This window comes from Bacteroidota bacterium (genome assembly GCA_016195025.1).
Taxonomy (GTDB): Bacteria; Bacteroidota; Bacteroidia; order Palsa-948; family Palsa-948; genus Palsa-948.
Genome location: JACQAL010000016.1, coordinates 1 through 57,671, shown reverse-complemented (window position 1 = coordinate 57,671; position 57,671 = coordinate 1). Strand labels below are relative to the sequence as shown.

Annotated in this window: 39 protein-coding genes (1 of these 39 running past the window's edge); 22 read left to right on the top strand and 17 right to left on the bottom strand. The window is 42.2% G+C overall.

The features are described 5' to 3' along the window. From HY063_02780 to lepA, 5 genes are all read left to right on the top strand, one after another. A protein-coding gene (locus tag HY063_02780) for an MMPL family transporter (protein MBI3500694.1) crosses the window boundary here: on the top strand, positions 1-1,665 show its 3' portion. The gene continues 759 nt to the left of window position 1, outside the view; only the last 1,665 of its 2,424 coding nucleotides appear in the window; its start codon lies beyond the left edge, outside the window; its stop codon occupies positions 1,663-1,665. 75 nt (positions 1,666-1,740) lie between these two features. Continuing rightward, positions 1,741-2,604: a glucose-1-phosphate thymidylyltransferase RfbA gene (gene rfbA, locus HY063_02775; protein ID MBI3500693.1), complete on the top strand. Its 864-nt coding sequence runs from the start codon at positions 1,741-1,743 to the stop codon at positions 2,602-2,604. Between the two features lie 3 nt (positions 2,605-2,607). After that, entirely contained in the window at positions 2,608-3,552 is a 945-nt protein-coding gene (locus tag HY063_02770) for an NAD-dependent epimerase/dehydratase family protein (GenBank protein MBI3500692.1), read from the top strand. A 6-nt stretch (positions 3,553-3,558) separates the two neighbouring features. Beyond that, on the top strand, positions 3,559-4,542 hold the full coding sequence (locus HY063_02765) for a polyprenyl synthetase family protein (GenBank protein ID MBI3500691.1): 984 nt from the start codon (positions 3,559-3,561) through the stop codon (positions 4,540-4,542). Between the two features lie 52 nt (positions 4,543-4,594). Next, the gene (gene lepA, locus HY063_02760; protein ID MBI3500690.1) at positions 4,595-6,391 is read left to right on the top strand and encodes an elongation factor 4; all 1,797 of its coding nucleotides are present in this window, start codon (positions 4,595-4,597) and stop codon (positions 6,389-6,391) included. Positions 6,392-6,393: 2 nt separating this feature from the next. On the opposite strand, the gene purS is transcribed toward lepA, so the two are convergent. Then, entirely contained in the window at positions 6,394-6,648 is a 255-nt protein-coding gene (gene purS / locus HY063_02755) for a phosphoribosylformylglycinamidine synthase subunit PurS (GenBank protein ID MBI3500689.1), read from the bottom strand. Beyond that, complete coding sequence (gene pssA / locus HY063_02750) at positions 6,645-7,376, bottom strand: CDP-diacylglycerol--serine O-phosphatidyltransferase (GenBank protein ID MBI3500688.1); 732 nt, start codon at positions 7,374-7,376, stop codon at positions 6,645-6,647. Before pssA ends, purS begins: the two co-directional genes overlap by 4 nt. Before the next feature lie 81 nt (positions 7,377-7,457). On the opposite strand from pssA, the gene HY063_02745 reads away from it, so the two are divergent. From HY063_02745 to HY063_02730, 4 genes are all read left to right on the top strand, one after another. Continuing rightward, a complete protein-coding gene (locus HY063_02745) occupies positions 7,458-9,080 on the top strand; it encodes a hypothetical protein (protein ID MBI3500687.1) in 1,623 nt (540 codons plus the stop codon). Between the two features lie 73 nt (positions 9,081-9,153). After that, entirely contained in the window at positions 9,154-10,224 is a 1,071-nt protein-coding gene (locus tag HY063_02740) for a PorV/PorQ family protein (GenBank protein ID MBI3500686.1), read from the top strand. Positions 10,225-10,502: 278 nt separating this feature from the next. Further along, a complete protein-coding gene (locus HY063_02735; protein MBI3500685.1) occupies positions 10,503-10,799 on the top strand; it encodes a hypothetical protein in 297 nt (98 codons plus the stop codon). A 130-nt stretch (positions 10,800-10,929) separates the two neighbouring features. Next, positions 10,930-16,014 carry a hypothetical protein gene (locus HY063_02730; GenBank protein MBI3500684.1) on the top strand — a complete coding sequence of 1,695 codons (5,085 nt, stop codon included), beginning with the start codon at positions 10,930-10,932 and terminating at the stop codon, positions 16,012-16,014. A gap of 8 nt (positions 16,015-16,022) precedes the next feature. On the opposite strand, the gene HY063_02725 is transcribed toward HY063_02730, so the two are convergent. Then, the gene (locus tag HY063_02725) at positions 16,023-16,736 is read right to left on the bottom strand and encodes a glycosyltransferase family 2 protein (GenBank protein MBI3500683.1); all 714 of its coding nucleotides are present in this window, start codon (positions 16,734-16,736) and stop codon (positions 16,023-16,025) included. A gap of 51 nt (positions 16,737-16,787) precedes the next feature. Here HY063_02725 and HY063_02720 point away from each other — a divergent pair, with 51 nt between their 5' ends. The 4 genes from HY063_02720 to odhB are packed head-to-tail and all read left to right on the top strand — an operon-like array spanning position 16,788 to position 21,483. Next, entirely contained in the window at positions 16,788-17,111 is a 324-nt protein-coding gene (locus HY063_02720; protein ID MBI3500682.1) for a (2Fe-2S) ferredoxin domain-containing protein, read from the top strand. Then, a complete protein-coding gene (locus HY063_02715) occupies positions 17,111-17,449 on the top strand; it encodes a hypothetical protein (GenBank protein ID MBI3500681.1) in 339 nt (112 codons plus the stop codon). Before HY063_02720 ends, HY063_02715 begins: the two co-directional genes overlap by 1 nt. Before the next feature lie 53 nt (positions 17,450-17,502). Then, positions 17,503-20,235 (top strand): 2-oxoglutarate dehydrogenase E1 component, encoded by a 2,733-nt coding sequence (locus HY063_02710; protein MBI3500680.1) that lies wholly within the window; start codon positions 17,503-17,505, stop codon positions 20,233-20,235. A gap of 9 nt (positions 20,236-20,244) precedes the next feature. Further along, complete coding sequence (odhB, locus tag HY063_02705; GenBank protein MBI3500679.1) at positions 20,245-21,483, top strand: 2-oxoglutarate dehydrogenase complex dihydrolipoyllysine-residue succinyltransferase; 1,239 nt, start codon at positions 20,245-20,247, stop codon at positions 21,481-21,483. A gap of 8 nt (positions 21,484-21,491) precedes the next feature. On the opposite strand, the gene HY063_02700 is transcribed toward odhB, so the two are convergent. After that, on the bottom strand, positions 21,492-22,652 hold the full coding sequence (locus HY063_02700; protein ID MBI3500678.1) for an SDR family oxidoreductase: 1,161 nt from the start codon (positions 22,650-22,652) through the stop codon (positions 21,492-21,494). Positions 22,653-22,670: 18 nt separating this feature from the next. After that, positions 22,671-22,988, bottom strand: a complete 318-nt coding sequence (locus HY063_02695) for a multidrug efflux SMR transporter (GenBank protein ID MBI3500677.1) — start codon at positions 22,986-22,988, stop codon at positions 22,671-22,673. Positions 22,989-23,138: 150 nt separating this feature from the next. Here HY063_02695 and HY063_02690 point away from each other — a divergent pair, with 150 nt between their 5' ends. Continuing rightward, positions 23,139-24,653 carry an acyl-CoA carboxylase subunit beta gene (locus HY063_02690; GenBank protein ID MBI3500676.1) on the top strand — a complete coding sequence of 505 codons (1,515 nt, stop codon included), beginning with the start codon at positions 23,139-23,141 and terminating at the stop codon, positions 24,651-24,653. Between the two features lie 2 nt (positions 24,654-24,655). On the opposite strand, the gene prfA is transcribed toward HY063_02690, so the two are convergent. The 4 genes from prfA to HY063_02670 all read right to left on the bottom strand — a co-directional run bounded on the left by prfA (position 24,656) and on the right by HY063_02670 (position 31,657). Next, positions 24,656-25,729, bottom strand: a complete 1,074-nt coding sequence (prfA, locus tag HY063_02685; protein MBI3500675.1) for a peptide chain release factor 1 — start codon at positions 25,727-25,729, stop codon at positions 24,656-24,658. Between the two features lie 8 nt (positions 25,730-25,737). Continuing rightward, on the bottom strand, positions 25,738-26,922 hold the full coding sequence (locus HY063_02680) for a phosphoribosylformylglycinamidine cyclo-ligase (protein MBI3500674.1): 1,185 nt from the start codon (positions 26,920-26,922) through the stop codon (positions 25,738-25,740). Between the two features lie 68 nt (positions 26,923-26,990). Further along, positions 26,991-29,144: an OmpA family protein gene (locus HY063_02675; GenBank protein ID MBI3500673.1), complete on the bottom strand. Its 2,154-nt coding sequence runs from the start codon at positions 29,142-29,144 to the stop codon at positions 26,991-26,993. A 221-nt stretch (positions 29,145-29,365) separates the two neighbouring features. After that, positions 29,366-31,657 carry a glutamine synthetase III gene (locus HY063_02670; GenBank protein MBI3500672.1) on the bottom strand — a complete coding sequence of 764 codons (2,292 nt, stop codon included), beginning with the start codon at positions 31,655-31,657 and terminating at the stop codon, positions 29,366-29,368. Between the two features lie 409 nt (positions 31,658-32,066). Here HY063_02670 and HY063_02665 point away from each other — a divergent pair, with 409 nt between their 5' ends. After that, positions 32,067-32,261: a hypothetical protein gene (locus HY063_02665; protein MBI3500671.1), complete on the top strand. Its 195-nt coding sequence runs from the start codon at positions 32,067-32,069 to the stop codon at positions 32,259-32,261. A 40-nt stretch (positions 32,262-32,301) separates the two neighbouring features. On the opposite strand, the gene hisA is transcribed toward HY063_02665, so the two are convergent. The 8 genes from hisA to HY063_02625 form a co-directional block, all read right to left on the bottom strand. Then, positions 32,302-33,024, bottom strand: coding sequence for a 1-(5-phosphoribosyl)-5-[(5-phosphoribosylamino)methylideneamino]imidazole-4-carboxamide isomerase (gene hisA / locus HY063_02660; GenBank protein MBI3500670.1), 723 nt, complete (start codon positions 33,022-33,024; stop codon positions 32,302-32,304). Then, on the bottom strand, positions 33,021-33,602 hold the full coding sequence (gene hisH / locus HY063_02655; GenBank protein MBI3500669.1) for an imidazole glycerol phosphate synthase subunit HisH: 582 nt from the start codon (positions 33,600-33,602) through the stop codon (positions 33,021-33,023). Before hisH ends, hisA begins: the two co-directional genes overlap by 4 nt. Next, positions 33,599-34,723: a bifunctional histidinol-phosphatase/imidazoleglycerol-phosphate dehydratase HisB gene (gene hisB, locus HY063_02650; protein ID MBI3500668.1), complete on the bottom strand. Its 1,125-nt coding sequence runs from the start codon at positions 34,721-34,723 to the stop codon at positions 33,599-33,601. The genes hisH and hisB overlap by 4 nt, the downstream gene beginning before the upstream one ends. Then, positions 34,720-35,766: a histidinol-phosphate transaminase gene (gene hisC, locus HY063_02645; protein MBI3500667.1), complete on the bottom strand. Its 1,047-nt coding sequence runs from the start codon at positions 35,764-35,766 to the stop codon at positions 34,720-34,722. Before hisC ends, hisB begins: the two co-directional genes overlap by 4 nt. A gap of 25 nt (positions 35,767-35,791) precedes the next feature. Then, on the bottom strand, positions 35,792-37,054 hold the full coding sequence (hisD, locus tag HY063_02640; protein MBI3500666.1) for a histidinol dehydrogenase: 1,263 nt from the start codon (positions 37,052-37,054) through the stop codon (positions 35,792-35,794). After that, a complete protein-coding gene (locus tag HY063_02635; protein ID MBI3500665.1) occupies positions 37,054-37,914 on the bottom strand; it encodes an ATP phosphoribosyltransferase in 861 nt (286 codons plus the stop codon). Before HY063_02635 ends, hisD begins: the two co-directional genes overlap by 1 nt. Before the next feature lie 159 nt (positions 37,915-38,073). Further along, on the bottom strand, positions 38,074-39,990 hold the full coding sequence (locus HY063_02630) for an ABC-F family ATP-binding cassette domain-containing protein (GenBank protein ID MBI3500664.1): 1,917 nt from the start codon (positions 39,988-39,990) through the stop codon (positions 38,074-38,076). Positions 39,991-40,029: 39 nt separating this feature from the next. Then, a complete protein-coding gene (locus tag HY063_02625; GenBank protein ID MBI3500663.1) occupies positions 40,030-41,505 on the bottom strand; it encodes a proline--tRNA ligase in 1,476 nt (491 codons plus the stop codon). Between the two features lie 94 nt (positions 41,506-41,599). On the opposite strand from HY063_02625, the gene HY063_02620 reads away from it, so the two are divergent. The 7 genes from HY063_02620 to HY063_02590 all read left to right on the top strand — a co-directional run bounded on the left by HY063_02620 (position 41,600) and on the right by HY063_02590 (position 57,552). Beyond that, positions 41,600-43,099 carry a hypothetical protein gene (locus tag HY063_02620; GenBank protein ID MBI3500662.1) on the top strand — a complete coding sequence of 500 codons (1,500 nt, stop codon included), beginning with the start codon at positions 41,600-41,602 and terminating at the stop codon, positions 43,097-43,099. 33 nt (positions 43,100-43,132) lie between these two features. After that, complete coding sequence (locus tag HY063_02615) at positions 43,133-44,581, top strand: outer membrane protein transport protein (GenBank protein ID MBI3500661.1); 1,449 nt, start codon at positions 43,133-43,135, stop codon at positions 44,579-44,581. A 189-nt stretch (positions 44,582-44,770) separates the two neighbouring features. Next, positions 44,771-47,056: a PKD domain-containing protein gene (locus HY063_02610; GenBank protein ID MBI3500660.1), complete on the top strand. Its 2,286-nt coding sequence runs from the start codon at positions 44,771-44,773 to the stop codon at positions 47,054-47,056. A gap of 24 nt (positions 47,057-47,080) precedes the next feature. Next, complete coding sequence (locus HY063_02605) at positions 47,081-48,667, top strand: T9SS type A sorting domain-containing protein (GenBank protein ID MBI3500659.1); 1,587 nt, start codon at positions 47,081-47,083, stop codon at positions 48,665-48,667. 56 nt (positions 48,668-48,723) lie between these two features. Beyond that, positions 48,724-48,930 carry a hypothetical protein gene (locus HY063_02600; GenBank protein ID MBI3500658.1) on the top strand — a complete coding sequence of 69 codons (207 nt, stop codon included), beginning with the start codon at positions 48,724-48,726 and terminating at the stop codon, positions 48,928-48,930. A gap of 24 nt (positions 48,931-48,954) precedes the next feature. Beyond that, the gene (locus HY063_02595) at positions 48,955-53,571 is read left to right on the top strand and encodes a gliding motility-associated C-terminal domain-containing protein (protein ID MBI3500657.1); all 4,617 of its coding nucleotides are present in this window, start codon (positions 48,955-48,957) and stop codon (positions 53,569-53,571) included. A 54-nt stretch (positions 53,572-53,625) separates the two neighbouring features. Continuing rightward, complete coding sequence (locus HY063_02590) at positions 53,626-57,552, top strand: gliding motility-associated C-terminal domain-containing protein (protein MBI3500656.1); 3,927 nt, start codon at positions 53,626-53,628, stop codon at positions 57,550-57,552. The last annotated feature ends 119 nt before the right edge of the window (positions 57,553-57,671 follow it).

Sequence of the window (57,671 nt, the reverse complement as noted above, 5' to 3'; positions counted from 1 at the left end):
GGCGTTGTGATTTCTGTGGGAACGCTGCAACTCTTCGGATATAAAATCACCATTCTCTCGGGATTAATTCCACCGCTGATTCTTGTGATTGGAGTGCCGAACTGCATTTTCATCATCAACAAATACCAGGAAGAATTAGTGAGCCACGGAAATAAAATCAAAGCGCTCGCTCGGGCGGTGCAAAAAGTTTCGGTGTCGAATTTTTTGGCGAACATCACCACTGCCATCGGCTTCGGAGTTTTTTATTTTACGAACAGCACGCTGCTTGTGGAATTCGGAATTGTTGCAGCAATAAATGTAATGTCAACTTATGTCATCGCACATATTCTTCTTCCTATTATATATAGTTTTCTTCCCGCGCCCAAGCACACAAAACATTTGCAGAACAAATATATTTTGCGCACGATGGAAGTGGTGGATCAACTTGTTCACCACAAGCGTGCGGCAATTTATTCCATCATCACCATCATCACGCTGATTTCTCTCTATGGAATGACAAAAATCCGCGTGATTGGTTTTCTTGTGGATGATTTGCCGAAGAAAGACCCGGTGTATGAACACTTGCATTTCTTCGAGCGGAATTTTCACGGAGTAATGCCGTTTGAAATAAATGTAGACACGAAAAAGAAAAACGGTGTGTTTGCCGACCGTGGCGGCTCTGCAATTCCAACGCTGTATAAAATTCAATCGCTGCAGCGCATGATGAAAAAATACGGAGCATTTTCAAAACCGCTTTCCATCGTAGAAGGATTGAAGTTTGCTTATCAGGCGTACAACAATGGCGATGCAAAAAAATACAAAGTGCTTCCGGGTGCAATGGAGTTGGCAAAACTCCGCGATTACATGCAGACGATTAAAGGGAAAGAGAACAAACTCGCATCGTTCATGGACAGTACAAAACAATTTACGCGCGTGAGTTTTCAGATGGCAGATGTGGGAACCGATTCATTGCAGAAACTTCTGAATGACATTCGACCGCGGGTTGATTCTATTTTTAATTTCAATCACGAAACAAATGCGTGGGCTGCCGATAGTTTGAAATACAAAGTTGCGCTCACAGGATTGAGCCATGTGTTTCTGAAAAGCAACGCGTACCTTTTTCATCATCTCTTTGTGAGTTTGCTCATCGCCATAGGATTAATTTTAATTATCGGAATTGTTTTGTTCCGCTCGGTATGGATAATTGTCCTCTCAAAACTTCCGTGTTTGATTCCGCTTGCCATCACTGCAGGCATCATGGGCTTTGCAGGAATTCCGTTCAAGCCGAGCACGATTTTAATTTTCAGCATCGCATTCGGCATTGCATCTGACGGAACAATTTACATTCTCACCGAGTATCGCCACCAACTCCGCAAACTGCACGAAGACCGTTCAAAAGCAATTTCACGCACCGTGCGTGAACTTGGCACGAGCATGATTTATACGAACACAATTTTATTTTTCGGCTTCGCAATTTTTGCTTTTTCCACTTTTGGCGGAACAGTGGCTATGGGAATTTTAATTTCAATTACGCTGGCAGTTTCTCTTACTACTAATTTAATTTTGCTCCCTTCCATTTTGCTTTCACTGGAAAAAAGAAAAGCAGTAAAAGATATTCTTGAAAAACCGCTCATTGGAGTTGATGAAGAAGATGAGGAAGAAGAAAAAAGTAATGTGAGTTTGTAGCGATAGTGACATTAGATTCTTCGCTTCGCTCAGAATGACAATTTGTATATTCGTAGCCATTCGTTATCCGTACCAATGAAAGGAATTATTCTCGCAGGAGGTTCAGGCACGCGGCTTCATCCGCTCACGCTCGCCATCAGCAAACAAATTATGCCCGTGTACGACAAGCCGATGATTTATTATCCGCTTTCCACGCTGATGATGGCAGGCATAAATGAAATTCTTATTATCTCCACTCCGCACGATTTGCCTTGCTTCGAAAAACTTTTAGGCGATGGAAAAAATATCGGATGCAAATTTTCCTATGCCGAACAAAAAATTCCGAACGGGCTTGCGCAGGCATTTGTGATTGGAGAAAAATTTATCGGGAAAGATTCCGTTGTGCTCATTCTTGGAGATAACATTTTTTATGGTTCGGGTCTGGGAAGATTGCTGAAGCAGCATCAGAATCCCAATGGAGGAGTTGTGTTTGCTTATCACGTTTCTGATCCCGAGCGTTATGGCGTAGTGGAGTTCGATAAAAAAGGAAACGCAATTTCCATAGAGGAAAAACCCGAAGAGCCGAAATCAAATTACGCGGTGCCCGGATTATATTTTTATGATAACTCGGTTGTGAAAGTTGCAAAAAATTTAAAACCCAGCGCTCGCGGTGAATATGAAATTACGGAAGTAAACAAAAAATATTTAGAACAAGGAAAATTAAAAGTTGGAATTCTCGACCGCGGAACTGCATGGCTTGATACCGGAACTTTTTCTTCGCTGATGCAGGCAAGCCAATTTGTGCAGGTGATTGAAGAGCGTCAGGATTTAAAAATCGGATGCATTGAGGAAGTCGCCTACAGGATGAAGTTCATCAACAAAGCGCAACTGAAAAAACTTGCCGAACCGCTGATGAAAAGCGGATATGGAAAATATCTTTTGAAAATTGCTGACGAATAATTTATGCCACAAAAAATTTTAATCACAGGCGGAGCGGGATTCATAGCAAGTTATCTTGCCGAAAAATTAGCAGAGCAATCTAAAAATCATATTGTGATTGTGGATGATTTATCCACGGGAGCACTTGAAAAAATTCCGCATTCAAAATCCGATAACATTCGCTTCATCAAAGCCGATGTAAATTTTTTCGATGACATTTCAAATATTTTTTTCTCGTTCCAGCCCGATTATGTTTTTCACTATGCCGCGCTTGTAGGCGTAAAACGTACACTCGAAAATCCGGTGAAAGTGCTGAACGATGTTTCGGGAATAAAAAATATTCTTAACCTTTCAAAAAGCACCGGAGTAAAAAGAATTTATTATTCTTCTTCTTCCGAAGTATATGGCGAGCCGGTTGAACTTCCGCAACATGAGGAAACCACTCCGCTCAATTCCCGTTTGCCCTATGCGATTGTAAAAAATATTGGCGAAGCATATTTGAAAGCATACAAAAAAGAATTTGGTTTGGATTATACGGTGTTTCGTTTTTTCAATACGTACGGACCAAAGCAGAGCAAAGATTTTGTGATTTCAAAATTCATAAATCGCTCTATGAAAAATGAAAACATTGAAGTGTATGGCGATGGAAAACAAACGCGCACTTTTTGTTATGTAGATGATAATATTGAAGCAACCACAAATTCTTTTTACAAAAATCTTTTTGTGAATGATGTAGTCAATATCGGCAGCGATATTGAAATCACCATTCTTGAACTTGCAAAAACAATTGTGAAACTCACCAAATCAAAATCAAAAATTATTCACCTGCCTCCGCTTCCCGAGGGCGATATGACGCGCAGGCAGCCGGATGCGTCCAAGATGAAAAAACTTTTACATCGCTCCTTTATTCCGCTTGAAGAGGGCTTGAAAAAAATCCTTGCAGATACGAAATACATCCAGGGAAAATAATTCTTCGTGGTAAAAGAGGTTCAAAATAAAATTGACGAAGAAATAAAAAAACTTTTCCAAGAGCTTTCAATTTCCCCGGTTGAGTTATACGAACCGATTCGTTATATGCTTTCTCTCGGAGGAAAAAGAATCCGTCCTCTTTTTGTTTTGCTGGCAAACGATTTGTTTGAAGGAAAGACGGAAGATGCAATTCCTGCCGCGCTTGCAATAGAATTATTTCACAATTTCACCTTGGTGCATGATGATATTATGGACAATGCACCGCTGCGGAGAAATCAGCCCACTGTTCATCAGAAATGGAATTCATCCTCGGCAATTCTCAGCGGAGATGTGATGCTGGTGAAAGCATTTCAACTTCTTTCCGAATCAACGCAGTTTGAAATAATTTTTCCGGTCTTCTCCGAAATGGCGGTAAAAGTTTGCGAAGGACAGCAGTTTGATTTGAATTATGAGCAGTTGAATAAAATCTCTGTTCCGCAATATTTCAAAATGATTGAATTGAAAACCGCTGTCCTGTTTGCCGCCTCTATGAAAATTGGCGCGCTAACAGGCAAAACAAAAGCAAATGACGCTGAAAATATTTACGAATTCGGAAAAAATATTGGAATGGCTTTTCAATTGCGGGATGATTTGCTCGATGTATATGGCGAAGAAGAAAAATTTGGAAAACAAAAAGGAGGCGATATTATTTCCAATAAAAAAACATTTCTCTTATTAAAAGCAATTGAACTTTCAGGATTAAATTCCTATAAGAAAGAAGAGTTAGTGCAATGGCTGGAGTTTAATCCGAAGAATGAAAAAGATTCAAAAGAAAAAGTGGAAGCCGTGAAAAGCATTTATGATTTCTGCAATGTGAAAAAAATTACCGGGCAGGAAATAAATTCCTTCCACCAGAAAGCAATTGCTTCTCTTGATAAAGTTTCTGCTTCGGAAGAAAAAATGAAAGTTCTGATAGAGTTTACTTCTTCTCTTTTAAGCCGCGAGGCATAGTTTTTATTTCTTCCACTCTACAAGCATTTTAATTAAATTCGCAGTCCTTTTTATGAGCATTGACCAAAAATATATCCGCAACTTCTGCATCATTGCGCACATTGACCACGGCAAAAGCACGCTGGCTGACCGCCTGCTTGAAATCACAAAGACAATTAACAAGCGCGATATGATGGCGCAGGTGCTCGATGATATGGATTTGGAACGCGAACGCGGAATCACGATCAAGAGCCACGCTATCCAGATGGAATATATTTATAAAGGAGAAAAATATTATTTGAATTTGATTGACACTCCTGGTCACGTTGATTTCTCCTATGAAGTTTCGCGTGCGATTGCCGCATGCGAAGGCGCTTTGCTTTTGGTTGACGCATCGCAGGGAATCCAGGCGCAGACAATTTCCAATATGTATCTCGCGCTGAACAACGATTTGGAAATTATCCCGGTGATGAACAAAGTTGACATGGATGCCGCCAAGCCCGAAGAAGTTGCCGACCAGATGGTGAACATCATCGGTTGTAAGCAGGAAGAAATTATTAAAGCGAGCGCGCGCACGGGATTGGGCGTGGATGAAATTCTTTCTGCCATCATTGAAAAAATTCCTCCGCCAAAAGGAAAATCAGATGCGCCATTGCAAGCGCTGATTTTCGATTCGATGTTTAATACATTCAGGGGAATTGTTGCGTACTTCCGCGTATTCAACGGAGAAATTAAAAAAGGCGACAAAATAAAATTTGCCGCTACCGGAAAAGAATACACAGCGGAGGAAGTTGGAATCTTAAAATTAAAACAACTTCCTCGGGAAAAAATAAGCGTGGGAAATGTTGGCTATGTAATTTCCGGAATCAAGCAGGCGAGCGAAGTGAAAGTGGGCGACACGATTACGCATTCGGAAAATTCTGCTGAGCCAATCCAGGGATTTGAAGATGTGAAGCCGATGGTGTTTGCAGGAATTTATCCGGTGAGTACGGATGATTTTGCGGAACTCCGCGATGCGATGGAAAAATTAAAATTGAATGACGCTTCTCTCACGTGGGAACCGGAAAGTTCTGCCGCGCTTGGTTTTGGTTTCCGCTGTGGATTTTTAGGATTGCTTCACATGGAAATTGTGCAGGAACGTTTGGATCGGGAATTTAATATGAATGTGATTACAACCGTTCCGAACGTTGGTTATAAAATTTACACTACGGACGGAAAAATGAAACTGCTGAACAATCCTTCCGAAATGCCCGAGCCGAATTATATTTTAAAAGTGGAAGAGCCGTACATCATAGCGAACATTATTACAAAATCAGAATACATCGGAAACATTATGAACCTCTGCATGGAAAAAAGAGGAATAATAAAAAACCAGGTTTACTTAACAACTGACAGAGTCGAATTAACCTTTGAACTTCCGCTCGGAGAAGTTGTTTTTGATTTTTACGATAAGCTGAAAAGCATTTCCAAAGGTTATGCTTCGTTCGATTATCATCCGCTTGAATACCGCGAATCCGATTTGGTGAAACTCGATATTTTGGTGAACGCGGAACAAGTGGATGCGCTTTCATCTCTCATTCACCGCAGCCACGCGCACGAGTTCGGAAGAAGATTATGTGAAAAGTTAAAAGAACTTATCCCGAAACAACAATTCCAGATTCCGATTCAGGCAGCTATCGGAGCAAAAATAGTTGCGCGCGAAAATATTTCCGCTCTCAGAAAAGATGTAACCGCCAAATGTTACGGAGGCGATATTTCCCGAAAGAGAAAACTTCTGGAGAAACAAAAAGAAGGAAAGAAAAAGATGAAACAAATCGGCAATGTTGAAATTCCTCAGAGCGCGTTTGTTGCGGTGTTGAAACTGGACTAAAATTATTTCGTTTCCTCAATCACAAGCTCAAAAAATTCCATTATCGGATTTGTCAAAAGTTTTTTGCAGGCGCTTTCAACTTTTTTCTGAGCAGCTTCTTTATCCTCCGCTTCAACCTCCAGTGAAATATGTTTTCCGATTCTCACATTCTGAATTTCGGAAAGACCAATATTTTTCATGCTTCCTGTTACCGCTTTTCCCTGTGGGTCGAGCAATGCTTTTAGCGGCATTACATTTATCTCTGCTTTAAATTTCATACGAATTTTTTTGCGACAAAATTATTTATGATTGATAAAACGATATACAAAATTATTATTAAAGGAATACCCATGAATTTAAAAATGACCAACAGAACAACTGAGAGCAAAAGAAAAATGTAGCGCACTTTATTATCTGCCCAGGAAAAATTTTTAAACTTGAGAGCGAAGAGAGAAAGAGGAGCAATGAGGAGGAAAGAAGAAATTAGGGATAGGGAAATAAGGAAATCAGGATTGATAATAAATTGTTTTATTGTTTCATTGTCATATTGCATTTGCAAAATAATTGGAAGTGATGCAATAAAAATTGTATTTGCCGGAGTAGGTAAACCAATGAAAGAATCGCTTTGCCTTGTGTCCAAATTAAATTTAGCAAGACGAATAGACGAAAAAATTGTTATTATGAATGCAATTGTTGCAGGGATTATATCATCAAACCAAAAATGAATAAAAGAAGGCGAGGCATTCATTTTTAATAATTGAAAGATGATAATTCCCGGCACCACGCCAAACGAAACCATATCCGCCAGAGAATCTAATTGCTTTCCTATTTCGGAATTTACTTTTAACGCGCGCGCAACAAGCCCGTCTAAAAAATCAAACACGCAGGAAAATCCAACCATGTAAGCGCTCCAAACTAAATTTCCTTCGAAGGCAAAAACAATTGCAATGCACCCGCTGAATAGGTTGCAGAGCGTAAAAAAGTTGGGGATGTTTTTTCTAATCATCGAAAAGCGAAATTATACGAAAGTACGAAAAAGGCAAGTGAAAGATTTATTTCATATCCTGCGAATCCATATCTTTGATTTATGCCCAGGAAAAATATTTTTATTTTTATTTTTTTTCTTTCATTGTGTTTACTTGTTTACCGAAATTGCTTTCACATTTTCATTCCTGCCGATAATTATTCACAGGCATATTGGTTTAAGGATGGATTTTTTTCGGGATGCATTACAAGTTTTTATGAGCACACTCCGCCTCATCTGATTTGGTTTCCTGTTTTTTCATTTCTTTATTATTTATTCGGAATAAATTCGGTTTGCTGGATAAGCACCTCTGTATTTTTTCATGCGTTGAATGCTTTTGTCGGATATTTGCTTGCCGAAAAAATAATCATGAGTTTGACCGGGGAAAGAAACAGGGTGATTCCCTTCTTCGCTTCGTTTATTTTTTTAATCTCTCCCTTTCAAACCGAAGATGTGTTGTGGGCGCCCATCAGCGTGCGCTGGCTTCTTAATGTATCGGTTATCTATCTTGGAATTTTAATTTTCATTTCTAGTTTAGACAAACCTTCTTCCCGAAAAATTATTTTACTTCATGTTTTATTCCTGATTGGAATTTTTTTAAACGAACCCGCGCTGGTGCTTCCGGCAGCGTATGCGGTGTTGTTTTTCCTTTTTTGGAGAACACAGAAAAATAATTTGCCGGCAAAGAAATTTTTTTCCGGAATAATCTTTCCGCAAGTAGTTTTCATTGTTTTTTATTTTTTTGTGAATCATCTGTGGAGCGGGCACTGGCTTTGGCACGATGGAACTTTTGCCGACATTTCACAGTCATTCAATTTTCCGAAAACCATTTTGAAATATTTTGCAAAGTTTTTTCTTTTCTACCGCTATTTTTCTTCAGATGAACTGGATTTGCTGCTCCGGAATTTTTCTGCAAACATTTTTTTTGTGATTGCTTTGTTCCTGGCGGGTGTTTCGCTTGCTGGTTTTTTCTTTTGGAAAATCTTGAAAAGAAAAAAAGAAGACGGAATTTTTCTGCTTGCCATTTTTTCCTGCTTCCTTGTTTTTCTTTTGCCTGTGCTGTTTATTGATTCTTCTTTCCTGAAATATATTTATCCCGACCGCTATGGATATCCGGCATCTTTCTTTTTTTATTTTTTTCTTGCTTCGTGCGGTTATTTTCTCTTCAAAAATTTTTCTGTGGTTCTTCTTACTGCTTATTCCATTTTATGCTTTGTGCTGCTGGAAAAAACAATTCCGGTTTGGATTTCTACAAACAACTATTGCGCTGAACTTGTTCAGAATTATCAGCCCTTTCCTCGCTATGAGCGGGTGTATGTGCTGGGGCTGCCTTCCTATTACAATGGGCTTGCGGCTTTTCGTTCCGCCTTTGAGCAGAATATTTTTTATGCGTATAATTCTCCACTGGAAAAAATAGAAATGATTGCCGGTTATTATTTTGAATCGCCTGCTGATTCAATTTTGTCGGCAAAAATTTCCGATGCCAAAATCGAAGTGAAGGGAGTTGCAAAAAAAACTCCTTTCTTCAGCACAGGTGCGGGCTGGCCCAAATCGCATGAAACCGATGAATATAAAGTGGAGTTTGATTCTGCCGGCTCTTCTTATATTCTTACTTTCAAGCACGAAATTCCTCCTAATTCCGCCCTCATTTATTCAAGCGGAGATAATTGGAAAAAAATTAATTGATGGCACAATAATTTGGTCGAAAAATCGTTGACGCTGCATTGCTTTTCGAAAGATAATTTTTATTTTTACAACTATGAAAAAAATTCTTTTACTTCTCAGCGTAATCAATTCTGTTTTCAGTTTTTCTCAGGCACCCAAATACAGCAATGAATTTCTTGCCATCGGAGTGGGAGGCAGAGCCCTTGGAATGGCAAATGCCTGCACGGCAACCACCGAAGATGTAACTTCCGGCTACTGGAATCCGGCAGGGCTTCTCGGAATAAAAAATGATTTGCAGTTGGGTTTGATGCATTCGGAATATTTTGCCGGCATTGCCAAATACGATTACGGGGCGGTTGCCCGGAAACTCGACAGCAGCAGCGCCATTGCTTTCAGCGTGATTCGTTTTGGCGTGGATAATATTCCCAACACCACCGAACTGATTGATGCGGGAGGAAACATTGACTATGACCGCATCACCCAGTTCTCCGCAGCCGATTACGCGTTTCTTCTTTCGTATGCGCGCTCTCCGAAAATAAAAGGGCTTCGGCTGGGCGCGAATGCAAAAGTTATCCGCAGGATTGTTGGCGACTTTGCGGGCGCATGGGGCTTTGGTCTGGATGCGGGCGCGCAGTATGAATGGAAGGACTGGAAGTTTGGCGCTATGGCGAGAGATGTTACTTCCACATTCAATGCATGGAGTTTTAATCTTTCGGATGAAATGAAAGACGCCTTCATTGCAACAGGAAACGAACTTCCTGCCAACTCCATTGAAATTACTTTGCCGCGCCTGATTGTGGGAGCCGCAAAAAAAATTCCGATGATGAAAAACATTACCGCCCTTGCCGAACTGAATTTCGACATAACTTTTGACGGAATGCGGAACGTGCTCATCAAGAGCAACCCCGTCAGCGCTGACCCGCACGCGGGAATTGAAATAGGATATAAAGGAATTGTGTTTTTGCGCGGAGGTGTCATGAACATTCAGCAGGAACAGGATGTAACCGGAAAAACCATGACTACGATGGAACCGAATTTCGGAATGGGAATACGCATCAAACGAATCAGCATTGATTATGCAAGAACCAATCTCGGCAACCAGTCGGCTGCTTTGTACTCGCATATTTTTTCATTGCGCCTCGATATTAACAAGCAAGCGAAATAAAAAAAATCCCTTCCGCATTATCTGTCCGAATAAAGTTACGGACTCCGTATTCCATAGGAGCAGAAGGGATTTTTTATTCCAGCCATTCCTCAAATCACAATCGCAATCAACGCGTTTGCCGGACCTATGCGGTTCGGGTTTTTAGAATCATTCCATTGCAGAAATAGGTACAGCGTTTTGCCCTTGTTGTTCACGCCCGGGCATTGTTTTTAGGTTTTAATTGTTATTGTTGAAAAATTTGATTTTTTACTATGAAACAGCGCAGTACGAAACATGGAATGCGCAATACTAAAAAGGGAATGCGCTGTACTCTTTTCGGCATGCGCATTACTAAAAAGGAAATGCGCTGTACTCTTTCCGGCATGCGCATTACTAAAAAAGAAATGCGTTGTACTATTTTCGGCATGCGCAGTACTAAAAAGGGAATGCGCTGTACTCTTTTCGGAATGCGCCTGCGCAGTTTCGGCAGACGCTTGCAGCGCTTTGGTAAAGAACGGCTGTTTTCCATCTGTCTCCCGATAGCCATCGGGAATAATCAAACCCTTCTTGAAACTGGGAAATTAATAATACAATAAAATTATATTTTTAGAAAAAGGCGGGATATTCCCGCCTTTTTTTATTTTGCTAAAAGAAGAATTACATTTCGTATCTTTAAAGCAATATTCGATGAAGTGGCTCGTTGAGTGCTTGTTTAGAATTTTACCGATGAAAAAACAGTTTACTTTTTTTCTCTTTTTCTCTTTTCCTGTTTTTTGCCTGGCGCAGCATTGGAACGAATGGATAAATTACGGGCAGCAGTATTATAAAATCCCTGTTGCGCAAAACGGAATTTACCGTTTGGATTACGCTACGCTTTCCCCCGTAATTAATGTTTCGAATATTGATTTGCATAAGTTCCAGATTTTTTTCAGAGGGCAGGAACAATATATTTATGTGAAGGACAATGGCAACAACGATACTTTCGATATAAATGACTACATAGAATTTTACGGCAGAAAAAATGACGGCTCGCTCGATTCGGTTCTTTACAAAGGCGATTTATACAACCTGAAGGTGCGCCAGCCCAACCCGTATTATAGTTTGTTCAACGATACTTCCATGTATTTTCTTACCTGGAATAATTCCACAACTAATAAACGAATTACCGATTCTTCCGATACAAATTTTTCTTTTTATCCTGCGAGCAATTATTTCATGAAAGAAATAATAAATGAATACCATTCTTATTATTATACAGGCAAGCGAGGAAGCAATGATGTAACCTATCCGAAATACGATGAGGTGGAAGGATGGGCGGCAGATAAGTTCGGCTATGGCAACAACCCTCCTCCCGGTTTCAGTTCTTCATTCAATACTTCCAATATTTATCCCGGGCAAAACGTGCTGCTGAAACTTGCAGTAATGGGAGTGAATAATGAAGCCAATTTCCCCGACCATCATTTGCAAATAAAATATAAAAACAATTTATCGCAATATATTCTTATTGCCGACACTGCGTTTGACGGATACCAGTTATACGATTCTTCTTTTTCAATTCCCTCTTCTCAATTCGGGGCATCCACCGATATTAAAATTGATGCCTTGCCTATTGTCAACACTACTTACCAGGCGGTTCCCTATGTTGTGCTGAAATATCCGCACACCGCCAATCTTGGAAATGCTTCCTATTACGAAATGTTTGTTCCTTATTCAACTCAGGCAAAGTCAAATTTTACATTCACAAGTTTCAATAATCTGAGTTCTTCGGTTTACCTGTATGATTTTACTGACAACCTGAGAATTCCTGCAACCGTTGTTTCGGGCTCGTATGAATTTCTGATTCCAAGCCCAGCCATTTCTTCCGATGAAAAATTTTGCGTGCTCACTTCAGATAATAGCAGTAACTATAAGATTCCTTCAATCAAACCCGTGAACAGCAGCGGCTATTTCACCAATTATTTTTCGCAGGCGGCAGATTCGGCATTCATCATTGTTACTAATAAAAGTTTAATGGGAAGCGGAAGCACGGGTGCTGTTGGTTATAAAAGTTACCGTGCAAGTGCGCAGGGCGGCTCGCGTAATGTGGTGCTTGCCGACATGGAGGAACTCTATGACCAGTTTGCCTATGGAATTCCCAAGCATCCGTTTGCCATCCGGCATTTTGCAAAATACTGTGCGGATACTTTTCCTTCCGTGCCGCATGAACTTTTCTTAATCGGAAAATCAATTGAGAATTATAAATGCCGCAACCAGTATAATCCCCCCGATTGGGGAAATTATTTATCTAACTATGCTAATTGCCTGGTGCCTACCATTGCTTATCCTGCCAGCGACAACATGCTTGTTTCTTCGCTGAACGGAAATTTAATTAAGCCGCTCATTCCAACCGGGCGGCTGGCGGCAAGAAGCATTGCTGATGTGGACACGTATCGAACAAAGGTGAATGAATACGAACACGCCCCGCGCGAGGAATGGTTCAAAGAAGTGATTCACATGTCGGGAGGAGCAGATGCAGGGCAACAACTTACATTTTGCAATGAGTTGAAAAATGATTACAAGCCCATTATTGAAAATATTTATTTCGGAGGGCACGTTCACGGCTTCTGCAAAAATTCTTCTTCGCCCACGCAAACTTCCAACAGCGATTCTATTCGCGGATTAATCAACAACGGGGTTTCGCTCGTTACTTATTTCGGGCATTCTTCTTCTTCCATTCTGGAATTTAATCTTCTTCCGCCTGAGGACTACGACAATCACCAGGGAAAGTATCCGTTTTTTTCCGCAACGGGCTGCTATGCGGGAAACATTCATCTTGCACCATCGGAAGGCGCATCATTAAGCGAACAGTACGTGATTAATCCGAAAGGAATGATTGCCTTTCTTGCTTCATCGGGTCCCGCAACTCCGCAGGACAGTCATACCTTCAACATGGAATTTTACAATGACTTCTGCCGCAAATTATACGGCAGCGAAGTCGGAAAATGCATTCAATATTCTATTGACAGCATCGAGGGCAACGGTGGAAGTGAGTCCATCAATGCCACCTGCCTTGGACTTACTTTGCATGGCGACCCGGCAATTATAATTCATGCAAGCATGTATCCCGATTATGCGGTAGACCCAACTTCTGTTTATTTTTCTCCATCGTATGTTTCCACCGATATAAGCACGTTTACTGCGAATGTGATTGTAACCAATATCGGCAGAGCCACCGATGACAGCGTTACCGTTGAACTGAAACGGATTTTTGCCGATGGAACTTCGGTGGATACTTCTAAAAAAATTCATCCTCTCTATTTCCGGGACACCGTGAAATTTATTTTTCCCGTTGACCCGCTGAGAGGGCCCGGCTTGAATAAGTTTGAAGTGCGCGTGAATGCTGCTCATAATCCCGATGAAAACAATGCATACGCAAACAATGACCTGACCGGCAACAATGCGGTGCCGCTGCTCATTTATTCGGGAGATGTTATTCCGGTTTATCCTTACACCTATGCCATTATTCCGAATGATTATGTAACGCTGAAAGCATACACGGCAAATCCGTTTGCTAAATCTGCGCAATATATTTTTGAAATGGATACGACCGATGCGTTCAACAGTCCAATTAAAAGAACACAATATGTAACGCAGGCGGGCGCAGTGGTGAAAGCCGATTTTCATAAATGGTCGCCTCCGTTTTCAAAATTAGATACCTCCGTTTATTTCTGGCGCGTGCGGAGAAATGATCCGGATTTGCAAACGTATCCGTGGCGCGAAAGTTCCTTTGAATATTTGCCGGGCAAGCGCGGCTGGGGGCAATCGCATTTTTTCCAGTTTACGAAGGGAGATAAATACAAATATATTCTTCCGAACAAACCAAAAAGATATTTTGATTTGGATTATTCGGTTCATTCCATAGAAGTGAAACCAATAAATATGGTTGATTGGCCATACCCGAATTGCAGTTATATGCTGGTGGATGGAATACAGGCAAATTACTGTACGTATGTTCTTGCTTCCATACCACATGTGATGATTGCGGTTATGGACCCGTTAACCGGAGATGCATGGTATAATCCGGGCGGCCAGCCATTTTATGGAAGCGCTTCAGTTGGTCCTTGTAATCGCTATGAGTTTCTTACAAGCGCTGCTGTCGACCAGAATTCGCTGGCTAACTTTTTACTGAATGTGGTGCCGGCAGGATATAAAATAATTTTATACACTTCCGGCAATCATAATCTCGGAGATCTTTTGGGCGGCAACAGTCCGAAAACAAATCCCGGATTGGTGCAGGCATTTCAATCTATAGGCGCAACCCAATTTTCAAACATTCAGAATAATCTTCCCTATGCTCTTGTGGGAAGAAAAGGCGGTATAGTGGCGGAAGCAATTGGAATCAATAGCACAGATACTTCTGTTTTTATCAAAGACACACTTATTTTCAAAAGAGAAAGCGGAAATATTTATTCTGAAATTATCGGGCCTGCATCTAAATGGAATTCGCTGCACTGGAGATACCGCGCGCCATCTCCGCCTGCGCAGGACTCCATAAAAATTTCTGTCATCGGAATCAGAAACAACAGCACCGCTGATACACTTATAAAAAATATTCTGAAAACTTCACCTGATATTTTTACTCTCAGCCAGCAAATTAATGCGGATACTTTTCCGTATCTCGAACTCCGCGCATGGGTGAAAGACAGCACAAAGCGCACGCCTGACCAGTTAACTTACTGGAGAGTTTACTACGATGGCGTTCCCGAACTTTCATTGAACCCGGTGAAACATTATTCGTTTTACACTTCGCCCGTTCAGCAGGGAGACAGCATCAGCATGAGCGTTGCCATTGAAAACATTGGCGATTATAACATGGACAGCACCTGGGTTGATTTCTGGGTGCTTGATGCCAGCCGCAATAAAATTTCAGAACCCTCTGTGAAAATTCCTCCGCTGGCAATTGACAGTGTATTCAGTCCGCAGGTAAAATTTTCTACGCTGCCAATTCCTGCCGGCTTGAACAGTTTATGGGTGGAATCAAACCCGTTCAACAGCCAGCACAAACCGGAGCAATATCATTTTAATAATATCGGAACGATTCCGTTCTTGGAAAATGCCGATAAAATAAATCCGCTGCTCGATGTAACATTTGATGGAGTGCACATCATGAACGGAGATATTGTTTCGGCAAAACCGAATGTTTTGATTAAACTCAAAGATGAAAACACTTTTCTTGCGCTGAATGATCCTTCTGCATTTAATGTGAGCTTAAAACGGCCGGGCAGTAACAACTACGATACGATTTCTTTCGGAAGCAACTTGGTTTTCTATTCTGCGGTTCTTCCGAATAACAGTTGCAAAATAAATTATACTCCCGCATTGCCCGATGGAATTTATGAACTGAAAGTTCAGGCGAAAGACCGCAGCGGAAATAAATCCGGAAGCAGCGAGTATAAAATTTCTTTTGAAGTCATCAACAAGCCAACGGTTACCAACGTGATGAATTATCCGAATCCGTTTTCCACTTCCACGCGGTTTGTGTTCACGCTCACCGGCTCGGTGGTTCCCGATTATTTTAAAATTCAGATTATGACCATCACCGGAAAAATTATCCGTGAACTAAATAAATATGAACTTGGCTTTCTGCACATCGGAAGAAATATTACCGATTACGCCTGGGACGGCAAAGATGAATTTGGTGACCAGCTTGCCAACGGAATTTATCTTTACCGTCTGCAGACGCAACTCGATGGAAAAGCACTCGAGCACCGCGATACAAACGCAGATTCATTTTTTACCCAGGGATACGGAAAGATGTATTTGATACGGTAAAAACTATTTTATTTTTTTTTCAAAAGTTTTCTGAACTTCAGCAAATCATTAAACTGCTTTATTCCATCGCTGAAAAAATTTACTGTAGATTTTTTCCTTCTGCGGATGTAAAAACCGGGAATCTGTTTGACGCGGTAATTTTTTTTGTAAGCATGCGTCATTACTTCAACATCAAAGAACCATCCCTTTGATTGAACTTTATCCAGAAGCGGCAGCAATGCTTCTCTTCTGAAAAATTTGCAGCCGCTCTGCACATCGGTAGCCGGAATGGAAAGAAAATTTTTTACAAATGTGCGGTGAATTATTCCACCCGCATCTCTTAAAATAAATTTAGGATTGAAATTTATTTTGCGCTTTACGAGTGCAATGTCGTATTCACTTTCCAATTCCGCCAAAAGTTTCGGAATGTATTCGGCCGATATTTCCAAATCAATATCTATGTGCCCGATATATTTTCCACTTGCTATTTTTACTCCGCTGGCTATGGCTCCGCCTTTGCCAATATTTTTTTCATGAAGCAAATATTTTACGTTGGGAAATGTGCGGGCGATTTCAAAGATTTTCTCTTTTGTATTGTCGCTGCTCGCATCTTCAACAAAAATTATTTCAAAACTGTATTTTGTACCATCCATTACCCTGTAAATTTCTTTCACGTTTTCAAGAATATGATTTTCCTCCTGATAACAAGGAATTGCAATCGAAACATCAATGGGCTGATTCATAAAAACAAATATACTTCTAATATTCCGCTAACAATTTACCTTTGCGCCATGCTGAAATTCGACAAACATATTTTCATCTGCACCAACCAGCGCGCGCAAAAGCCGGGAGAAAAACCTTCGTGCGGAGAAGAACACGGAATGGCAATTGTGGAAGCATTCAAAACAAAATTGAAAGCAAAAAAACTTCCGATAAAAGTCCGTGCGCAGCGAGCGGGTTGTCTGGATGTTTGCTTGTACGGGCAAACAGTTGCCGTTTATCCGGAAGGAATTTTTTACGTGGGCGTGGAATTAAAAGATGTGGATGAAATCATTGAAGAGCACATCATCAACAACCGCCCGGTTCAGAGATTGCTTCTCTCTCCTGATAAATACTGATGGACATTACTCCTTATTTAAACCGTCTCGACATTCTCAACGAAACTGCGCAGCAAATCATAAAAGATTTCGGAATGGCCGGAATGGAAATTAAATTTTCAGGAAAGATTGAGAATGCTTATGAAGAATTATTTTCTCAAATTCTTCCGCTGGTTGAAAAATTGCACGAAGAAAATTTTCAGAACTTTTATAATCTGATGTATCGCATTGACATCAGCGAAACACAAATCAAAAAAGCAATGGAATCTTCCCTCGATAAAAAATTTTCTGAAGTTGTAACGGATTTGATTCTGAAAAGAGAGATTCAAAAAGTCATTACAAGAAAAAGTTTTCTTTAGTAGTATTTTATTCGTAATTCGTATATTCGTTTCCTATTCGTTATTCGTAGATAATGGAAAAACAAACGTACATTTCCGCTTCCGAAATTTCTGCCGTTGATGATTTATACCAGAAGTATTTGAGCAATGGAAATGATTTGGATGTCGGCTGGAAAAAATTCTTTGAAGGATTTGAGTTCGCACGGAAAAGTTACGAAGAAGTTTCCGCTTCTGCCGCAGTTCCCGAAAACGTAAAAAAAGAATTTGCTGTAATCAATCTCATCAATCTTTACCGCGCGGTCGGGCATTTGTTCACGCATACCAATCCTGTTCGTGAGCGCAGAAAATATTCTCCTTCGCTCGATGAAATTGAACTCATCGGGCTTTCGCAATCTGACATGGATACGGTTTTCCATGCGGGAAACGAAATTGGGTTGGGCGATGCAAAACTGCGTGATATAATTTTTTTCCTGAAAGAAACCTATTGCCGTTCTATTGGGGCGGAGTTTCGTTACATACGCAATGCGGAAATTGTAAAATGGCTCCAGGAAAAAATGGAGGGCACGCGCAACACTCCGAATTTTTCCAAAGAAGAAAAAATAGAAATCCTCAATGACATTTCCAAAGCAGTCATCTTCGAAAATTTTTTGCACACAAAATTTGTAGGCGAAAAAAGATTTTCGCTCGAAGGCGTGGAAGCATTGATTCCTGCGCTTGATTCTGTTATTAATAAAGGCGCCTCGCTCGGCATAAAAGAATTTATCATCGGCATGGCGCACCGGGGAAGATTGAATGTTCTTGCCAACATCCTGAAGAAAACCTACGAAAATATTTTTACCGAATTCGAAGGCAAAGAATTTGAGGAATCGCTTTTTGACGGTGACGTGAAATACCACCAGGGATATTCTTCGAATGTGATTACGAAGAACGGAGAAAAAGTTCACTTGAGTTTAACTCCCAATCCATCGCATCTTGAAACGGTCGGTCCGGTTGCCGAAGGAATTTCGCGCGCGAAGATTGACACAACTCATGCGGGCGATGATTCAAAACTTTGTCCCATTTTAATTCACGGTGATGCTGCCGTTGCAGCGCAGGGAGTTGTGTATGAAGTGGTGCAGATGGTGAAACTTGACGCTTACAAAACAGGAGGAACCATTCATCTTGTTACGAACAATCAAATCGGCTTCACCACAAATTATCTGGATGCACGTTCTTCCACTTACTGCACGGATGTAGCGAAAGTTACGCTCTCGCCCGTGTTTCATGTGAACGCAGATGATATTGAAGCGGTGGTTTTCACTGTGCAGATGGCAATGGAGTTCCGCCAACAATTCAAGCGCGATGTATTTATTGATTTGCTCGGCTATAGAAAATACGGGCATAACGAAGGCGATGAACCACGATTCACTCAACCGCTGCTCTATAAAATTATTGCTTCTCATCCTAACCCGCGCGAAATTTATATCAAGAAACTCATAGAGGAAAATGTGATTGACGAAGCGCAGGCAAAACAAATTGAAAATAATTTCAGGAATTTATTGAGCGAACGTTTGAGCGAAGCAAAACAAATCAAGAAAACAAAAGTTACTTCTTTTCTCGAAGGGCAATGGAAAGGAATTAAAATGTCGGATGAAAAGGATTTTGAAAAATCTCCCGATACTTCCGTTGATAAAAAAATTCTTCTCGACATCGGAAATAAAATTACGGAAGTTCCAAAGGGAAAAAAATTCTTCAACAAGATTGAAAAATTATTTAGGGACAGGCAGACAATGCTCGAAGGCGATGGAAAATTGGATTGGGCAATGGGAGAACTTCTTGCTTACGGAACTTTATTGAATGAAGGCCACTCGGTTCGTTTCAGCGGGCAGGATGTGGAGCGCGGAACTTTTTCGCATCGGCACGCTGTAATAAAATTGGAAGACAGCGAAGAAGAATATATTCCACTAGCGACTGCAGAAAATAATTCGCGTTTCATGATTTACAATTCCCATCTTTCCGAATACGGAGTATTGGGATTTGAATACGGCTATGCAATGGCTTCTCCTGAATCGCTTTGCATCTGGGAAGCGCAGTTCGGGGATTTTGCAAACTGCGCGCAGGTAATTATTGACCAGTATATTTCTGCTGCAGAAGATAAATGGAGAAGAATGAATGGAATTTGTCTGCTGCTTCCGCACGGCTATGAAGGACAAGGCGCGGAACATTCCAGCGCGCGCATTGAACGGTTTCTCACGCTGTGCGCAGAAAATAATATGTATGTGATTAACGCAACCACCCCCGCGAATTTTTTTCACGCATTGCGCAGGCAATTGAAAACTCCCTATAGAAAACCGCTGATTGCATTTACCCCGAAAAGTTTGCTCCGCCATCCGAAGTGTACTTCTAAATGGGAAGAACTTTCAAATGGCGGCTTCAAAGAAATTTATGATGACGCAAATGCCAATCCATCTTCTATAAAGAAAATAGTTTTTTCTTTCGGGAAAATTTATTACGACTTGCTTGCGAAAAAAGAAGAACTGAAAAATACCGATACCGCTTTAGTCAGGATAGAGCAGATATATCCCTTCCCGAAAAAACAATTTGCAGACATTCTCGCGAAATATAAAGCGGCACAGAATTTTTTATGGGTGCAGGAGGAACCGCAGAACATGGGCGCGTGGGGATATTTGCTTCGCACGGTTGTGCCGTATTTAAAAGGAGGGCAATTGAAATGTATTGCGCGCCCTGAAAGTGCAAGCCCTGCAACAGGATCTAAAAAAGTTCATGAAGTGCAACAAAAAGAAATTTTAGAAAAAACTTTTTCATAATATTTTCCAATGGCACAAATCGAAATAAAAGTCCCAAGTCCCGGAGAATCCATCACCGAAGTCACCATTTCGCGATGGCTGAAAAAAGATGGTGAGTATGTGAACAAGGACGAAGAAGTGTTGGAAATTGATTCGGACAAAGCAACACTTACTGTTAGTGCAGAGCAGGCAGGTGTGCTGAAAACTTCCGCAAAGGATGGAGATGTGGTGAAAGTCGGGTCATCAGTTGGAAAAATTGATACAGATGCAAAAGCACCCGCGAAGTCAGAAGTGAAAGTTGAAAAGGTAGAAGTAAAAGCAGAAAGCAAACAGCAAGTGGAAAAGAAAAAGGAAACTGCGTCAGTCGTCAGTCCTCCGACATCTGTCGGTGCTGCAACTCCCCTCGCAAAAAAAATAATGGAGGAAAATAAACTCACGCAAAAAATTTCGGGCACTGGGGAAAACGGAAAAATTACAAAAGACGATGTGCTGAAAGCAATGAGCAAAGGTTTCGGAGGCGAAAAAGGATTTGGAGGAACGAGAGATAAGGAAAAAATTAAGATGACTCCGCTGAGAAAAAAACTTGCGCAGCGTTTGGTTGCGGTAAAAAATCAAACGGCCATGCTCACTACGTTCAACGAAGTGGACATGAGCAAAATCATGGAACTGCGTGCAAAATATAATCCGCAGATAGAAAAACAATTCGGCACCAAGCTCGGCTTCATGAGTTTCTTCACCAAAGCCGTTTGCGAAGCATTGCAATTGTTTCCATCGGTAAACGCAATGATTGATGGTGAAGAAATCGTATATCATAAATTCTGCGATGTAGGAATTGCGGTGAGCGCACCAAAAGGTTTGGTTGTTCCTGTGGTTCGCAATGCAGAAAATTTAGGGCTTGCAGAAATAGAAATGAAAATAAAAAAACTTGCCATCAAAGCACGCGACAATAAAATCACGCTCGAAGAAATGGAAGGTGGAACATTTACGATTACAAATGGCGGAGTGTTCGGTTCGCTGATGAGCACGCCCATCATCAATCCTCCGCAAAGCGGAATTCTCGGAATGCACAATGTAGTGGAGCGACCGGTTGCCATGAACGGGAAAATAGAAATCCGCCCGATGATGTATGTGGCGCTTTCTTACGACCACCGAATTATTGACGGAAGGGAATCAGTTGGGTTTTTGGTTAAGGTGAAAGAGATGTGCGAGAACCCTTCGCGCATGTTGTTTGGAGGAAAAAATCCTGAGGAAGTTTTGCTGGGATTGTAATTGCAAATTTACGGAGCAAGCGCATCTGAAAAGATGTCAATGTTATCTAAGTATTGCGCAGAACGTTTCATATATTCATGAGCGGGTTCCGGCAAACCAATCTTTACATCTTCCAGTAAACGCGAGTTGTCAAATACTTGTCCTAATTCGATAAAATCAAGATACGGTTCCAGCCCGCCCATTAAAATTCTTAAATCGGTTGCATCATCAAAAATATCGTTCCAGTAGTTCAAATGCTCGCGGTAATTTTTCAGCGTGTTGTGCCCGTTTAATTGCTTGCGCGCCCAAAGACGTACCTCGCGAATTAGTTCTCTTCCAACAAAACTGAATTCAGGCCTGTGCGGAAAATAATGTTCAATGGCTTTGGTGGCTTTGAACGGAGTAGTTGCAGATTTTTCACCGGAAGAAATATGGTACACAGAATATTTTCTTTTTGAAAAAAGAAGATTCACAATTGCGTTCGAAGCATAATCCACGGGAATGATATCAAGTTGTGAATTTGGATTAATCGGAACAAGGCGTAATAAATTAATTGCCGCAAGCGCCCACATAATTACATACGAGCGCGGCACCCACGGGCGAGTATCTCCCATAATGATGGAAGGGCGTGCGATTAAAATTTTTTCTTTTGGAAGATACTGGCGAATCATAATTTCACCGCGCATTTTTGTTTCAGTGTATTTGACAAGATGTTTGACGTGTTCATTCGGAGATTCATCTTCTTTTACGATTCGGTTTTTAATATCCATTCCGCAAATGGTAGCGGTACCTATGTACAAGAATGTTTCAAGATTTTTTAATGCTTTGCCCCACTTCAGAATTTTTTCCAGTCCGTGAATATTAATTTGTTCTACTATGTCATCATAAATGGGAGAAAAATTAGTGTCTGCAGCGGCATGAACAATTGCGTTTACATCCTGGAGAGATTTATTATTGCAGAGTTGTTCAGCCAAATCATTTTGCGCAAGGTTGCCGGTAACTGCAATTATTTTATCCGGGTCATAAAAATCTTCGTGCAGTTCAAAAACTTTTTTCAGGCGCTCATCTGCTTCCTCTTTTGATTCAGCGCGCACCAGGCAGAATATTTTTTCAATTTCTTTTCTCTTTGAAAAGTTAATCAAAAGTTCCCCGCCTAAAAATCCCGTTGTTCCAGTGATGAATAAATTCATAAAGCAAATATTAGTTCTTTAAAAAAGTTCAAGCCCCATTATTCCGATTATGATAAGAACAATGGAAGATATTTTTACAATTGTGACAGGTTCCTGAAAATATACAAAGCCGATAATTGCGGTGAGCGCAGTGCCAATGCCCGCCCAGATGGCATAGGTTACGCCAATGTCAAGCTTTTTGAAAACAAGCGTTAAGAAAACCAAACACAAGCCGTAAAAAAGAAAAACTAAAATTGACGGAACAAGTTTGGTGAAGCCGTCCGCCATTTTCATGCAGACCGTTCCCAGCACTTCAAAAATAATTCCCAGCAAAAGGTATATCCAGTAAATCGCCATAAAATGTTTTTAAAATTAAAAAAATATTCTTAGAAAAAATTGATTTTAAATTTTAATTTTTCTGCTGAAAATTTTTCATGCTAATGAATATGGTGTGAAGATTGTGTGAAGATTATTATTTCGTAGGTTTGCCTGCCTTATTATATAGCCGTGAATAAAAAAATTTCAGAACTGAATAAAAAAATCTCCGAAGCGCAATTGGGCGGAGGAGAAAAACGAATCGAATCGCAGCACAAGAAAGGTAAACTCACTGCGCGTGAGCGGCTTCATTTTTTGTTGGATGAAGGAAGTTTTGAAGAAATAGGAATGTTTGTTACACACCGCTCGCAGGAATTCGGTTTGGAGAAAGAAAAATATTTAGGCGATGGAGTGGTAACCGGCTACGGCACCATTCACGGAAGATTAGTTTATGTTTTTGCACAGGACTTCACCGTGTTTGGCGGCTCGCTTTCCGAAGCGCACGCAGAAAAAATTTGCCGCGTGATGGATTTAGCTATGAAAAACGGTGCGCCAGTGATTGGATTGAATGACAGCGGTGGCGCAAGAATTCAGGAAGGAGTTGTTTCGCTGGGCGGCTATGCGGATATTTTTTACAGAAACACGTTGGCATCCGGAGTCATTCCGCAGATTTCTGCCGTGATGGGGCCTTGCGCGGGCGGAGCGGTTTATTCTCCTGCCATCACTGATTTTATTTTGATGGTGGAAAATACTTCTTACATGTTTGTGACCGGGCCAAACGTTGTGAAAACTGTTACGCACGAAGAAGTAACCAGCGAAGAACTCGGAGGAGCATCAGTTCATTCAGCAAAAAGTGGCGTGGCGCATTTCTCCTGCGCTAACGGGTTGGAGTGCATTAATTATATAAAGAAACTTCTCTCTTACATTCCGCAGAATTGCGAAGACGATGTTCCTGTTCTTTCAGATTTGTCTTCTCCGAACTTCGAACTCCTGACTAATATCATTCCCGAAAATCCCAACCAGCCGTACGATATGCGCGATGTGATTAACGGAGCGGTTGACTCAGAAACATTTTTCGAAGTGCATAAAAATTTTGCAGAGAATATTGTAGTTGGTTTTGCAAGATTAGCAGGAAGAAGCATCGGCATTGTGGCAAACCAGCCGGCATTTCTCGCAGGAGTTCTCGATATTCACGCTTCGCAAAAAGCCGCGCGCTTCGTTCGCTTCTGCGACTCGTTCAATATTCCGCTTTTGGTTTTTGAAGATGTTCCCGGTTTTCTTCCCGGCACCGACCAGGAGTGGAATGCAATTATTTCCAACGGGGCAAAACTTTTGTATGCATTCTGCGAAGCAACCGTTCCGCGCGTAACAGTGATTACGCGCAAGGCATACGGAGGCGCTTACGATGTAATGAACTCAAAGCACATTGGTGCCGACATGAATTATGCATGGCCCACTGCTGAAATTGCAGTGATGGGCGCGAAAGGCGCGGTGGAAATTATTTTCAAGGGAGAAAAAGATTTAGCGCAGAAAGAAAAAGAATACGTGGAGCATTTTGCAAATCCTTATCGTGCGGCAGAGCGCGGCTATATTGATGAAGTGATTTTGCCGGAGCAAACCCGTGATAAATTAATTTCAGCTTTCAAAATGCTGGAGAACAAGGCGGACAAACTTCCGAAGAAAAAGCACGGGAATATTCCGCTGTGATTTTATATCATTGCCCCTTCTTTCAATCTTTCGGCATTTTCTGCTACTTGCAATGCATCCATCATCTCCTGAATATTTCCATCCATGAAGGAAGGAAGATTATGGATGCTCATTCCAATGCGATGGTCGGTTACGCGGCTTTGCGCATAATTGTAGGTGCGGATTTTTGCAGAGCGGTCACCTGTTGAAACCATTGTTTTGCGCTTCTTCGCGATGGCATCCATGTGTTTTTTATATTCGTTCTCGTACAATTTTGTACGGAGCATTTGCATCGCTTTCGTTCTGTTGTCTAACTGCGAACGGCTTTCCTGGCAGGTGATGACAATTCCGCTCGGCTTATGCGTGAGCATTACTTTTGTTTCCACTTTGTTTACGTTTTGTCCGCCCGCACCGCTCGAACGCGCAGTTTGAATTTCAATATCGGCAGGATTAATTTGTACATCCACTTCTTCCGCTTCGGGAAGAACTGCCACAGACACTGCCGAAGTATGAACTCTTCCCTGCTGTTCAGTAGCGGGCACGCGCTGAACGCGGTGAACTCCGCTCTCAAATTTTAAAGTGCCATACGCATTTTCGCCTGTGACTTCAATAATCACTTCTTTGAATCCACCTAATGTTCCGGGAGAACTATCCACCGTTTCATAACGGAATCCTTTTTTATCCAGGTAGCGCGTGTACATCCGGTACAAATCTCCCACGAACAATCCCGCTTCATCTCCTCCGGTTCCCGCGCGGATTTCTATGATTGCATTTTTTTCATCCTCCGGGTCTTTCGGAATTAAAAGCTTCTTGAGGTGCTCTTCCATCTGCTCTTTCTTCGGAATTAGTTCTTCGATTTCCATTTTTGCCATTGAAATTAATTCCGCGTCTTTTTCTTTTCGCAGAATTTCTTTTGAGCCCTCGATATTGTCAATTATATTTTTGTAATCGTGATAGGCATCCACCACTTCTTTGAGTTCTTTGTATTCTCTGTTCAGTTTGGCAAAAAGTTTCATGTCCGACATTGTTTTCGGGTCGGAAAGTTTTCGTTCCAGTTCTTCAAAACGATTTTTCAGGGATGATAATCTCTCAAGGATTTCCATGCTCAATAAATAAATTCACCGTACTTGCTATTTATAGTCAATTTGTTTTTCTTGTCTGAATATTTTTCAACTCTTCCTACTACTTGCGCATCCACACCAAACGATTTTGAAATGGAAATTATTTGCGAAGCGATTTTTTCATCGGCATAAATTTCCATCCGATGTCCCATGTTAAAGACCTGATACATTTCTTTCCAATCGGTTTTACTTTCCTGCTGAATTAATTTGAACAGCGGAGGAGTTTCAAAAAGAGTATCCTTTATAATGTGTAATCCTTTCACAAACTTCAGCACTTTGGTTTGTCCGCCACCGGAACAATGAATGATTCCGTGAAGAGCCCCCTTGCCCCCTGAAGGGGGAAATTTATCCAGCACTTTCTTTATTATAGGAGCGTAAGTGCGGGTTGGTGAAAGAACGAGTTTGCCTGCATCTACACCATTTATTTCTGTTGAGTCCGTAAGTTTTTTTGTTCCTGAATAAATCACTTCATTCGGAATTGCAGAGTCAAAACTCTCGGGATATTTCTCGGCATAGATTTTTGAGAACACATCATGGCGCGCGGAAGTAAGTCCGTTGCTGCCCATTCCTCCGTTGTATTCGTCTTCGTATTTTGCTTTTCCGAAAGAAGCAAGCCCGACAATCACATCTCCGGATTTTATTTTTTCATCTACTATATTTTTTCTTTTCATTCTGCAAGCAACCGTTGAGTCAACTATAATAGTTCTTACAATATCTCCTACATCCGCAGTTTCTCCGCCTGTGGAGCGGATGTTGATTCCGTATTTTCTCATCTTCGCTAAAAATTCTTCCACTCCGTTTATTATTTCTGAAATCACTTCACCGGGAATAAGATTTTTATTTCTGCCGATAGTAGTTGAAATTAAAATAGTATCAACCGCGCCCACGCAGAGCAGATCATCAATGTTCATTACGAGCGCATCCTGTGCGATTCCTTTCCAAACGGATAAGTCGCCCGCTTCTTTCCAATAAATATATGCCAGCGAAGATTTTGTTCCTGCTCCATCGGCATGCATCACCACGCAATGCGATTTGCTTCCGCTCAAATAATCAGGAACAATTTTGCAGAACGCATTCGGAAAAATTCCTTTGTCTAATTTCTTAATGGCATTGTGTACATCTTCCTTCGATGCGGAAACTCCCCGTAAATTATATCTTGATTGATTCATTGCCTGCTATAAAAAAAATATCCCGACAAATATCGGGATATTCTTTATGAGAGATATTTTTCTTTTCCTTACTCGTCCCACTCGGTTTTGCTGTCGCCTTTGTTTTCTTCAATTACTTTTATTTCGGGCGCTTTCTTCTCTCCTTCTTCTTTAACTCCTGAAGGAACATAATCTTTTCTCAATACTTTAAACACAACCCTTCGGTTAATCTGCATCACGGCTTCATAATCGTCTTTGTTTTTATTTTTAGAAACATTTTTATCAATCCATCCTTGCGTAAGAGTAGTTCCTTTTGTTACCGTTTTTCCGCTGGGAAGCGTAATGTCTCTGTCGAGCGTGGCGGGCTGGCTTTTTCCATATCCGGCAGGAGAAATGCGTGCGGGGTCAATTCCTTTTTCAGTTACCAGATAATCCACGCAGGTTTTTGCGCGGTTATAAGAAAGTGTTTGATTGTATTTGGCATCGTTGCGGTAATCGGTGTGCGCCTGCAACTCAACCGTGATGTTTGGATTTTCAGTCATCACTTTCACAAGATATTCGAGCGAATCTTTCGGATTGGAAGGATGGTCTAAATCGAATTTGTCAAGATTGAAAAGTACCATCGGCATCCTCATCTCTCTTACAATTTTCTTCAGCACAAAATCCTGTTTGAAGTTGGTGGATTCTTTCAATCCGACTGTTGTGATTTTTGCTTTCGGATTTCCAAGAAGCCCGTCAGGAAAATCTTTTGTCTTCACATCAAGTGCGGATGCGCTTACTACATAGGAAGTGTTTGAATTAATGTAGCGCGCTTGTCCGTTCGCTTCAAAGCGATAATATCCTTTATCATCAGTTTTAAGTTCGAAAGAACTGTTATCGGAGCCAACTAATTTTACTGTTGCGCCCGGAACAGGAAGTTTGGTCATTTCTTCGGTTACAGTTCCTTCGAGCATGTAAAGCAGCGGAGGAAGTATGAATGAATAAATATCATCGCCTCCTTTTCCGCCTGAGCGGTTGGAAGTAAAATATCCGCGCTCGTGGTCGCTTTCAAAACAAATTGCAAAATCATCTCCGGCAGAGTTCATAGGCGATTGCATATTTTCTGGTTTGCTCCATTTGTTTTCTCCTGTTTTCTCCGAACGGAAAAGGTCAAATCCTCCCATTCCTAAATGACCATTGGAGGCAAAATAAAGAGTTCCATCAAAGTGAAGAAAAGGAAATGCTTCATCGCCATCGGTGTTAATGTCAGGTCCAAGATTGATTGGTTTGTTGCTCCATTGTTTTGTTTTTGCATCCCATGTAACGTAATATAAATCCAATCCGCCATAGCCGGGATGTAAACTATCTATGATGTCGGAAGCAAAAATCATAACCTTCTCATCCTTGCTGAGTGCAGGATGCCCAAAATTAAAGGAGTCAACATTGAAGGGAAGTAATACAGGAGGGTCCCATGTCTGGCCTCTTTTTACTGTTGAAAAAATCTGACACTTCTCGTGTTTCCCTTTTGAAACACCGCAGCGTGTGAAATACATGTTCTGTCCTTTTTCATCCAGCACGCAGGCGGCTTCATTCACCTTGGTGTTTACAGGTTCTGCAAGCGGAGTGGGTGTGCTCCATTTTCCGTTCTTGTCAATTTTAGTCATGAACAAATCTGAGAAAAGAACTCCCACATTGGGGTCAATATCTCCGGTTGCGCCCGGGCGAGTGGAAGAAAAAAGCAGCGTAGTATATTTTTTTCTTTCAGCATACATAGGCGCGTAATCCCAATCTTTGGTATTAATCTGCACCATGTTTTCAACTTTATAGCGGGTGGGATTATCTTTCCACTTCTGCGCAAGTTCGCAGGACTTAGAGCCGTTTGTTCCGCGCTTGTCGGAAGGAACCAGCGTTGAATATTTTTCGTATTCTGATTTTGCTTCGGGATATTTTTCCTGCATCTTCAGCATATCGGCAAGATACAACTGAGCAATGGTGGATTGTTCGCATTTTGCTTTTATGGCTTTCTGATAATAAATTTCCGCCTGCTTCACATCGTTGATGAGGCGATAGCATTCGGCAGTTTTCCAAAGACATTCGGGTTTGATTTTCTTAGGCGCTTTTTTATATGCCGCCTTGTATAAATCTATTGCGGCAAAATATTCAAGCGAATTATATTTTTTCTCCGCTTCTTTGTAGAAATTTTTCTGCGCAAATGTGCTGACACAAAAAAGTGTGCAAACAATTAAACTTAAACTCTTATACATTTTCATCATGGCGAAGTTTTTACTCCCTTTATGGATGGGAATGGTTTGTTAAAAGTTGGGTGCTAAAATAGATTTTTTGTTTCAAATGGCAAATTTTAGTCGGCAAATATATACTTTTCACTGAGATTTAAGCAATTTTAGTTTAAAGCAAAGAAAAAGAATCCCGCACATAAAATTTTACGTGCGGGATTAAACTTATTAACCTCAAAGTGTTAAATCAATCAGCGTGTGAAAAGCATCTCGCGGTATTTGGGAAGCGCCCACATTTCATCGTCCACGATGAATTCTAATTTATCAGCGTGTTCACGGATTTCATCGAAGTAGGGTTTCACATATTCGCAATACGCGTTTGCTTTTTCCTGCGCATCTTCAAGCGCGTTTGCTTTTCTGCGTGCATCTATCATTTTGTAAACGTTGGTTTTGATTGCGGAAACACGTTCGGAAATTTCGCGGATGGTTTCGAGTTGTGTTCCTGTCAAAACTTTTATGTCATCGCCATTTCCTGAAGCATGTTGTTTTCCTCCTTCGAATTCATAATCGCCTTCGGCAAAAACGGCTGCTTTCTTGGAAGAAACTTTTGCGTGAGAAACTGCTCCGACCGAAGCAATCTCTTTCAACCCTTTTACATTTTCTATCAGCGCAGATTGATATTTCAGCGCGGCAGGAATAATTTGCCCGAGCGCGATTTCTCCCATCATACGAGATTCTATCTGTATCTTTTTCATGTATGTCTCGAGGTGAATTTCATAACGTGCGTGCTGTTCGCGCTCGGTCATGATATTGTTTTGCTCGAAAAGTTTCACAAACTCTTTGCGCATATAAACTTTCAGTGCTTCAGGAGTTGTTTTAATGTTGCTAAGCCCGCGCTTCTTCGCTTCTTTCACCCATTCTTCGCTGTAACCGTTTCCTTCGAAGAGGATCTTTTTGGTAGCGATGATGTATTCGCGGAGCGTTTTGAAGATCGCTTCGTCTTTATCCACTCCTTTCTTGGTTTGTGCGTCAATTTCTGCTTTGAATTTGTTTAATTGGTTCGCCATGATAGTATTCAGGATTGTCATTGCCTGCGAGCAGTTCGCAGAAGAACCCACAGCGCGGAACTCAAATTTATTTCCTGTGAAAGCGAACGGAGAAGTTCTGTTGCGGTCTGTATTATCCAAAAGGATTTCAGGAATTTTCCCGATGTTGAGTTTCAATGCGGTCTTTTCTTCCGGAGTCATTTTTCCTGTCTTCACTTTTTTCTCGATGTCTTCCAAAACTTTTGTCAATTGTGTTCCGATGAAGATGGAAACAATTGCGGGAGGCGCTTCGTTTGCGCCAAGGCGATGGTCGTTTCCTGCTGAAGCAATTCCTGCGCGGAGTAAATCTGCATTATCATGAACCGCTTTTATCGTGTTCACGAAGAAAGTGAGGAACTGCAAATTTGTTTTCGGAGTTTTTCCCGGAGACAATAAATTTTTTCCTGTGTTGGTTGACATGCTCCAGTTGTTGTGCTTTCCGCTTCCGTTAATTCCCGCGAAAGGTTTTTCGTGGAGGAGAACGCGGAAGTTATGCCTGCGTGCAACTTTTTCCATGATGTCCATCAAAAGAAGATTGTGGTCAACGGCAAGGTTCGCTTCTTCAAAAACGGGAGCGCACTCAAATTGGTTCGGAGCAACTTCATTGTGTCTTGTCTTAACGGGAATTCCCAAACGGTAACATTCAATTTCTAAATCGCGTATGAACGCGAGCACTCTTTCCGGAATAGAACCGAAGTAATGGTCTTCTAACTGCTGTCCCTTCGCACCTGCGTGACCGAATAATGCTCTTCCCGTGAACGCAATATCAGGGCGGGCGTTGTAATAGGCAGTGTCAATTAAAAAATATTCCTGTTCCCAACCGAGAGTGGAATTTACTTTCGTAACATTCTTGTCAAAATACTGGCAGACATCTACCGCAGATTTGTCCAGCGCGTGAATCGCTTTCAGCAGCGGAGTTTTATAATCGAGCGATTCCCCGGTGTAAGAAATATAAATAGTAGGAATGCAAAGCGTTTGACCGATAATGAACGCGGGAGAAGTTGGGTCCCATGCTGTGTAACCGCGTGCTTCAAATGTGCTTCGGATTCCTCCGCTCGGAAAAGAAGAAGCATCTGGTTCCTGCTGTACCAACTGGTCGCCATCAAAACGCTCGAGCGCTTTTCCGTCTTCAATATTTTGCGCAAAGGCATCGTGCTTTTCGGCAGTTGTTCCTGTCAGCGGTTGAAACCAATGCGTGTAATGCGAACATCCTTTGCTTACCGCCCAGTCTTTCATGCTCGATGCAATGTCATCTGCGATGGCGCGGTCAATTTTTGTACCCTGCTCAATGGCGGAGAGCACGCTTTTGTATGCTTTCTCCGAGAGCCATTTCTTCATGGTCTCTTTATTAAAAACATTCTCGCCATAAAATTCTGATACCGTTGCTTTGGGCAGGTCTACCTGCACCGGTGTTCTGCTGAGCACCTCTTCGAGCGCCCTGAATCGTTGAATTGCCATTGTTGAGGATAGGATTAGATTAATGTTTTTGATTTTTGAATCTTCGAAAAACGAAATGGTATGAACAATACGAAACAAGGCGTGTTGTTGGGTCTCTCTTTCGTATTTTTCGTGTTTGGTTCGCTTTTCGGTGATTTCTGGTGCAAGTGTACGAAAAAATGGGGGTATGGAACCAAAAAGTGTTACTTTTTATTAACCGACCCCTATTTTTTGTTAATGAAAAGTTTTTAAAATGTAATTTGTGGCGTTTATTATAATTTAAGAAGGGCAAAAGAAATAAGCATTGCCATCTTAATTATTTTTTCTTAATCTATTTTCCTGAATACCACTAGAATTTTTTTTCTGATATTTTTTTTATTTACAAAAGTTTATGTGTATATTCACGAAACAAAATTGTAATTTCTTTTTTATGGATAAAAATTCTAATGTTCTCATCGGGCTGCTTGCCGTAGCAGGCGGCTTATTTTATGTGGGAAGCGAACTGAATAAAAGCCGCAAAGTGCGTGAAACCGCTGTGAAATCAAAAGGCAAAAAGAAACACAGTAAAAATGAATTTGAAAACCGCACCATTGCGGGTTTTAAACAAATACCGCTGAAGGGCTGATTTATTTTTTTTCTTTTTTGCGAAGACAAAAAATATATCATCACGCAAAAAATCTTTTCAGTTCTGCAAGAGAAATTTTTCCCTCATAAATCGCTTTGCCGATAATTACTCCAGTACATCCCGTATTGCTGACTTCCTCTATGTCCTTTACAGAAGCAATACCTCCGCTGGCAATCAAATTTATTTTTGGAAATTGTGCAATTATTTTTTTGTATAAATCAATGGAAGTTCCTTCGAGCATTCCATCTTTAGAAATATCTGTGCAGAAAATATTTTTCGCTCCTTCCTCTGAATTTATTTTGATGAAATCGAAAACAGAAATCTTTGTTTGCTCCATCCAGCCGTTAATGGCAATCTTCTCATCTTGTACATCTGCACCCAAAAGAATTTTTTCTGCCCCGTATTTATTTATCCATGAGAAAAACAGTTTTGAATTTTTTACTGCAATGCTTCCGATGGCGGCAATATTTGCTCCCGCATTGTAAACCGATTGAATATCTGAATCGGTTTTTATTCCTCCGCCAAAATCAATTATAAGTTTTGTTTTACTTGCAATAGTTTCTAAAACTTTTTGATTGATTATGGTTCCTTTCTTAGCTCCGTCTAAATCCACTAAGTGCAGGCGTTTTATTCCTGTATCTTCAAATTGCTTTGCGACTTCCAGCGGATTTTCATTATAAATTTTCTTTTGCGCATAATCTCCCTGTGAAAGGCGAACGCATTTGCCTTCTATAATATCAATGGCAGGAATGATTGTAATCATAATTTCAGAAAGTTCTCAAGGATTTTTTGTCCTTCATTCGATGATTTCTCGGGATGAAACTGTACTCCATAGAAATTATTTTTCTGTAAGGCAGAACTGTATTCCAAAATATAATTTGTTGTTGCAACCGTATCATTTCCTTTTTCCGCGTAATATCCGTGTACGAAATACATAAATTCATTTTCATTTAATCCCTTAAAGAGTTTCCCTTTCAACGAATAAATATTATTCCATCCTATTTGTGGAACTTTTAATTCTCCTTTGAATTTTTTTACTTCGAGCGGAAAAATCCCCAAACAATTAGAATTCCCTTCTTCAGAATGTTTGCACATCAGTTGCATGCCGAGACAAATTCCAAGTGTTGGCTGCTTGAGATTTTTAATCACTTCATCCAGTTTTTTTTCTTTCAGAAATTTCATAGCGGAACTTGCTTCGCCAACACCGGGAAAAATAACTTTATCGGCAGAAATAATTTCCTGAGCATTGTCAGATAAAATTCCTTTCACGCCAATTCTTTCCAGCGCAAAAAGAACAGATTGCACATTGCCGGCATTATATTTTATGATTACAGTTTTCACAGCATTCCTTTGGTCGAAGGCAAAGTCATATTGTTTGCATCGCGCTTCACAGCCATTTTAATTGCTTTTGCAAATGCTTTGAAGATGGCTTCTATTTTGTGGTGCTCATTGGTTCCTTCTGCTTTTATGTTCAGGTTGCATTTTGCAGAATCGGAAAATGATTTGAAGAAATGAAAAAACATTTCAGTAGATATCTCCCCGATTTTTTCACGTTTGAATTCCGCGTTCCATTCAATCCAGTTGCGCCCGCCAAAATCCAAAGCAACTTGCGCGAGGCAATCGTCCATAGGCAAACAAAATCCATAGCGTTCGATTCCGCACTTATCTCCGAGTGCTTTTGAAAATGCTTCGCCCAGCGCAATGCCGACATCTTCAATCGTGTGGTGTTCGTCAATGTGTAAATCTCCCTTCGCAGAAATTTTCAAATCAATACCTCCGTGCTTTGCAATTTGTTCCAGCATGTGGTCGAAGAAAGAAAGTCCTGTGGAGATTTTTGATTTGCCTTTTCCATCAAGATTAATTTCAATTTTTATGTCTGTCTCTTTTGTTTTTCGAGAATGAGAAATTTTTCTCGAAGATGCTTGAAAGAAATTATAAATCTCATTCCAGCTTTTTGCATCACAGACGAGTACATTTTGAAATTCAGCAGGAACTTTCATTCTTTTATTCAAATCATTCCGAACAAGAATTGCTTTTGTGCCGAGATTCTTTGCTAATTGCAAATCAGTTATTCTATCACCAATCACAAAAGAATTTTTCAAATCATAGTTTCCGTACAAATATTTTTTCATCATTCCAGTTCTCGGTTTCCTGTTCGGAGAATTTTGGTGGTCGAAAGATTTATCTATGAGAATATCATCAAACTCGATTCCTTCATTTGAAAGCGTCCTCAATAATTTTTTCTGAACTGCATCGTAAGATTTCTTCGGGTACTTTTTTGTGCCGAGCCCGTCCTGGTTGGAAACCATCACGAGTTCAAAATCCATTTCTTCCGCAAATTTTCTCAGCGAAGAAATAGCATAGGGGAGAAATTCCAGTTTCTCCAGTGAATCAATCTGGAAAGTGATTGGCGGTTCAACGATGATTGTTCCGTCACGGTCAATGAATAAAACTTTTTTCATTTATATTGATTTAATGCTTGAATAAGTTTTTTGTTTTCTTCTTTTGTGCCGACAGTAATTCTCAGACAGCCTTCGCAAAGCGAAATATTGCTTCTATCTCTTATAATAATTCCTTGCCCGACTAAATAATTATAAATCTTTTTGGGTTCGGTGGTTTTTACTAAAAGAAAGTTTGCGTCACTTGGAAATATTTTTTTCACGAAAGAAAAATCTGCCAGTGACTTTACCAGTTTTTCTCTTTCGCTCACAATTTCTTTAATCCAATTATTCACCTGCTCAATATTATCCAGCGCTTTTATTGCAAGTTGCTGCGATGCTTCGTTGATATTATAAGGAGGTTTTATTTTATTGAACACAGAAATAATTTCTTCGCTTGCGAATGCCATTCCTATTCTAAGTCCCGCCATTCCCCACGCTTTGGACAGAGTTTGCATCACAACCAAATTCGGATATTCATTTAGTTCAAGAGTAAAACTTTTTTGTTTGGAGAAATTAATGTATGCTTCATCAATTACAACTATTCCAGAAAAATTATTTAGTATGAATTCTATGTCTTCCCTATCCAGAGAATTTCCTGTAGGATTGTTAGGCGAGCAAAGAAAAATTAGTTTGGTGTTTTCATCCACATTTTCAGAAATTCCTTCTGCATTCAGTTGGAATTCGGCAGTAAGCTGAACTTTGCGAACTTCCACATCATTGATATTTGCAGACACCTCAAACATTCCATAAGTTGGCGGACAAAGAATTGCATTGTCCTTTGCCGGGTTGCAGAACGCGCGGTAAAGAATATCAATCACCTCATCGCTTCCGTTGCCGAGAAAAATATTTTTTGCGGGAACTCCTTTGACTTTGGAAATTTTTTCTTTGAGTTTTAATTGCAACGGGTCGGGGTAACGATTAAAGTTTTGCTCCAGCGGAGAACCATACGCATTTTCATTTGCATCTAAAAAAATATTTGCTTCTCCTTTGAATTCATTGCGCGCAGATGAATAAGGAATAAGTTTTTTTATGTTCTCGCGTATTATTTTATTCAGATCAAACATCTGCCACTAATTTCACTAATTGACACTAATTTTTTAATCTAATATTTACCGCTTGCTTGTGCGCTTGCAATCCTTCTGCTTCTGCCATTAACTCAACTGCTCTGCTGATTTTTTTCAAACCATCTTTGCTTAATTTCTGAAAAGAAATTTTCTTTACAAAACTATCCAGCGAAACTCCGCTGTAAGATTTCGCATAACCGTTTGTGGGAAGTGTATGATTCGTTCCTGAAGCATAATCGCCCGCGCTTTCGGGAGAATAATTTCCGATGAAGACAGAACCTGCATTTATAACTTTCACAGCGAGTTTATCTGCATCCTTGCAGGAAATAATCAAATGTTCAGGTGCATATTCATTCAGCAAATCAACCGCTTCTTTTTTATTTTTCACGAGAATTGCTTTGCTGTTTGCCAATGCTTGCTTTGCAATTTCTTTTCTTGGAAGTTTTTCCAACTGAACATAAATTTCTTTCTGCACTTCCAAAATTATTTTTTCCGAATCCGAAACCAGAATCACTTGTGAATCCGTTCCGTGTTCTGCCTGCGATAATAAATCAGAAGCAACAAATGCAGGCACACAACTTTTATCTGCCAGCACTGCAACTTCCGAAGGACCTGCTGGCATATCAATTGCTAATCCGTCTTTCTGAATTAATTGTTTTGCGCAAGTCACGTATTGATTTCCCGGGCCAAAAATTTTATTCACTTTCGGAATTGTTTCCGTTCCGTAAGTCATTGCTCCGATTGCCTGCGCGCCTCCAACTTTAAAAACTTTTTTAATGCCAACCAACTTCGCTACATATAATATAGTAGCATCAAAAGAAGGTGTGCACAAAATAATTTCTTTGCATCCGGCAATCTTCGCGGGAATGCCGAGCATTAATATGGTAGAGAATAAAGGCGCACTTCCTCCGGGAATATACAACCCGACTTTTTGTATCGGAACAGATTTTCTCCAGCACTTAACGCCTTTGGTTGTTTCAATCACCTTTACTTTTTCCTTCTGCGCGAGGTGAAACTTTTCAATATTTCTTTTTGCTAGTTGAATGGCCTGCTTTAACTCTTTCGAAACTTTCTTTTCTGCATTAGTAAATTCTTCCTTTGTGATTTCAAACGAATTCATTTCAACTTTATCAAACTGCAAAGAATATTTTTTCAAAGCTTTGTCTCCGTTCTCTTTCACATCTTTCAGAATGGAAGAAACTTTTTCTTCAAGTAAAGAAGAATCAATAGCAGGTCGTCTGAGAATTTCTTCCCAGATTTTTCTTTCAGGATATTTTATTACTTGCATCATACAATCATTTTCTCTATAGGAATTACTAGAATTCCCTGTGCACCGTTGTCTTTAAGTTGTTCAATTATCTCCCAGAATTTTTCTTCGTCAATCACTGAATGAACCGAACTCCATCCTTTTTCCGCGAGCGGAAGAATGGTAGGACTTTTCATGCCGGGAAGAATTTTACAAATCGCGTCTAACTTTTCATTCGGAGCATTCAGCAAAACATATTTATTATGACGCGATTTTTTCACCGCTTTTATCCTGAACAAAAGTTTCTTCAGAATGGCGGATTTATCTTTGTCGAGTTTTGTTCCCGAAACAAACACCGCTTCCGATTTCATTACTGTTTCAACTTCTTTCAACCCGTTCGCAAAGAGCGTACTTCCCGAACTCACCAAATCACAAATCGCATCTGCCAAGCCAACGCTCGGAGCAATCTCCACCGAACCGCTTACTTCTTCGAGTTTCACTTCCACTTTTTTCTTTTTCAGGTATTTTCCCAAAATCACAGGGTAACTCGTGGCGATTTTTTTTCCGCGAAGTTCTTTTGTGGATTTGTATTCCGTATTCTTCGGAACCGCAATAGACAAACGGCATTTTCCGAAACCAAGTTTTTCAATCACACGAAGTTTTTTGTTTGTTTCGTAAATAATATTCTCGCCCACAATTCCCGCATCGGCAACACCGTCTTCCACATATTGCGGAATATCATCATCGCGCAGAAACAAAACTTCCAGCGGAAAGTTGTACGCTTCCGAGCGGAGTTTATTCATTCCGTTGCTGAGTTCGATTCCGCACTCGCGAAGAATTTTTATAGAGTCTTCGTAAAGTCTACCAGATTTTTGAATTGCTATTTTAAGTTTTGTTTCCATAGTTCTAAAGTATTAAAATAAAAAAGGCCTGCCGTTAGAGGCAAGCCTTGATTTGATTTATTGTTTTTACACAAAACCTCATCGGCCCGCCTGTGCGAGAGAATGATGATGGTTATGTGATTGTGTTTTCATTTGATGAGGCAAAGATAGAAATTATTTTTAACCAGCAATTTTACTCTGCAACTCCTCCCATTTTTTCATTTCCGCTTCCAATTGTTTTTTCAACTTCTCATAATTAGAAAAAGTATTTTTATCATTCACAATTTCTGAATAAGTATCAGGATGCATTAACTTTTCGTCAATCATTTTTATTTCCGCTTCGAGTTTTTCAATTTTCTTTTCCTGTTTTGAAATCTGCGCCTGCGCTTCGCGCTGATGTTTTTCTTTTTGTTTCTTTTCCCAATTATCTTCCTGCGGTTCTTCTTTTTGAACTTTAGGTTTTACTTCCTGTTCAATCTGGCGGAACGAGCCCACCTGCCTGTCGCGCAAATATTCATTTACATCTCCCGAATATTGTTTCACATTTCCATTGCGGAATTCAAACACACGATTAGTCAGCCCTTGCAGAAAATCCCGGTCGTGTGAAACAAGAATCAACGTTCCATCATATTGCAGCAGCGCTTGCTTGAGCACATCCTTCGAGCGCATATCGAGATGATTTGTTGGTTCGTCTAACACGAGAAGTGAATGCGGCTGCAATAAAAGTTTGCACATTGCCAAGCGTCCTTTTTCTCCACCGCTCAGCACTTTTACTTTTTTCTGCACGTCATCTCCGCTGAAAAGAAACGAGCCGAGAATAGCGCGGATATTTTTCCGGCTTTCTCCTTCGGCAGATTCATCAATAGTTTGGTAAACGGTTTTTTCTCCGTTGAGAATCTCTGCCTGGTTCTGCGCGTAGTAGCCGATGTCCACCGAATCGCCAACTTTCAAAAGTCCATCACATTTTTCTTCGCCACAAATTATTTTGCTCATCGTGGTTTTTCCTTCACCGTTTCTTCCAACGAAAGCAACTCTGTCCTTGCGTTCAATTTTAAAATTCACGTGAGAGAAAATAATTTTTTCTCCATATTGTTTCTTCGCTTCCTCCGCGTGCACCACCATTCTGCTTGAACGTGGCGCGAGTGGAAATTTAAATTTGATGCTCGAAGTATCGTCTTCATCCACTTCCACAACTTCCAGCTTGTCTAATTTTTTTATCAGCGACTGTGCGAATGCTGCTTTGTTAGCCTTAGCACGATATTTATTGATAAGCGCTTCGGTTTTTTCTATATAACGTTCCTGATTTTTTGCCGCCTGGATTTGCGATTCCTTTCTTTCTTTTCTCAGGCGGACATACTTCGAATAATTTCCTTTGTAATCATAAATTCTTCCCATCGTGATTTCAATTGTGCGCGTTGTGATATTATCGAGAAAAGCTTTATCGTGGGAAACCATAAACACTGCTCCAAAATAATTCTGCAAAAAATTTTCCAGCCAGCGGATGGATTCAATGTCGAGATGATTGGTTGGTTCATCGAGCAAAAGTAAATCGGGTTTCTTCAATAAAAGTTTTGCAATTTCCACGCGCATTCTCCAGCCACCGGAAAATTCATCCATCATCCGGTTGAAATCTGTTCTCTCAAAACCCAATCCGAGCAAAGTAGTTTCAATATCCGCGTGAAGAGAATATCCGCCAAGCATATTCAGCCGTTCCGAATAATCGTGCAAATCGTGAATGAGTTTCATATACTCTTCCGATTCATAATCCGTGCGTGTGGCAATCTGCTCGTTCACGTGCGAAATTTTTTTCTCGAGCGACATCACTTCTGTGAATGCAGAAGCCGTTTCTTCGAAAACAGTTTTGCCGAGATTGTGCGTCATGTCCTGCGGAAGATAGCCGATGGAAAAATTATTCGGCTTGGTAACTTCACCGCTGTCGGCACTCTGCTCACCCGCAATAATTTTCAGCAGCGTGGATTTGCCGGCACCGTTTCTTCCCGCCAAACCGATTCTATCTTGCTTGTTTATGAGAAAAGAAATATCTTCAAACAGTGTGCGCCCGCCAAAGTGAACGGTTATGTCATTAATTGAAACCATAAAATGGAGGGCGAAGATAGCGGAAAAGAGAAAGATAAATCAGTAGGCAACAGCAAATACTACTCTTCGTCCAGAAGGTTTTCCAGTGAGAATACACTTGCCACTTTCTTTATTCGAGTCAATTGGAATACAGCGAATGGTCGCCTTTGTTTCTTCTTTTATTTTTTCTTCTGTTTCAGAAGTGCCATCCCAGTGTGCTAAAACGAATCCGCCTTTGTCAATTGCTTTTTTGAAATCATCATACGAATCCACGCTGTGCATGTTTTCTTTTCTGAAGTCAAGTGCTTTGTTATACAGTGCCTCTTGAATTTCTTTCATCAACGATTCAACTTTTACAATTAAATCGGATTGCTTTATAATTTCTTTTGTGCGCGTATCTCTTCTTGCAAGTTCTACGGATTCATTCTGCAAATCACGCGGACCGATTGCAATTCTTACAGGCACTCCTTTGAATTCATATTCTGCAAACTTCCATCCGGGAGAACGGTTATCGCTGTTATCGTACTTCACAGAAATTCCCTTCGACTCCAAATCTTTTTTTATCTGCAATGCTTTTTCAGAAATCATTTTTAATTCTTCTTCCTTTTTGTAAATCGGAATAATTACCACTTGTATCGGTGCGAGTTTCGGTGGAAGCACAAGCCCTTCATCATCCGAATGCGCCATCACGAGCGCGCCCATCAATCGAGTGGAAACTCCCCACGAAGAAGCCCAAACATAATCCAACTTTCCTTCCTTGCTGGAAAATTTTACATCAAATGCTTTTGCAAAATTTTGTCCGAGGAAATGTGAAGTGCCGCACTGCAATGCTTTTCCATCCTGCATCAGCGCTTCGATGCAATAGGTTTCTTCCGCGCCTGCGAAACGTTCGTTCGCAGTTTTTACTCCTTTCAAAACCGGAAGCGCCAGAAAATTTTCTGTGAAGCCAGCATACACGCCCAGCATTTTTTCTGTTTCGGCAATGGCTTCTTCTTTTGTGGCGTGTGCGGTATGTCCTTCCTGCCAGAGAAATTCTGCTGTGCGTAAAAATAAACGCGTGCGCATTTCCCAGCGCACAATGTTTGCCCATTGGTTAATCAGTATAGGCAAATCGCGGTACGATTGAATCCATCCTTTATAAGTGTTCCAGATAATTGCTTCGGAGGTCGGGCGGATAATTAATTCTTCTTCCAACTTCGCATCTTTATCTACAATTAATTTTCCTTTTTGATTCGGGTCTGTTTTCAAGCGGTAATGCGTTACAACAGCACATTCTTTTGCGAAACCTTCGGCATGGCCTTCTTCTTTTTCTAAAAAACTTTTCGGAACAAAGAGCGGGAAGTAAGCGTTCTGATGTCCGGTTTCCTTGAACATTTTATCAAGAGCCGCCTGCATCTTTTCCCAGATGGCAAATCCATAGGGCTTAATCACCATGCATCCGCGCACGGCAGAGTGTTCAGCCAAATCCGCCTTGGTTACAATCTGATTGTACCATTCGGAGTAATTTTCGCTTCTTTTCGGCAAATCCTTAGCCATTTAACAAATGTTAAATTTTGGTATGATGTTTGTAAATTCCAATTCTGATTGTATCTTTGTAGTAAGAGACAGCAAAACTAAAAAAATAAGAATCATGAAAACGTTCATCAATCTTTTCGCAGCGGCAGCGCTTCTGAGCAGTTGCTCTAACATGAATCAAACGGCAAGCACATATAACGATGATGTGTATGCATCATCGAAAGAGGTGCAGGCGCAAAAGCAAACGTATGTGCAGCCGAAGCAGGAAAACAGAAGCAACCCGGAAACATTCTCTTCCACGCAGGAGACTCAGGAGCAAAATCAAAACGTGGATGGATACACCACTAATGGCTCTTCAGAAAAAACTTCTGCGAACAATTTTAATTACGATGATTACTACGATTATGAATATGCTGCGCGCATGAAACGTTTTTATCATCCTGCTTCCGATTATGGATATTACGATAACTACTACACAAATTCGTATTGGTATTCAGGAATTCCTGCTCAGTGGGGATTGAGCGTTTACATGGGTTACCCCTGGTGGGGACCGAGTTATTACTGCTATAATTATTATCCCAGTTGGTATTGGTATGACTCATGGGGTTGCGGAGGATGGGGTTGGGGATGGCATCATCCTTACTGGGGTTGCGGCTGGAACAGCTGGGGATGCGGAATGGGAATGGGCTATCCTTATTATGGCGGATACTGGAACGGATACTATGATGGATACTGGAACGGCTATTACAATGGACTTGCCAGCAATTATTATTACAACAGTTACGACAACAGCGGATATTATTACGGCCCGCGCCCGAAAAATTTTCAAACACCCGGCAATGCAATTTCAAATCACGGAAAAAATTTTGAAACTGCTATCGCTGCAAATAATTTTACTCCCGTTCATTATCCAACTACTATGGGAGGAATTCAAAGCACTCCGCGACCGAACAATCATATAAATAGTTCTGCCGATAATTTTTCTTCTTCCAATAATCTTTCCGCTCCTGCAAATGGAGGAAACATCGGGCATGTTAATTTGCCGAACAGCAGTGGCAATGTGAACAATCTTCCTTCGGGCAGTACAACCATAAATAATTTGCCGAACAAACCGGTAAATCCTGTTTCTGTTGAAACGCCTAAAGGAAAAGGAAGCGCTAATGATTATTATACTCCGAACGGAAACAACCTGCCGACTCCGAAAAATTACGAAGCGCCTTCAAAAGGATATGATATGCCGAAGGGTTACGACACGCCTAAATCTTACGATGCTCCTAAAGGAAATGATACTCCCAAAAATTATGAATCACCGGGCAACAATTACAGCACGCCAAAGAATTATGAAGCGCCTCATAACTATGAAACGCCTCACTACAGCACGCCCAAAAGTTACGAAGCGCCCGCTCCTAATTACAGCACTCCGAAAAGTTACAGCGCTCCTTCGCCAAGTTACAGTGCACCGCATTCCGGTGGCGGATGGGGAGGCGGTGGCAGCAGCGGTGGAAGTTGGGGCGGTGGCGGTGGCGGATTTTCACATGGCAGTAGCGGAGGCGGAGGCGGTGGTGGATTTTCACATGGCGGTGGCGGTGGTGGTGGCGGAGGTCATCATCGATAATATTTCCTAAACCAAATTCAAAAGAAAAGTTCTATGAAAAAAAAATTCATGCTTGGAGCGGGAGGAGTGTTTCTTTCCGTACTCCTGTTTTCCCAAAATGAAGTAGATGCTCTTCGCTACTCGCAAATAAAATATGCCGGCACCGCGCGCTCTGCTGCAATGAGCGGTGCATTCGGAGCGCTGGGCGGAGATTTTTCCGTGCTCTCCATCAATCCTGCAGGCATTGCCATTTACCGCAAGAGCGAATTTACTTTTACGCCCGGATTTTTTATACAGAACTCCAATTCTGATTTCAAAGGAAACTCTTTGTACGATAATAAAACCAATGTGAACTTCAGCAACGCGGGGCTGATACTTTCCTACTATGAACCTGATTCCAAAAATGCATGGAAGGGAGTTACGTTTGGTTTCGGCTATAACCGGCTGAATAATTTCAACAGCAGTATTTCCATGACCGGAAAAAATTCCCAAAGTTCTTTGCTCGATGTTTACCTGAACGATGCCATTAATTCGGGAGGCGATACCAGTTTGATGAGCCCCTTCGGAACGCAGCTTGCGCTGAATACAGGCGCGGTGTTTTATGATTCGGCAACCGCAACTTATTATCATCACCTGCAAGGAATTTATGGCGAAGAGCAAAGCAAAAGCATTACCACAGGCGGCTCGATGGGTGAAACGGTTTTTACGCTCGGAGGAAACTATGATGATAAATTATATATGGGAATGACTGTTGGAATTCCGCACATACATTACAGCGAAGAAACAAATTATACGGAGAAAGCCGATTCCGCCTATAATACTTTTAAGTCATTTGAATTAAATCAATCCTTAAAAACAACAGGCGTGGGTTTCAATATAAAGTTCGGAATGATTTACCGCCCCACGGACTGGATACGCATTGGCGGTGCGTTTCATTCGCCAACCTATTTCAGCATGCACGATGAATACAGCAGCAACATGGTCACGCATTTTTCAAATCCGAACTATTATTATCCCACTGCGTATTCTCCTGCCGGGTCTTATGATTATTCGCTGGTAACTCCCATGCGCGCCATCGGAAGTTTGGGTTTTGTAATTCAGAAAAAAGGATTGGTGGGAATTGATTACGAGTACACCGATTATTCTTCCGCATCGCTGAGTTCTTCCAAATATAAATTTCTGAATGAGAACAAAGCCATCCGCGCAAAATATGTGGAAGGAAATATCATCCGCCTTGGCACCGAGTGGCGGCTGGCTCCCATGAGCATACGTGCAGGAGCGGCTTATTACACCAGCCCTTTCAGAGGAGAAACAAACATCGGCACGCGCATGGATTATTCTGCGGGAATTGGTTTCCGCGATGAAAATTTTTTCCTTGACTTTGCTTATGTGTATTCACAGTATTCCGAAAAATACTTTTTCTACGATCCTTCGCTCATAAGCGCTTCGGAAAACACACTGCATAGTTCAAGCGTGCTGATGACGCTGGGCTTTAAATTTTGACACTGCTGCGCGGTCAGAATATTTTTGCTGAAGCTATTCTTACTTCACTTTTTTTACAATAATGCCGGATGGCGCTATCTGAGGCAATGTCTTTTCATTGTACCGCAGTAAATAATTCAAAAAACATGTAACAATTTTCCTCCTTTCTACGTTCAACCTGGCATCCCTTTATCTAATATTTCTTTACCCATGAAAAAAATCCTTTTACTACTTACATCTGCCGTCTGCCTTCTTACATCTTATCTCTTTTCCCAATCCACCGCCATCATCGGCACGGGAACAAATTTTAATAACTCCGCTGCGTATCCCGCTCCTTACGGAAATTTTTACTGGGGAGCGCGCCACCAGATTTTAATCCGCGCTTCGGAAATGACAGCCGCAGGAATGGCTGCAGGCAACATTACCGCGCTCGCCTTCCAAGTGCAGACGCCCGCAGGAACTCCGCTTACTTCTTTCACCATCCGGATGAAAACCACTCCTTCTGCCAGCGTGAATTCCAACTTCGATAATATCGGATTCGTCACTGTTTACGGACCGCAAACTTTTACCGATGCCAGCGGGTGGAACAATCACACTTTCTCCACTCCTTTCGCGTGGAACGGAACCTCGAACATTTTAATTGAAACCTGTTTTGATAATAATTCGTGGACGCAGAACGCGCAGATGAATTATTCCACTACTTCCTACAACAGCGTGCTGTATTTTTTTCAGGACATGAACCCGAATATCTGCTCTGCTCCTTCTGGAAACTCTTCGATGAACCGTCCGAACATAAAATTTACATACACGCCCAACGGTCCGCCCACTTCGCAGTTCACCGCGAATCCAACCAACACGTGTTCCGGCAATGTTCAGTTCACCGACCAATCGTTTTACAACATCACCGCATGGCTGTGGAATTTTGGCGATGGAGCAACGAGCAACGCGCAGAATCCGCTTCACACCTACACCGCCAGCGGAACGTATTCTGTTTCTCTGAAAGCAACGAATGCGAATGGAAACAATACGCTTGCTAAACCAAATTACATTACCGTTTCGCTCAGTGGAACTCCGCTCACGCCTGCTTCGTGCACACCAACCACTACTTCGTATTGCTGCGGGTTTGGCATCACGAATTTTCAGTTCGATAAAATCAACAACAACTCTCCCGATGGAAGCGCGGGCTATGAGGACTATACCTGCAACCGCGATACGGTTACCACCGGGCAGTGGTATAATATTTCGGTGAGCAATCCTTCTTCTCCTTCCACGCAGAACTACCGCGTGTGGATGGATTTCAACAATGACGGAACATTTACTCCACCGGGCGAACTCGTGTTTGCAGCCGACAATGTGATTTCCGCCAGCGGAAATGTTTTTATTCCCGGCACTGCCACGCTGAACACTCCGCTGCGCGTGCGCGTTTCTGCCGACCAGTCGCTGCAGGCAATTCCAACTCCTTGTTCAAATCTTACCTACGGGCAGGCGGAGGACTATGCCATTATTGTGAAGCCGAATACCAGTCCGCCTGTTGCAAAATTTTATGCTGATGATACTGTTTCCTGTTCGGGCACGGTGCAGTTCACCGACCAGTCGCTGAATGTTCCCAACCAATGGCTCTGGAATTTTGGCGATGCAACTACTTCCAACCAGCAAAACCCGTTGCATACGTACACTGCCAACGGAACTTATTCCGTTTCGCTTACCGCCACCAATGCCAACGGAAATAACATGCTGGTGAAATCAAATTATATTCTTGTTACGCTCGGCAACACTCCCGTTGCTCCTTCGTGCCAGGCGCCCACGCTTGCGTATTGCTGCGGCTATGGAATTTACAAAGTGCAGATGAACACCATCAATAAGTCCTCTGCTGACGGAAGCGAGGGATACAAAGATTTTTCGTGCACCGGACAAACCACGCTTACCGAAGGGCAGACGTATTCCGTGAGCATTCAAACCAGCCCTTCGCTGGCGCAGGATACCAAACTCTGGATTGATTTGAACAATGACGGCACTTTCAACCAGGCGAATGAACTTTTGTTCAGCAAAGCAAGCACCATTAATCCATCGGGCACCATTACCATTCCTACCGGAGTTGCGGTGTACAGCACGCTGCTGCGCATGCGCATTGTTTCCGATAACGGGGGAAGCAATCCCACTGCGTGTACGGTGATTAAAGGGCAGGCGGAGGATTATGCGGTAACTGTGCTGAAGTTGGTGAGCGCGGAAGAGTTTCCGGTTTCCGGTTTACAGTTTACGGTTTATCCCAATCCGTTTTCTGAAACGGCTACACTGCGAATTACGAATGGAAACCGAATTACGAATTACGAATTGAAGGTGTTCGACCTGTATGGAAAGGAAGTTAACCCATCCGTGATTCGTAATTCGGAAGGATTCGTAATTCGTAAAAGCAACCTTGCTGCCGGAATTTACATCTATGAAGTAAGTTCGGAGAGCGGAGTGGTGGGGAAGGGGAAACTTGTGGTGAGCGAATAAGTCGAACCATTAATTGTGGAATAAATGAGAATACTTTTTTACATATTTCTTGTAATTATCTTTTCTCAGGTATGCAACGCGCAAATTACTTTCCAGAAAACGTATGGAGGAACAAAGGATGACATTGGAAATGTCACCGTACAAACAAATGATGGTGGATTTATTATTGCTGGCATAACAGAAAGTTTTGGGGAAGGGAATTTTGATATTTACCTTGTAAAAGCTACCTCTGATGGCGTTATGCAATGGTCAAAAACTTTTGGCAGTACAAATAATGACAGAGCATATTCAGTCCAACAAACTAACGACAGCGGATATATTATTGCAGGTTACACCAATGGTTTCGGCTTAGGGAATGATGATGTTTATCTTTTGAAGATTTCTTCAAATGGTACTTTACAATGGTCAAAAACTTTTGGAGGACAAGGGAATGATATCGCCTCTTTCGTTCAGCAAACTAATGATGGCGGTTATATATTAACTGGATTCACAAATAGTTTCGGTGCAAAAGTTCCAAATATATATCTGATAAAAACTTATTCGGATGGAACAATGCAATGGTCAAAAACTTATGGTGGAACAGTTAGTAGTAGTGAAGGAAATTCTGTTCAACAAACAAATGATGGAGGATTTATTATTACTGGTTATACATCAAGTTTTGGTGCCGGAAGTGTCGATGTTTATCTAGTTAAAACCGCTTCTGATGGCACATTACAATGGACAAAAACTTTCGGAGGAACAGGAGATGATTATGGATATTCAGGGCGTCAAACGATTGATGGTGGATATATTATTACAGGAGAAACTTACATTACAGGTGGTGGTATTTCAGACATGTATCTTATAAAGACTGATTCAAATGGTTCTTTACAGTGGACTAAAATTTTTGGAGGATCTTCAAATGATGAAGGTGGATACGCTGTTGAGGAAACTAATGATGGTGGATTTATTATTGCTGGAGAAACGAGGAGTTTCGGCTCGGGATATCTTGATGTTTATCTCGTGAAGACTACTTCCTCTGGTATTTTGCAATGGTCAAAAACTTTTGGAGGAACAGGTAGCGATAGAGGAAATTTTGTGCAACAAACAAATGATGGATTTATTATTACAGGTTATACAGGAAGTTTTGGAAAAGGCGCAGGTGATATTTATTTAATCAAAACTGACAGTAATGGAAATAGTGGGTGTAATGAAACCAATCCAAATACAATTTTAAGCTCTGGAGGAATACAAGGTTCTGGAGGCATTCAAAATACAGGAGGAACAACGACAACTCCAGCAACACAAGTAAGCACAGGAGGTATTGAAACTACTCTTTGTCTAACAGTGGGAACAAATGAAAATAATCATGCAAACAATTCTGTGTATGTTTCCCCCAACCCCTCCACCGGCATTTTTCAAATACAAATGGATAATGTAAAATGGCTAATGGCTAATGGAAATACATCAATCAATATTTATAATCTTCTCGGAGAAAAAATATTTACATCAACCATTAACCATCAAACATCAACCATTGATATTTCCAACGAGCCCAAAGGAATTTATTTTTATAAAATTGCTGCTAAAGATAGGAATGAGGTTGCCACAGGAAAACTGATTATTCAATAAAACGCCATTTTTGTGAAAAAAACTGTATTTTTACATAAAAAGATGCAATCCGAGAGATGAAAGACACAATCAGACCTCTGAAGGTAACAATTGGAGAGAAGAAAGATACCATCAGACCTCTGAAGGTAACAATCCGAGAGAAGAAAGACACAATTGGACATCTGAAGGTAACAATTGGAGAGATTAAAGACATAATTATCTCTCTGAAAGTGCAAAAAATAGTAAAAAATGATGATTGTATTGAAAATTATGCAATAATTTAACCAATTTAATCATCTAAAAACATAATGCGCTTAATTTCCATCAAAATACTTCTTACTTCTTACTTCTTACTTCTTACTTCTCTTTCCTTTGCCACACATCTCATGGGCGGCTGGGCGGGTTATCAATATCTGGGGCTGAATTCTTCTACGGGCAACTATAAATATCAGGTTACGCTGAAAATTTACCGCTACTGCGATGACCAGACGCTTCCCTGCGGAACCTGCACCACGGCAACGCTTAATCCGAATGTAGATGTTGGAGCATACATTCAGGACTGGCTCAATCCCAACGACCCCAACAAAGTTCTGGCAAACAGTTTCACCATTCCGCTCACTTCGCAAAACTGGGTGGCGCTGCCCGGAGCGGGGCAGTGCGTGAGCGCTCCGGTGGTGTGTGTGGAAGAAGGAATTTATACCGATGTGATTGAACTTCCCGCCAGCAATGGCGGCTACCATCTCATTTTCGAGCGGTGCTGCCGCAACGGAAACATCATCAACCTTGCAAACCCCGGTGCTGCCGCGCAGACCTATTATTGTTTTGTTCCGCCCACGTTTGTAAACAACAGTTCGCCCACCTTTGCGCTTCCCCCCGTTCCTTATATATGCGTGAACGATACTGCCAGCATTCTCAACACCGCCATTGACCCCGATGGAGATGTGATTGTATATTCCCTCGTGCAGCCCTACAACGGCTACGCATCGCAAACCAATCCCGTTCCCGTTCCGCCTAATCCGTATACGTTTCCCATTCCGCTGGTAAACTATGCAGCCGGATACAGCGCCTCTCAGCCATTTGGTCCGGGCGGCTATGCTTCGGTGAATGCCTTCACCGGCTTGTCGCAATATCTTTCCCCGACAACCGGCTATTTTGTGGTGGCGGTGGAACTGCAGGAGTTTAGAAATAATCAGTTGGTGGGAATCACGCGGCTCGATATGCAAATCATTGTGGTGAACTGTCCGCCCAACAGCGCGCCAAATCTTGCTCCCACAACAGGGCAGACAAATTATATTGCGAACGTGGGAGATACGCTCTGCTTTCCCATCACCTTCAACGATGCCAATGGCGACAGCGTATTTTTCAGTGCATCGGGAACATTGTTTAATAATCCGCCCACCAATCCTCCGGCAACCATAACGCCCAATCCTGCCGCAGGAAACGGAAGCGTTACCAGTAATTTCTGCTGGAACATTGCCTGCACGCAGGCGGGAAATTATTTTTTCATTGTGCAGGCGCCCGATAACGGATGCCCGCCAAAAGTTACCAATGTGGTTTACACCATACAGGTTTTGCCTTACAACGGACCAAGTTCCATCAGTGGACCCAATCCGCTTTGCCAGAACACCTCGGGAACATACAGCGTGCCCGCTTCGAGCGGAAGTTCTTTTTCATGGACGGTTTCCGGAGGAAGCATTACATCGGGGCAGGGGACAAGCAGCGTGAATGTTACGTGGGGAAGCGGACCCAACGGAACCATTTCAGTTACTTCTTACAACTCGCACGGATGTTCTGCCGGTCCCATTTCCCTGAATGTTTCCATTCAGCCCGCGCCTGTGGTTACTGCCGCAGCAAATTCCACCATCTGCACCGGCAATTCGGTTTCGCTCAATGCAACGGGCGGAGGAACTTATTCGTGGAGCCCTTCCAACGGATTGAGCAATCCGAATATTTCCAATCCCGTTGCGAATCCGACTTCGACAACAAACTATACCGTTACGGTTACTTCATCGGCAGGATGCACCAGCACGGGAACGGTTTCAGTTACGGTGAATCAACTTCCCGTTGTAAATGCCGGAGCGAATCAAACTATATGCAACGGCAATTCAATTACGCTTGGAGGAAATCCGACAGGTCCTGCCGGTTCAACCTATAACTGGAGTCCTTCCACCGGATTATCGTGCACCACTTGCGCAAATCCCATAGCGAATCCAACCGCCACTACAACCTATACGCTGAACGTAAACGCACCAACCACCTGCACCAACACCGCAGTGGTTACAGTATTTGTGAATCAACCGCCCGTTGCAAATGCCGGACCCGATGCAACTGTTTGTCCCGGCTTTACTACAACATTGAACGGAAGCGGGGGAGGAACCTATAACTGGTCGCCTTCGGGGAGTTTAAACAATTCAACCATTTCAAACCCGGTTGCGAATCCGACTGTGAACACAACTTACACGCTCGTTGTATCGCTGAACAGTTGCACCGACACCGATTTTGTTTCCGTTAATGTTTTACCCAAGCCCGCGGTGAATGCCGGAGCGGATGTTTCCATTTGCATTGGAAATTCTTCCACGCTGAATGCAACAGGCAGCGGAAACTTTTCGTGGAGCCCTTCGGGAAGTTTATCGTGCACGCTTTGCTCCAACCCCGTTGCGAATCCCACTTCCACCACCAATTATACGGTGATGATTACCGATGCGAACTCCTGCACGAATAGTGACACGGTAAAAGTTTTTGTAAATCCTCTTCCGCTTGCCAATGCCGGACCGAAACCCGGATGGATGTGCCCGGGATTTTCTGTTACGCTGAATGCAAGCAACGGAGTAACCTATAACTGGGCGCCTGCTTCTTCGCTGAGCAATCCGAACATTTCCAACCCCGTTGCAAATCCAACTATCACTACGCAGTATACGGTGAACATTACCGATGCAAACGGCTGCGCGAACTGGGATACGCTGACAGTTTTTTTGAATCCGGTTGTTCCCACCAATGCAGGACCCAATGTTTCCATTTGCATTGGAACAAGCATTACCATTGGCGGTGCGCCCACTGCGCCTGTTGGAGCAACGTATCAGTGGAATCCATCCACCGGATTAAATAATTCTACCCTTGCAAACCCGACAGCATCTCCCACTGCCACCACAACGTATGTTGTTACCGCATCCACGTTCACCTGCAGCGGAACGGCTACGGTAGTTGTAGTTGTGAATGCGCTTCCGGTTATTTCTGCCGGAGCGGATGTTTCAATTTGTTCAGGGAATACTGCCACGCTCACCGCCAGCGGAGGAAATTTATATTCGTGGAGCACCACGCAAACGTCCACTTCCATTTCTATTTCTCCGACTTCTTCTTCCACGTACACGGTGATTGGAACGGATGCAAACGGATGTTCGAATGTTGATTCGGCAACGGTGTTTGTGAATGCGCTTCCAATAATTTCTGCGGGAGCGGATGTTTCCATTTGCTTCGGAAATACAACAACACTCACTGCCAGCGGAGGAAATTTATATTCATGGAGCACCACACAAACTTCCACTTCCATTTCCATTGCGCCCACTTCTTCTTCCACGTACACGGTGATTGGAACGGATGCAAACGGATGTTCGAATGCTGATTCGGCAACTGTGTTTGTGAATGCGGTTGCGCCCACTTCTTCTTCCACGTACACGGTGATTGGAACGGATGCAAACGGATGTTCGAATGTTGATTCGGCAACTGTGTTTGTGAATGCGCTTCCAATAATTTCTGCGGGAGCGGATGTTTCGATTTGCGTTGGAGATTCAACCACGCTCACTGCCAGCGGAGGAAATTTATATTCGTGGAGCACCACGCAGACCTCCACTTCGATTTCAGTTTCACCCACTTCTTCTTCCACTTATACGGTGATTGGAACCGATGCGAACGGATGTTCGAATATGGATTCAGCCACTGTGTTTGTGAATGCGCTTCCTGTTGTAAATACTTCGAATGATACTGCAATCTGCGCGGGCGATTCGGTTTTGCTGAATGCATCGGGCGGCATAAATTATTTGTGGAGCCCGTCCAGCGGATTAAGCAATCCGAACATTTCCAACCCGGTTGCTACGCCAACAAGCAGCGCCACGTATACGGTAACTGTTACGAACGCGAACGGCTGCATTAATTCCGACTCGGTGCAACTTACGGTGAACGCTTTGCCGAACATCAACGCGGGAATAAATCAAACGCTTTGCCCGGGAAGTTTGGTAACACTCACCGCCAGCGGAGGAATAATTTATTCGTGGAGCAGCGGAGCCACCGCAACTTCAATTTCGGTTGCGCCAACTATTCAAACAACGTATACATTAACCGGAACAGATGCAAACGGCTGCGTGAATGTGGACTCGGTTTCGGTTATGATTGGAATAACTCCCGTTGCAAATTTCGCTTACACGCTTTCACTCGCCTGCGATGGAATGGAAGCGAAGTTTGCCGATTCAAGTTTGAATGCTGCGGCATGGAGTTGGAATTTTGGCGATGGAACTATTTCTTCGGAGCAGAATCCTGTTCATTCGTTCGTGTATAATTCAAATTATATAATCATTCTTACGGCTATGAATCCTCCCTGCCCCGATACCGCGCAGAAAATCATTTCTGTTTCAGATTTATCCAATTATGTTTCCATTCAAACCACCAATGTGTTCACACCGAATGGCGATGGAATGAATGATTGCTTCAACCTGATTCCGAAAATATCGGGAGCCGATGGAGGAAAATTTTCCGGCTGCGCGGAACTTACTATTTATAACCGCTGGGGAATTCCTGTGTATTATTCTGAATATTCGGGCGCGTGCTGGGATGGAAAAACCTCCGCAGGCGTGAGTGTTCCCGAAGGGACTTACTTTTATATTTTTGATTTGAAGGGAATACAACTGAAGGGGTTTGTAACGCTGTTGAGATAATTCTTTTTGGCTGTTTGTTAAAAAAGAATTTTTAACATACCTTCGTCTTCTGCAATGCTGACTTCTAAAAAAATAATTTCTGCTTTTGTTATTTTTTCCATCGTTGGTGTCATCAGCGCCCAGCCGGGGTTGATTTCCCATGAAGCCAAAACAAATCCTTCGGTTGCTGCCAACGCGCTTGCGCCTTTGTTTCACGACAGCGCCTGCGGGTTGAATTATATATATGACACCACTTTAGTTGAAACAAGATATAATCCTTTTACCACTACCGGCACGTATGGTTCTGGGCTTCCTGCCAAGTGGGTAATTTCAGGATTACCCGCCTGCTATGCGTTGGATTCTGTTTTCGTATGGATGCTTTGCTCCTATCAATCGCCTACGGCTCCAGGCACCACCTCCATTACCATTACCAATCCCGCGTCAAGCGTAAAAAGTTTTGCTTCTGGCGGACCCATTGCAACAGACGGACCCAAATGCTGGGGAGAAACCGGAACGGCTGTTTACCGATGGGGTATTCCCAAATCATTTATCAGCGGCAATGGAAACTACACATTTAATTTTTCCGGCTTCACCAACCCTAACTGGGAAATTGATGGCGCAACGCTTTTTATTATTTACCGCGACCCGAGCGCAAACTATCAGGGCAATATTACACTCTGGGACGGAGCAGTTGCGAGCGGAAGCGGCTCTCCGCTCTCCCAAACCATGACCGGCTTTAATGTCTGCGCTGCGCCAACTTCTGCGCGCGCATTCACTCTTTCATCCGACCATCAGGACAATGTTGCCCCTCCCACTCACATCACTACTTTGAATGGAGTTAATGCAAACTTTCCAAATTTATTTTATGATGAAGACGAAGCGTCCGTTACACTTCTGCCGAATCAAACTTCTTCGGTGTTTGGAATGGATGGAAGTGGCGGGAACGATTGCTATCTCTGGGCTGCGATGGGCTTGTATTATCAAACCACCACTTGCACAACGTGCATTCCTTCCGCGCTCAGCGTGAGTGTTGCCACCACCAATGCCGGCTGCGGAAGTCCGAACGGAACGGCTGCTGTTACTATTATTTCCGGCACTGCGCCTTATACTTATTTATGGAATCCGGGCGGACAAACCACTTCTTCCATCACCGGGCTTTCCGCAGGAACGTACACGGTAACTGTTACCGATGCGAACAACTGCACCAGCGTAATAAATAATATAACCATTTCCAATTCTCCTCCGGTTGTGTTTTCTTTTTCTTCGGTAACCAATGTGAAATGCTTTGGAAATAATACAGGCAGCGCTTCGGTAAATATTTCAAGCGGCACTCCGCCTTACACCTATTCGTGGAATCCATCCGGGCAAACCACTTCAACGGCAACGGGGCTTTCTGCGGGAACTTATTCCGTCACTGTTACGGATGCTATGGGATGTACTTCTTCCAATACAATTACAATTACTTCTCCCACTGCGCTCACTCATTCTTTTTCGGGAGTTGTAAATATTAATTGCTTCGGAAATAATAACGGAAGCGCAACTGTGAATGTTTCGGGAGGCGTGCCTGCTTATACATATTCTTGGAATCCTTCCGGGCAGACCACTTCAGCGGCAACAGGTCTTGTTGCGGGAATCTATACCATCACCGTTACGGATGCTAACGGCTGTACTTTTTCGGATACAGTCACGATAACTTCTCCAACCGCTTTATCGCATTCTTTTTCTGCTATCACAAATATTGATTGCTTCGGAAATAACAACGGCAGCGCCACCGTAAATGTTTCAGGAGGAACTCCGGCATACACTTACTCGTGGAGCAACTCGCAAACTTCACAAAACGCCACCGGACTTGTTGCAGGAACATACACCATCACTGTTACCGATTCGCACGGCTGCACTTTTTCAGATACAGTCGCCATTACAACTCCCACTGCGTTGTCGCATACTTTTTCCGGAGTTGTAAATATTAATTGTTTCGGAAATAATAACGGAAGCGCAACGGTGAATGTTTCGGGAGGAACTCCGGCTTATACTTATTTATGGAATCCCGCTGCTGTTACCACTGCTGCTGCCACCGGTTTATCTGCAGGAACTTATACGATTACTGTTACCGATTCGCACGGCTGCACTTTTTTGGACAGCGTGCAAATCACTACTCCGCCTCCTTTAACACATGCAATTCCCCCGACAAATCCGGTGGATTGTTTTGGAAACAACACCGGCAGCGCGTCAGTAAATGTTGCCGGAGGAACTCCCGGTTATACTTATTCGTGGAGCCCTCCGCTTGGTTCGCAAACCACGCAAACCGCCACTGCGCTTTATGCAGGAGTTTATACAGTAACGGTTACCGATGCGAACGGCTGCACATTTAACGATACCGCGCTGATTACTTCTCCTACAGGGCTTGGAGTTTTTTCTTCCACCATCATTAATGTGGATTGTTTCGGCAACAGCACGGGCATGGCAACGGTGAATCCATTTGGCGGAACTCCGGGTTATACTTATTTCTGGAATCCGACTTTGCAGACATCTCAGACAGCAACCGGGCTTGCCGCGGGAGTTTATACCATTACTGTTACGGATAATAACGGCTGCATTATTAAAACGCTGGTGCAAATTACTGAACCAACTTTGCTTACTTCCGCTTCCTCTCAAATAAATATTCTCTGCTTTGGCGACAGTACGGGAACAGCAACCGTGTCGGCATCGGGAGGAACTCTTGCTTATACTTATTTATGGAACAACGGGCAAACAACTTCTGCCGCAACAAATATTCCTGCAGGAAATTATTCCGTGCTGGTAACCGATTCGCATGGGTGCACCACTACTTCTTCCGTTACGCTGACGCAGCCGGTCGCACCGCTCTCGGCAGCAAGTTCAGTGGTAAATGTTTTATGCAATCCTGACAGCACGGGCTCGGCAACCATTTCTGTTTCTGGCGGAACACCGGGTTATACTTATTTGTGGAATACGAATTCAACTTCTGCAAGCATTTCAAATCTTCCCGCAGGAAATTATTCCGTACTCATCACCGATGCGAACGGATGCGCGGACAGCGCAACCTTAACGATAACGCAGCCGCCACTGCTCACGGCATCTGCTGCGCCCGATACAAACATTTGTGCCGGAATGAATGCGCCAGAAAATATTTTTGCTGCAGGCGGCACGCCCGGTTATACGTATGTATGGATGCCGGGCGGAGCAACCACTTCTTCCATTACTGTTTCTCCTTCTGCCACCACCACGTACACCGTTCAGGTTACGGATAACAACGGCTGCGTGAAGAACGATACGGTGCATGTTGCGGTCTGGAATCTTCCCGCCATTGTTGCGCAAAGCGATACTTCAATTTGTTTGGGAGGAAACGCCACGCTAACTGCCAGCGGAGGAATTTCTTATTTATGGAATAACGGAGCAACCACTTCTTCTATTGTTACGGCTGATACTTCTGCTGTCATTTATGCCGTTATTGGAACTGATGCCAACGGATGCAGTAACTCCGATTCGGTAAGTGTGCAGATGAATGTGATGCCGGTTGCAAATTTCGGCTACCTCTTTTCTCCCGAATGTGAAAAAGTAGTTGCGCTGTTTTCCGATTCAAGTTTGAACGCAACGGCATGGCAGTGGAATTTCGGAAGCGGAACAAGCAACCAGCAAAACCCGGTTTTTGATTTCACCTATCAGAATTCTTATACGGTTTCGCTCACGGCTTTGCTGCCTCCCTGCTCCGATACGGTTTCAAAAAGTTTTTCCATCAATGATTTTTCTTCTTACATCGTTACCCAGTCCGCTAATGTTTTTTCTCCGAACGGAGACGGAATAAACGATTGCTTCCAGATGATTACCAATGGAAAATTTGCCGGCTGCGCGGAACTTACCGTTTACAACCGATGGGGAATACCCGTGTATTATTCAGAATATTCGGGCGCGTGCTGGGATGGAAAAACCACCGCAGGCGTGAATGTGCCCGAAGGAACTTACTTAGGACTTTCGCAAGATTAGTGAAAATGAGTTAGTGGTGTTCTGAGTTGTTGCACAAGGAACTGTTTAAACAATCCTGTTTTTACTTGATAGAGCGTTTGATTCGTTTGATAACCGATCGTAGCCAAAGACATCCAAAC

Coding starts and splice junctions, on each gene's coding strand:
- HY063_02610 (MBI3500660.1), top strand. CDS start 44,771: ATGAAAAAAATCCTTTTACTACTTACATCTGCCGTCTGCCTTCTTACA.
- HY063_02725 (MBI3500683.1), bottom strand. CDS start 16,736: ATGAATCAGCCCATTGATGTTTCGATTGCAATTCCTTGTTATCAGGAG.
- HY063_02735 (MBI3500685.1), top strand. CDS start 10,503: ATGCGCAATACTAAAAAGGGAATGCGCTGTACTCTTTTCGGCATGCGC.
- HY063_02770 (MBI3500692.1), top strand. CDS start 2,608: ATGCCACAAAAAATTTTAATCACAGGCGGAGCGGGATTCATAGCAAGT.
- HY063_02740 (MBI3500686.1), top strand. CDS start 9,154: ATGAAAAAAATTCTTTTACTTCTCAGCGTAATCAATTCTGTTTTCAGT.
- HY063_02730 (MBI3500684.1), top strand. CDS start 10,930: ATGAAAAAACAGTTTACTTTTTTTCTCTTTTTCTCTTTTCCTGTTTTT.
- HY063_02700 (MBI3500678.1), bottom strand. CDS start 22,652: ATGAATTTATTCATCACTGGAACAACGGGATTTTTAGGCGGGGAACTT.
- HY063_02595 (MBI3500657.1), top strand. CDS start 48,955: ATGCGCTTAATTTCCATCAAAATACTTCTTACTTCTTACTTCTTACTT.
- rfbA (MBI3500693.1), top strand. CDS start 1,741: ATGAAAGGAATTATTCTCGCAGGAGGTTCAGGCACGCGGCTTCATCCG.
- HY063_02590 (MBI3500656.1), top strand. CDS start 53,626: ATGCTGACTTCTAAAAAAATAATTTCTGCTTTTGTTATTTTTTCCATC.
- HY063_02680 (MBI3500674.1), bottom strand. CDS start 26,922: ATGAATCAATCAAGATATAATTTACGGGGAGTTTCCGCATCGAAGGAA.
- HY063_02600 (MBI3500658.1), top strand. CDS start 48,724: ATGAAAGACACAATCAGACCTCTGAAGGTAACAATTGGAGAGAAGAAA.
- HY063_02615 (MBI3500661.1), top strand. CDS start 43,133: ATGAAAAAAAAATTCATGCTTGGAGCGGGAGGAGTGTTTCTTTCCGTA.
- HY063_02630 (MBI3500664.1), bottom strand. CDS start 39,990: ATGGTTTCAATTAATGACATAACCGTTCACTTTGGCGGGCGCACACTG.
- hisD (MBI3500666.1), bottom strand. CDS start 37,054: ATGCAAGTAATAAAATATCCTGAAAGAAAAATCTGGGAAGAAATTCTC.
- HY063_02665 (MBI3500671.1), top strand. CDS start 32,067: ATGGATAAAAATTCTAATGTTCTCATCGGGCTGCTTGCCGTAGCAGGC.
- HY063_02605 (MBI3500659.1), top strand. CDS start 47,081: ATGAGAATACTTTTTTACATATTTCTTGTAATTATCTTTTCTCAGGTA.
- HY063_02745 (MBI3500687.1), top strand. CDS start 7,458: ATGCCCAGGAAAAATATTTTTATTTTTATTTTTTTTCTTTCATTGTGT.
- HY063_02620 (MBI3500662.1), top strand. CDS start 41,600: ATGAAAACGTTCATCAATCTTTTCGCAGCGGCAGCGCTTCTGAGCAGT.
- HY063_02635 (MBI3500665.1), bottom strand. CDS start 37,914: ATGGAAACAAAACTTAAAATAGCAATTCAAAAATCTGGTAGACTTTAC.
- pssA (MBI3500688.1), bottom strand. CDS start 7,376: ATGATTAGAAAAAACATCCCCAACTTTTTTACGCTCTGCAACCTATTC.
- HY063_02625 (MBI3500663.1), bottom strand. CDS start 41,505: ATGGCTAAGGATTTGCCGAAAAGAAGCGAAAATTACTCCGAATGGTAC.
- hisB (MBI3500668.1), bottom strand. CDS start 34,723: ATGAAAAAAGTTTTATTCATTGACCGTGACGGAACAATCATCGTTGAA.
- HY063_02670 (MBI3500672.1), bottom strand. CDS start 31,657: ATGGCAATTCAACGATTCAGGGCGCTCGAAGAGGTGCTCAGCAGAACA.
- HY063_02710 (MBI3500680.1), top strand. CDS start 17,503: ATGGAAAAACAAACGTACATTTCCGCTTCCGAAATTTCTGCCGTTGAT.
- hisC (MBI3500667.1), bottom strand. CDS start 35,766: ATGTTTGATCTGAATAAAATAATACGCGAGAACATAAAAAAACTTATT.
- purS (MBI3500689.1), bottom strand. CDS start 6,648: ATGAAATTTAAAGCAGAGATAAATGTAATGCCGCTAAAAGCATTGCTC.
- HY063_02715 (MBI3500681.1), top strand. CDS start 17,111: ATGGACATTACTCCTTATTTAAACCGTCTCGACATTCTCAACGAAACT.
- HY063_02695 (MBI3500677.1), bottom strand. CDS start 22,988: ATGGCGATTTACTGGATATACCTTTTGCTGGGAATTATTTTTGAAGTG.
- odhB (MBI3500679.1), top strand. CDS start 20,245: ATGGCACAAATCGAAATAAAAGTCCCAAGTCCCGGAGAATCCATCACC.
- lepA (MBI3500690.1), top strand. CDS start 4,595: ATGAGCATTGACCAAAAATATATCCGCAACTTCTGCATCATTGCGCAC.
- hisA (MBI3500670.1), bottom strand. CDS start 33,024: ATGATTACAATCATTCCTGCCATTGATATTATAGAAGGCAAATGCGTT.
- HY063_02675 (MBI3500673.1), bottom strand. CDS start 29,144: ATGTATAAGAGTTTAAGTTTAATTGTTTGCACACTTTTTTGTGTCAGC.